62 protein-coding genes, 11 tRNA genes and 1 other annotated feature (1 of these 74 running past the window's edge) are annotated in these 57671 nt (G+C 29.1%); of the genes, 17 read left to right on the top strand and 56 right to left on the bottom strand.

The window, feature by feature from the left end:
• Positions 1 to 426, top strand: the 3' portion of a protein-coding gene (locus I2E98_RS11660; RefSeq protein WP_195469074.1) for a YjjG family noncanonical pyrimidine nucleotidase. It extends 267 nt beyond the left edge of the window; only the last 426 of its 693 coding nucleotides appear in the window; its start codon lies beyond the left edge, outside the window; it ends in the stop codon at positions 424 to 426.
• A gap of 270 nt (positions 427 to 696) precedes the next feature.
• Here I2E98_RS11660 and I2E98_RS11655 read toward each other — a convergent pair whose 3' ends face one another.
• The 13 genes from I2E98_RS11655 to I2E98_RS11595 all read right to left on the bottom strand — a co-directional run bounded on the left by I2E98_RS11655 (position 697) and on the right by I2E98_RS11595 (position 9605).
• Positions 697 to 957: a hypothetical protein gene (locus I2E98_RS11655; protein ID WP_195469073.1), complete on the bottom strand. Its 261-nt coding sequence runs from the start codon at positions 955 to 957 to the stop codon at positions 697 to 699.
• 118 nt (positions 958 to 1075) lie between these two features.
• Positions 1076 to 1498, bottom strand: coding sequence for a hypothetical protein (locus I2E98_RS11650; RefSeq protein ID WP_195469072.1), 423 nt, complete (start codon positions 1496 to 1498; stop codon positions 1076 to 1078).
• A gap of 698 nt (positions 1499 to 2196) precedes the next feature.
• Positions 2197 to 2385 carry a hypothetical protein gene (locus tag I2E98_RS16060; protein WP_243251101.1) on the bottom strand — a complete coding sequence of 63 codons (189 nt, stop codon included), beginning with the start codon at positions 2383 to 2385 and terminating at the stop codon, positions 2197 to 2199.
• A 19-nt stretch (positions 2386 to 2404) separates the two neighbouring features.
• Positions 2405 to 2710 carry a DUF960 family protein gene (locus I2E98_RS11640; RefSeq protein WP_195469071.1) on the bottom strand — a complete coding sequence of 102 codons (306 nt, stop codon included), beginning with the start codon at positions 2708 to 2710 and terminating at the stop codon, positions 2405 to 2407.
• Between the two features lie 62 nt (positions 2711 to 2772).
• Positions 2773 to 3081, bottom strand: coding sequence for a hypothetical protein (locus I2E98_RS11635; RefSeq protein ID WP_195469070.1), 309 nt, complete (start codon positions 3079 to 3081; stop codon positions 2773 to 2775).
• A gap of 17 nt (positions 3082 to 3098) precedes the next feature.
• Positions 3099 to 3428 (bottom strand): hypothetical protein, encoded by a 330-nt coding sequence (locus tag I2E98_RS11630; protein WP_004455704.1) that lies wholly within the window; start codon positions 3426 to 3428, stop codon positions 3099 to 3101.
• Between the two features lie 229 nt (positions 3429 to 3657).
• Complete coding sequence (gene tetA(P), locus I2E98_RS11625) at positions 3658 to 4884, bottom strand: tetracycline efflux MFS transporter TetA(P) (RefSeq protein WP_004455690.1); 1227 nt, start codon at positions 4882 to 4884, stop codon at positions 3658 to 3660.
• A gap of 735 nt (positions 4885 to 5619) precedes the next feature.
• Positions 5620 to 6099 (bottom strand): 23S rRNA (pseudouridine(1915)-N(3))-methyltransferase RlmH, encoded by a 480-nt coding sequence (gene rlmH, locus I2E98_RS11620; RefSeq protein ID WP_195469069.1) that lies wholly within the window; start codon positions 6097 to 6099, stop codon positions 5620 to 5622.
• 65 nt (positions 6100 to 6164) lie between these two features.
• Positions 6165 to 6638: an Hsp20 family protein gene (locus I2E98_RS11615; protein WP_195469068.1), complete on the bottom strand. Its 474-nt coding sequence runs from the start codon at positions 6636 to 6638 to the stop codon at positions 6165 to 6167.
• Positions 6639 to 6772: 134 nt separating this feature from the next.
• The gene (locus I2E98_RS11610) at positions 6773 to 7270 is read right to left on the bottom strand and encodes an SEC-C metal-binding domain-containing protein (RefSeq protein WP_195469067.1); all 498 of its coding nucleotides are present in this window, start codon (positions 7268 to 7270) and stop codon (positions 6773 to 6775) included.
• Between the two features lie 78 nt (positions 7271 to 7348).
• On the bottom strand, positions 7349 to 7501 hold the full coding sequence (locus tag I2E98_RS11605; RefSeq protein WP_195469066.1) for a CxxH/CxxC protein: 153 nt from the start codon (positions 7499 to 7501) through the stop codon (positions 7349 to 7351).
• 35 nt (positions 7502 to 7536) lie between these two features.
• Entirely contained in the window at positions 7537 to 8328 is a 792-nt protein-coding gene (locus I2E98_RS11600; RefSeq protein WP_195469065.1) for an MBL fold metallo-hydrolase, read from the bottom strand.
• A gap of 17 nt (positions 8329 to 8345) precedes the next feature.
• A complete protein-coding gene (locus I2E98_RS11595; protein ID WP_195469064.1) occupies positions 8346 to 9605 on the bottom strand; it encodes a UDP-N-acetylglucosamine 1-carboxyvinyltransferase in 1260 nt (419 codons plus the stop codon).
• A gap of 296 nt (positions 9606 to 9901) precedes the next feature.
• On the opposite strand from I2E98_RS11595, the gene I2E98_RS11590 reads away from it, so the two are divergent.
• From I2E98_RS11590 to I2E98_RS11580, 3 genes are all read left to right on the top strand, one after another.
• Positions 9902 to 10429 (top strand): hypothetical protein, encoded by a 528-nt coding sequence (locus tag I2E98_RS11590; RefSeq protein ID WP_195469063.1) that lies wholly within the window; start codon positions 9902 to 9904, stop codon positions 10427 to 10429.
• Positions 10430 to 10603: 174 nt separating this feature from the next.
• Positions 10604 to 11056: a dUTP diphosphatase gene (locus I2E98_RS11585; RefSeq protein ID WP_195469062.1), complete on the top strand. Its 453-nt coding sequence runs from the start codon at positions 10604 to 10606 to the stop codon at positions 11054 to 11056.
• Between the two features lie 132 nt (positions 11057 to 11188).
• On the top strand, positions 11189 to 12388 hold the full coding sequence (locus I2E98_RS11580) for a S8 family serine peptidase (protein WP_195469061.1): 1200 nt from the start codon (positions 11189 to 11191) through the stop codon (positions 12386 to 12388).
• A 26-nt stretch (positions 12389 to 12414) separates the two neighbouring features.
• On the opposite strand, the gene I2E98_RS11575 is transcribed toward I2E98_RS11580, so the two are convergent.
• Positions 12415 to 13569 carry a peptidoglycan DD-metalloendopeptidase family protein gene (locus I2E98_RS11575; RefSeq protein WP_195469060.1) on the bottom strand — a complete coding sequence of 385 codons (1155 nt, stop codon included), beginning with the start codon at positions 13567 to 13569 and terminating at the stop codon, positions 12415 to 12417.
• Positions 13570 to 13809: 240 nt separating this feature from the next.
• Between I2E98_RS11575 and I2E98_RS11570 the strand changes: the two genes are divergently transcribed.
• Both I2E98_RS11570 and I2E98_RS11565 read left to right on the top strand, forming a co-directional pair.
• Entirely contained in the window at positions 13810 to 14805 is a 996-nt protein-coding gene (locus I2E98_RS11570) for a DnaD domain protein (protein ID WP_195469059.1), read from the top strand.
• Complete coding sequence (locus I2E98_RS11565) at positions 14798 to 15778, top strand: ATP-binding protein (RefSeq protein WP_195469058.1); 981 nt, start codon at positions 14798 to 14800, stop codon at positions 15776 to 15778. The genes I2E98_RS11570 and I2E98_RS11565 overlap by 8 nt, the downstream gene beginning before the upstream one ends.
• 111 nt (positions 15779 to 15889) lie before the next feature.
• Here I2E98_RS11565 and I2E98_RS11560 read toward each other — a convergent pair.
• The 12 genes from I2E98_RS11560 to I2E98_RS11505 form a co-directional block, all read right to left on the bottom strand.
• Positions 15890 to 15965, bottom strand: a tRNA-Thr gene (locus I2E98_RS11560).
• 9 nt (positions 15966 to 15974) lie between these two features.
• Positions 15975 to 16051 (bottom strand) — tRNA-Asp (locus tag I2E98_RS11555).
• 6 nt (positions 16052 to 16057) lie between these two features.
• Positions 16058 to 16133: transfer RNA gene (locus tag I2E98_RS11550), tRNA-Val, on the bottom strand.
• Between the two features lie 8 nt (positions 16134 to 16141).
• Positions 16142 to 16216 (bottom strand) — tRNA-Glu (locus I2E98_RS11545).
• 59 nt (positions 16217 to 16275) lie between these two features.
• Positions 16276 to 16352, bottom strand: a tRNA-Asp gene (locus I2E98_RS11540).
• Between the two features lie 7 nt (positions 16353 to 16359).
• Positions 16360 to 16435: transfer RNA gene (locus I2E98_RS11535), tRNA-Val, on the bottom strand.
• Between the two features lie 8 nt (positions 16436 to 16443).
• Positions 16444 to 16518, bottom strand: a tRNA-Glu gene (locus I2E98_RS11530).
• Between the two features lie 5 nt (positions 16519 to 16523).
• Positions 16524 to 16599: transfer RNA gene (locus I2E98_RS11525), tRNA-Thr, on the bottom strand.
• A gap of 33 nt (positions 16600 to 16632) precedes the next feature.
• Positions 16633 to 16709 (bottom strand) — tRNA-Asp (locus tag I2E98_RS11520).
• A gap of 5 nt (positions 16710 to 16714) precedes the next feature.
• Positions 16715 to 16790, bottom strand: a tRNA-Val gene (locus I2E98_RS11515).
• 9 nt (positions 16791 to 16799) lie between these two features.
• A tRNA-Glu gene (locus I2E98_RS11510) sits at positions 16800 to 16874 on the bottom strand.
• 125 nt (positions 16875 to 16999) lie between these two features.
• Positions 17000 to 17581, bottom strand: coding sequence for a hypothetical protein (locus tag I2E98_RS11505; protein WP_195469057.1), 582 nt, complete (start codon positions 17579 to 17581; stop codon positions 17000 to 17002).
• Between the two features lie 613 nt (positions 17582 to 18194).
• Between I2E98_RS11505 and I2E98_RS11500 the strand changes: the two genes are divergently transcribed.
• The gene (locus I2E98_RS11500; protein ID WP_195469056.1) at positions 18195 to 19457 is read left to right on the top strand and encodes an NAD(P)/FAD-dependent oxidoreductase; all 1263 of its coding nucleotides are present in this window, start codon (positions 18195 to 18197) and stop codon (positions 19455 to 19457) included.
• Positions 19458 to 19531: 74 nt separating this feature from the next.
• Here the strand turns inward: I2E98_RS11500 and I2E98_RS11495 are convergent, their stop codons facing one another.
• From I2E98_RS11495 to I2E98_RS11480, 4 genes are all read right to left on the bottom strand, one after another.
• Positions 19532 to 20287: an acyl-ACP thioesterase domain-containing protein gene (locus I2E98_RS11495; RefSeq protein WP_195469055.1), complete on the bottom strand. Its 756-nt coding sequence runs from the start codon at positions 20285 to 20287 to the stop codon at positions 19532 to 19534.
• 62 nt (positions 20288 to 20349) lie between these two features.
• The gene (locus I2E98_RS11490) at positions 20350 to 20532 is read right to left on the bottom strand and encodes a DUF1858 domain-containing protein (RefSeq protein WP_195469054.1); all 183 of its coding nucleotides are present in this window, start codon (positions 20530 to 20532) and stop codon (positions 20350 to 20352) included.
• Positions 20533 to 20612: 80 nt separating this feature from the next.
• On the bottom strand, positions 20613 to 20813 hold the full coding sequence (locus tag I2E98_RS11485) for a hypothetical protein (protein ID WP_195469053.1): 201 nt from the start codon (positions 20811 to 20813) through the stop codon (positions 20613 to 20615).
• Positions 20814 to 20925: 112 nt separating this feature from the next.
• Entirely contained in the window at positions 20926 to 22212 is a 1287-nt protein-coding gene (locus tag I2E98_RS11480) for an adenylosuccinate synthase (protein WP_195469052.1), read from the bottom strand.
• Positions 22213 to 22385: 173 nt separating this feature from the next.
• On the opposite strand from I2E98_RS11480, the gene I2E98_RS11475 reads away from it, so the two are divergent.
• Complete coding sequence (locus I2E98_RS11475; protein WP_195469051.1) at positions 22386 to 23558, top strand: malic enzyme-like NAD(P)-binding protein; 1173 nt, start codon at positions 22386 to 22388, stop codon at positions 23556 to 23558.
• 45 nt (positions 23559 to 23603) lie between these two features.
• On the opposite strand, the gene I2E98_RS11470 is transcribed toward I2E98_RS11475, so the two are convergent.
• From I2E98_RS11470 to I2E98_RS11405, 14 genes are all read right to left on the bottom strand, one after another.
• Positions 23604 to 23831: a hypothetical protein gene (locus I2E98_RS11470; RefSeq protein ID WP_195469050.1), complete on the bottom strand. Its 228-nt coding sequence runs from the start codon at positions 23829 to 23831 to the stop codon at positions 23604 to 23606.
• Between the two features lie 228 nt (positions 23832 to 24059).
• A complete protein-coding gene (argS, locus tag I2E98_RS11465; RefSeq protein WP_195469049.1) occupies positions 24060 to 25817 on the bottom strand; it encodes an arginine--tRNA ligase in 1758 nt (585 codons plus the stop codon).
• A gap of 55 nt (positions 25818 to 25872) precedes the next feature.
• Positions 25873 to 26094, bottom strand: a binding site (T-box leader).
• 102 nt (positions 26095 to 26196) lie between these two features.
• Positions 26197 to 26997 carry a pyrroline-5-carboxylate reductase gene (proC, locus tag I2E98_RS11460; RefSeq protein WP_195469048.1) on the bottom strand — a complete coding sequence of 267 codons (801 nt, stop codon included), beginning with the start codon at positions 26995 to 26997 and terminating at the stop codon, positions 26197 to 26199.
• A gap of 31 nt (positions 26998 to 27028) precedes the next feature.
• Positions 27029 to 28366, bottom strand: a complete 1338-nt coding sequence (locus I2E98_RS11455) for a replicative DNA helicase (RefSeq protein ID WP_195469047.1) — start codon at positions 28364 to 28366, stop codon at positions 27029 to 27031.
• A gap of 160 nt (positions 28367 to 28526) precedes the next feature.
• Positions 28527 to 30425, bottom strand: coding sequence for a Lon family ATP-dependent protease (gene lonC, locus I2E98_RS11450; protein WP_195469046.1), 1899 nt, complete (start codon positions 30423 to 30425; stop codon positions 28527 to 28529).
• A 12-nt stretch (positions 30426 to 30437) separates the two neighbouring features.
• The gene (rplI, locus tag I2E98_RS11445; protein ID WP_195469045.1) at positions 30438 to 30884 is read right to left on the bottom strand and encodes a 50S ribosomal protein L9; all 447 of its coding nucleotides are present in this window, start codon (positions 30882 to 30884) and stop codon (positions 30438 to 30440) included.
• A 24-nt stretch (positions 30885 to 30908) separates the two neighbouring features.
• Entirely contained in the window at positions 30909 to 32861 is a 1953-nt protein-coding gene (locus I2E98_RS11440; protein WP_195469044.1) for a DHH family phosphoesterase, read from the bottom strand.
• Positions 32862 to 32882: 21 nt separating this feature from the next.
• On the bottom strand, positions 32883 to 33176 hold the full coding sequence (locus tag I2E98_RS11435) for a MazG-like family protein (RefSeq protein WP_195469076.1): 294 nt from the start codon (positions 33174 to 33176) through the stop codon (positions 32883 to 32885).
• 180 nt (positions 33177 to 33356) lie between these two features.
• The gene (gene rpsR, locus I2E98_RS11430; protein WP_005209834.1) at positions 33357 to 33599 is read right to left on the bottom strand and encodes a 30S ribosomal protein S18; all 243 of its coding nucleotides are present in this window, start codon (positions 33597 to 33599) and stop codon (positions 33357 to 33359) included.
• A gap of 34 nt (positions 33600 to 33633) precedes the next feature.
• On the bottom strand, positions 33634 to 34065 hold the full coding sequence (ssb, locus tag I2E98_RS11425) for a single-stranded DNA-binding protein (protein ID WP_195469043.1): 432 nt from the start codon (positions 34063 to 34065) through the stop codon (positions 33634 to 33636).
• A gap of 13 nt (positions 34066 to 34078) precedes the next feature.
• Positions 34079 to 34366 carry a 30S ribosomal protein S6 gene (rpsF, locus tag I2E98_RS11420; protein ID WP_133015217.1) on the bottom strand — a complete coding sequence of 96 codons (288 nt, stop codon included), beginning with the start codon at positions 34364 to 34366 and terminating at the stop codon, positions 34079 to 34081.
• Positions 34367 to 34466: 100 nt separating this feature from the next.
• Positions 34467 to 34658 carry a DUF951 domain-containing protein gene (locus tag I2E98_RS11415; protein ID WP_133015145.1) on the bottom strand — a complete coding sequence of 64 codons (192 nt, stop codon included), beginning with the start codon at positions 34656 to 34658 and terminating at the stop codon, positions 34467 to 34469.
• A gap of 18 nt (positions 34659 to 34676) precedes the next feature.
• Positions 34677 to 35546 carry a mechanosensitive ion channel family protein gene (locus tag I2E98_RS11410; protein WP_195469042.1) on the bottom strand — a complete coding sequence of 290 codons (870 nt, stop codon included), beginning with the start codon at positions 35544 to 35546 and terminating at the stop codon, positions 34677 to 34679.
• Between the two features lie 20 nt (positions 35547 to 35566).
• The gene (locus I2E98_RS11405; protein WP_195469041.1) at positions 35567 to 35806 is read right to left on the bottom strand and encodes a DUF3343 domain-containing protein; all 240 of its coding nucleotides are present in this window, start codon (positions 35804 to 35806) and stop codon (positions 35567 to 35569) included.
• Positions 35807 to 35989: 183 nt separating this feature from the next.
• On the opposite strand from I2E98_RS11405, the gene I2E98_RS11400 reads away from it, so the two are divergent.
• Positions 35990 to 37147, top strand: a complete 1158-nt coding sequence (locus tag I2E98_RS11400) for an aminotransferase class V-fold PLP-dependent enzyme (protein ID WP_195469040.1) — start codon at positions 35990 to 35992, stop codon at positions 37145 to 37147.
• Between the two features lie 62 nt (positions 37148 to 37209).
• On the top strand, positions 37210 to 37782 hold the full coding sequence (gene yyaC / locus I2E98_RS11395; protein ID WP_195469039.1) for a spore protease YyaC: 573 nt from the start codon (positions 37210 to 37212) through the stop codon (positions 37780 to 37782).
• A gap of 77 nt (positions 37783 to 37859) precedes the next feature.
• On the opposite strand, the gene I2E98_RS11390 is transcribed toward yyaC, so the two are convergent.
• From I2E98_RS11390 to rpmH, 12 genes are all read right to left on the bottom strand, one after another.
• On the bottom strand, positions 37860 to 38363 hold the full coding sequence (locus tag I2E98_RS11390; RefSeq protein WP_195469038.1) for a DUF4446 family protein: 504 nt from the start codon (positions 38361 to 38363) through the stop codon (positions 37860 to 37862).
• A 38-nt stretch (positions 38364 to 38401) separates the two neighbouring features.
• Positions 38402 to 39292 carry a ParB/RepB/Spo0J family partition protein gene (locus I2E98_RS11385; RefSeq protein WP_195469037.1) on the bottom strand — a complete coding sequence of 297 codons (891 nt, stop codon included), beginning with the start codon at positions 39290 to 39292 and terminating at the stop codon, positions 38402 to 38404.
• Between the two features lie 13 nt (positions 39293 to 39305).
• Positions 39306 to 40067, bottom strand: a complete 762-nt coding sequence (locus I2E98_RS11380) for an AAA family ATPase (RefSeq protein ID WP_195469036.1) — start codon at positions 40065 to 40067, stop codon at positions 39306 to 39308.
• Positions 40068 to 40226: 159 nt separating this feature from the next.
• Positions 40227 to 40994, bottom strand: a complete 768-nt coding sequence (noc, locus tag I2E98_RS11375; protein ID WP_195469035.1) for a nucleoid occlusion protein — start codon at positions 40992 to 40994, stop codon at positions 40227 to 40229.
• Between the two features lie 194 nt (positions 40995 to 41188).
• Positions 41189 to 41908 carry a 16S rRNA (guanine(527)-N(7))-methyltransferase RsmG gene (gene rsmG / locus I2E98_RS11370; protein ID WP_195469034.1) on the bottom strand — a complete coding sequence of 240 codons (720 nt, stop codon included), beginning with the start codon at positions 41906 to 41908 and terminating at the stop codon, positions 41189 to 41191.
• Positions 41909 to 41910: 2 nt separating this feature from the next.
• The gene (mnmG, locus tag I2E98_RS11365) at positions 41911 to 43800 is read right to left on the bottom strand and encodes a tRNA uridine-5-carboxymethylaminomethyl(34) synthesis enzyme MnmG (protein WP_195469033.1); all 1890 of its coding nucleotides are present in this window, start codon (positions 43798 to 43800) and stop codon (positions 41911 to 41913) included.
• Between the two features lie 9 nt (positions 43801 to 43809).
• A complete protein-coding gene (gene mnmE / locus I2E98_RS11360) occupies positions 43810 to 45189 on the bottom strand; it encodes a tRNA uridine-5-carboxymethylaminomethyl(34) synthesis GTPase MnmE (protein ID WP_195469032.1) in 1380 nt (459 codons plus the stop codon).
• A 219-nt stretch (positions 45190 to 45408) separates the two neighbouring features.
• Positions 45409 to 46032 carry an RNA-binding cell elongation regulator Jag/EloR gene (jag, locus tag I2E98_RS11355; protein ID WP_195469031.1) on the bottom strand — a complete coding sequence of 208 codons (624 nt, stop codon included), beginning with the start codon at positions 46030 to 46032 and terminating at the stop codon, positions 45409 to 45411.
• 30 nt (positions 46033 to 46062) lie between these two features.
• A complete protein-coding gene (gene yidC, locus I2E98_RS11350) occupies positions 46063 to 46830 on the bottom strand; it encodes a membrane protein insertase YidC (RefSeq protein ID WP_195469030.1) in 768 nt (255 codons plus the stop codon).
• Positions 46831 to 46843: 13 nt separating this feature from the next.
• Positions 46844 to 47056, bottom strand: a complete 213-nt coding sequence (yidD, locus tag I2E98_RS11345; RefSeq protein ID WP_195469029.1) for a membrane protein insertion efficiency factor YidD — start codon at positions 47054 to 47056, stop codon at positions 46844 to 46846.
• Entirely contained in the window at positions 47053 to 47406 is a 354-nt protein-coding gene (gene rnpA / locus I2E98_RS11340; RefSeq protein WP_195469028.1) for a ribonuclease P protein component, read from the bottom strand. Before rnpA ends, yidD begins: the two co-directional genes overlap by 4 nt.
• Positions 47407 to 47470: 64 nt before the next feature.
• Complete coding sequence (rpmH, locus tag I2E98_RS11335; RefSeq protein WP_032116814.1) at positions 47471 to 47605, bottom strand: 50S ribosomal protein L34; 135 nt, start codon at positions 47603 to 47605, stop codon at positions 47471 to 47473.
• A gap of 522 nt (positions 47606 to 48127) precedes the next feature.
• Between rpmH and dnaA the strand changes: the two genes are divergently transcribed.
• The 7 genes from dnaA (at position 48128) to gyrA (ending at position 57080) form a co-directional block, all read left to right on the top strand.
• Entirely contained in the window at positions 48128 to 49480 is a 1353-nt protein-coding gene (gene dnaA / locus I2E98_RS11330; RefSeq protein WP_195469027.1) for a chromosomal replication initiator protein DnaA, read from the top strand.
• A gap of 271 nt (positions 49481 to 49751) precedes the next feature.
• A complete protein-coding gene (gene dnaN / locus I2E98_RS11325; protein WP_195469026.1) occupies positions 49752 to 50852 on the top strand; it encodes a DNA polymerase III subunit beta in 1101 nt (366 codons plus the stop codon).
• Positions 50853 to 50897: 45 nt separating this feature from the next.
• Positions 50898 to 51104 (top strand): RNA-binding S4 domain-containing protein, encoded by a 207-nt coding sequence (locus tag I2E98_RS11320; RefSeq protein WP_195469025.1) that lies wholly within the window; start codon positions 50898 to 50900, stop codon positions 51102 to 51104.
• A 66-nt stretch (positions 51105 to 51170) separates the two neighbouring features.
• Positions 51171 to 52256: a DNA replication/repair protein RecF gene (gene recF / locus I2E98_RS11315; RefSeq protein WP_195469024.1), complete on the top strand. Its 1086-nt coding sequence runs from the start codon at positions 51171 to 51173 to the stop codon at positions 52254 to 52256.
• A gap of 13 nt (positions 52257 to 52269) precedes the next feature.
• Positions 52270 to 52530: an extracellular matrix/biofilm biosynthesis regulator RemA family protein gene (locus I2E98_RS11310; protein ID WP_195469023.1), complete on the top strand. Its 261-nt coding sequence runs from the start codon at positions 52270 to 52272 to the stop codon at positions 52528 to 52530.
• Between the two features lie 52 nt (positions 52531 to 52582).
• Positions 52583 to 54499, top strand: a complete 1917-nt coding sequence (gyrB, locus tag I2E98_RS11305) for a DNA topoisomerase (ATP-hydrolyzing) subunit B (RefSeq protein WP_195469022.1) — start codon at positions 52583 to 52585, stop codon at positions 54497 to 54499.
• A gap of 34 nt (positions 54500 to 54533) precedes the next feature.
• Positions 54534 to 57080, top strand: a complete 2547-nt coding sequence (gyrA, locus tag I2E98_RS11300; RefSeq protein WP_195469021.1) for a DNA gyrase subunit A — start codon at positions 54534 to 54536, stop codon at positions 57078 to 57080.
• Positions 57081 to 57671 lie beyond the last annotated feature (591 nt).

The following is a 57671-nucleotide window of genomic DNA, read 5'->3' as shown; positions in this document are numbered from 1 at the left end:
TCATATATAGAAAATTTAGCTTCGGCATCCTTTTTATATGATAATAGTATAGAACTTATAGAAACTCTACATAAATCTTATAGACTTGCTATAGTAACTAACGGCCTTACATCAGTTCAAGACAAAAGAATTAGAAAATCTAGTATAGCAAAATTCTTTGAAACTATAGTAATTTCTGAAGAAGTATCAACGGCAAAGCCAAATCCTAAAATTTTTGAACATACTTTAAAATCTATGAATTTTTTTGATAAAAGCAAAGTTTTAATGATAGGAGATAGTTTAAGTTCTGATATACAAGGTGGAATAAACTTTGGTATAGATACCTGTTGGTACAACCCTAACAAAGTTATAAATGAAACTTCAATAAAACCTACCTATGAGATTTCTAATTTTGATGAACTTAAGCTTTTATTGCTTAATTCATAAAAACATTTATAAATAATAAAAAGATATAGAATTAAATCTAATTCTATATCTTTTTAAGTTTTTTATTATATCTTCTTAACTATAGGAAAGGCTATTTTTGCCTCCATTTTCTTCGAATCACCATAATTAAACCTTTTGGGTAATTCTAATATAGTTTCATATCCATATCTTTCATAATAATACTTTTCACTTGCTTTAAAAACACTTTTTATGTTTATTCTATACCAAATTTATTTTCTGGATTAAAATCATAATGAAACTATAAATACTTTATTTACTCTGCTCAAATAACCAATCTCTAACTGATTCTAACTTATATGCATAGTCAAATGAATACATATGCTCATTACCAACTGTCATACCTTCTGGTACAACACTACCTTTTTCAAACATAATAAAGTTGATTGCATTATTATTTGAAAGTAATTCATTCACTTTTGCATTTTGAACATCATATGAATCTTTTGCATTCAACATAATATAACCGTATTCTACACCATTTTGATCATATGCTTCTTTTAACAAGTTCATACCTTCAGATGCCTTTACATCGCCTTCAGCTACAATATAGAAAAATTTATCATCTTTTAATTTTAAGAGTACATCTGTATCCCATTGTCCTCCTACAAAAATAGATGCAGCAAATAAGTCAGTCTAAGTCAGTTGCCCAAATCACTCCACCCCATCCTTGTGTCAGGGATGCCTCTAACCCTTTATCTACAAGACTTGAATCTGGTATAAACATTACTAAAGGATATGTCTTTGTTTCATCATATGATTCTGGAATATATAAATTATATTCAATCACTACATCTGATTCCGCATCATTAAAAACAAATGTCTGGAACTTGCTTACCTCACTTTTAATCATTTCTTGCAATTCCACATCAGATGATTTATCAACGTTTATTCCATCTGTCTGCGGCTTATTACTTCCTTCTTCCTCACTCTGATTTTGTACGCTACTATCTTGTTTAGAAGTTACCTCTTCCTTATTCTGTATATCTGTATTAGACTTTGTATTACATCCCACAAGCATTGTAGACATTAAGATAGCAGATACAGAAACCATTGCAATTTTTTGATTAAATTTTCTACTAGGTTGTAATGTTATGATTCTATTATTTACTTATTTTTCTTTATTACCTACCAGCTTATTTAGAAAACATTCAATTTATCCCCTTTTCGTAGTTTTTCATTTATATGGCTACATTTCTTCACCTTTTCTAAAATCTCTGTTTTCTGATGTGTTAACGTTGCTTTTTAGATGTATTTTGACTGATTACCTACTCAATTTTTCTACTTCATTTTTTATTTAGGTTACATCTTATCTCTTTTTGATTTCAATCTTATTCTTACTGAAAATATCGTCACTATCGTTATATCAATACTACTATTACAACGATATTTTCCATAAGGTTATTATTGTTATAAAAAAAATTAGCTTATTGTTATAATATCATCACAATTAATTTATTATTCTTATTAATTGTGATGATACCTTACTTCTTACTACTTCTTAGTTGTTGCTTCTATTGAAGTTGCCACAACTGTTAGTATTGTTCCAACTACTTTTATTACTGTTACTATATCCATGACTTTCTCCTCCTATCTCTTATACGTGTATATGTATGAGTAACTATCTTTTACAGGTATTAACTTTATTACATACTTACCTTCTTCAAGCTCTATGTATACTAGAGTTTCTTTATCATATCCTGTACCATTACATAGCTCTACAACTTTATTGAATTCTTCTATTAATGTGAATTAAATATAATTAAGTTCTTGTTGTAACTTCTTTAGGTCTATTAACTTCCTATTATTCAATTCAACTATTAACTCTCTATGATTCCATTGGTTAGATAGTCTTCCATCATAGAAATCGAACCTCATTACTCCAAGAAGTTCTTTACTATCATAATTAAAATACTTTTCTTTACTTAGCTTATTTATCATTTACTTGAATCTCCTTCAATTAGTATTCTGATGGAAAAAGCATTGTAGAATATTCTCCACTATCTATTACATATACTTTAATCTCATCATCTAGTTGAATATCTTCTAGCTCTATTTCATATGTGCTTGAGTATTTAGGAACTTCTTGACTTTGGTTTATTATAATCTTATTTCCTTCTTTTCTTAGCTTGAACACTTGTAAGTAATCTAGTTCAACACTTTCTTCATCCTTTAACTTATCAATCATGCTCCACATTATAAGTTGCAACCTTATATCTACTTTCTCATTTACACTTATAGTTACATATCTATTATTCTTGAACATATTTCTTTATCTCCCTATAACAGAAAAAGTCTTAATCACTATACTTATAGCAATTAAGACTTTTAGATTTTATTTATTTCTTGTTTTAACATTTCAATGAATCCTTCTGAAAATACTTTCTCTCTTATTGATTCTTTTATTAGCTCTATTAGTTCTAACTCTGTTACATCAAGACTTCTTGGAATGTATGTTTCATCACCTCTTCTAGTTGCCTTGTAGACACAGAACCTTACTTCATCTCTCTTTAGCTCCTTGATGTAGATTTTCTCTATTGAGTATGTGTATTCTCCTTCTCCAACTTTTCCTTGGTTTATTATCTTGCAATATTTAGTTTCCTTGATTATCTTATCCTCTTTTATATTCTTACTCACATTAAATTAACCTCCATTTATTCTAATAGGAACTTAGAAAGTTCTTCTGTTGTTACTACTACAATTGCATAATCACTTGAAAGCAAAAATAAGGAAGAAGTCCAATTAACTCCTTCCTTACATTCAATAATATCAGTATATTCTGGTATTAAACCTTGTAACTTATCTTTCTTTAACATTTCGATAACAACGATATTTTCTGCTATAACTATATATCCTCCTAAATCTTTCTCTATATCTCTATTAGCTCCATAATTTTCACCTAATACATTAATGACGTCTAAAACATTACTGATTACTTCTATAGGATATCCTTTTAATTGATTTTTTAAATAAACCTTTTTCATTATAAATTTCTCCCTTCTAAGAAAGTAAAAAACTTTTACTTGTATACATAAATACAAGTAAAAGTTTGTTTTTCTAAGTTAATAATATATATTTAATTTATCTTTTAATACAGTAATTAACCTAATTCTAATATTGTAATTTAAAAGTGTTTTTGAAGATTTCTACAAAAAATTTACGAACCTTCTTGTATTGTTCAATCAAATTATCTTCATTTTTAATCCCTTATATTCATGATATTTTTTTATCCATTATCATAGAAATAATATATAACACTAATACTGGTGCTACTAATAATGAAGTACATACTATACCAATACTTACTGAAATATTTGTAGCTATGATTCCTATAATCGGTCCACCTAAAATTTGACCTAAGGAATTCATTTGTCCATTTATAGAAAGCACAGTAGCTCTAGAATTATCATCTATATGCCCATTTAACCACGCACTGAATATAGGTTCATTTATAATTCTAAAGGTATTTGTTGCCAAATAAGCTATTAACATTAAACTAAAGTTTCTTGTAAGAGCAAATATCAACATAGACGATATATAAAGTATATTTATGCATAATAATAGTTTTCCATTTTTCCTATTATCCTCATTCTTAAGATTCTTTGCCATAAAATGCATTACTATGAAGCTCAATATCATTCCTAAAATTCCAAAAATTCCAAACCAAGTCACTGAACTAAGGTTTCCAAGTTTAGGAAGTGTAGTATCTTGTAAAAAATGCGCATTAGAAAGTCTATCATAACCTTCACTTGATAATCCATAAAATAAAGTTACTGCAAGTAAAATCATAATTATAGATTTACTTTTTACAAATTTAAGACCAGATTTAAATGTATATACCATCTTTTTGAATGTATTTAAATCCCCAGGAGCAGATGGTTTAAAATTATTTTCTGGCATATATAACCATAAAAATAATGCAAGAATTATAAATAAAACTCCACTAACTATAATAGGAAGCCTTACAGAGAAATTAGCTATTACAGTGCTTAGTACTATTCCAATAAATGCTCCTATCTGCCCTGCTTGTGCTCCCTTTATATAAATTTCATCTAAATCTTTATTCTTCTCTTCTTCCGCAATCCAAGCTTCAAGCGAGCCACTGATAAAAGTAGACCCTAATCCCCATACAATCTGTGCTACAAGTACGAAAACAAAACTAGAAATAGAACCTTCTAAAATAAATCCCACTCCTGTTAAAACTCCCCCAATAACAATAGATAGTTTACGACTATACACATCTGCAACTATACCTGTAGGAATTTCAAATATAAAGCATGCTAATTCCAAAGTAGTTCCAACAAGTATAAGCTGAAGTGGATTTAAATGAACTATTTCAATGTGATACACTATCATAACTGTAGCTACTAACGAAAAACACATTGCTGTAATAGCTGAAAATAATAAATAAGTTTTATATGCTGAAAGTTTATTAACCATTAATCATCACCATCCTAGTATTTCTTAAAAAATTTGTTTGTTTTTCATAATCTTCATATTTAAATATATAAATCATCAAAATAATCTCCTTAAACAAAAAAAGCTGTAAATGAACATAATTCACTTACAGCCTCATAATCATATAACCTAAATATAAACATAAAATATAGAACTTTAATTATATAACTTATGATTAAGCTATTCAAATTAAAATCTTATACCATATCTATATATAGCAAAAATAGACATAAAAATACCGTGTTTAGAACACGGTTTTCCTATCCTGCAAATAAAGATGTAACATGCTCATTATAATACTAATTATTTTTAGAGTACACAAATAAACATGGTAATATCAATATTATCAATAATTGATTCTACCACAAATAAACCTTGAGTTATTCAAGATTTTTCATATACTTTTAAAAATAATCCTTATTCAGTTAATTTAATTAAAAATTACCTCTTTGCGCATATTTACAACACCTTTACATTTATATTTTTTATGCTTATATTTTAGTATAATTATAGTATATATAATTTTAAAAATTTTTTCAATGCTACAGATTCTGAAAAACAAATTCTAATTTTCTCAAGTAGTGAAAAATGAAGAATCTATAAATAAAATTAAAATACCCAACAAAAATTCAAACTTTAGATTTTTGTAAGTTTCATTGCAAAAATTAAAGCACACCTATCGTCCATTTATATATCCAATTCTATCCAAAACCTCATTTATTTATGGTACGGTTCGTTTTTCATTATTCTAAAAGCTCTATAAACTTGTTCAAGTAACATTACTCTAAACAATTGATGTGGAAACGTCATCTTAGAGAAGCATACCTTATAATTTGCCCTTCTAATTACATCTTGAGATAATCCTAAACTACCACCTATAACAAAAGTTATGTTAGAGTTACCCATAACCCCTTGAGTCTCAATAAATTTTGAGAACTCCTCTGAGGTCATTTGTTTAGCATTTAAATCCATTGCTACAACAAACATATTATCCTTTATCTTAGATAAAATAAGCTGTCCTTCTTTATCTTTAATCTGTAATTCTTCCTTCTCTGATGCATTATCAGGTGTCTTTTCATCAGGTAATTCTATAATATCAATTTTACAATATCTTGTTAATCTTTTAGAATACTCCTCAATTGCTTGTTTTAAATACTTTTCTTTTAATTTCCCTACAGATATAACTGTTATGTTCATTACTTTTCCTCCTAAGTTATCAATACTTTTTTATAAACTTAACTTTTAATATTAATTCTTATATTTCAAATTTTATAACTATCAACGTCAATTATAGTAGTATCTTCTCCTATATAAGTATTTTTAGGAATCAATACTCTTAAAATATCATTTTTAAAAACAGCTTTTATATTTTGTGCATCTGCATTTTCTACATAATAATCCTCTTCTATGTCACCACCAGATTGTATTACTGCCATAGCTATATTTTGATTATTAGTATAAAACATATTTCTCTTTACTTTAAGGGTTATATAATTATTTTCATACTCTAAATCAATATTCTCCTTTTTAACTCCAGGAAGATAGCACTCTAATGTATATGCTCTTTTATGCTCTTTAAAATTAATATTAATCGAAGACATATTATCTATTTCACTGATTAAATTATTCATAAAATCACTATTTACAAAATTATCAACTATCTCATCTATAACTCCAATACTATTAGATACAGCATTTAACGTAGTCGAAAATATATATGGAAATATATTAAACATATAGTCCTCCACTCTAACACTTATAACTACTTATAATTTATTTATAAACTTTGCTATTTGACACTCTATTAAATATATTTTTAACTTAATCAGCAAAAAAAGAGCCTTGAAATCAAAGCTCTTTTAATTTAAAATTATTTTCCACAACACTTCTTGTACTTTTTACCGCTTCCACAAGGACAAGCATCATTTCTACCAACCTTGTTTTCATTTCTTACGCTACAAGATTCTCTATATGCTTTTTGAATTTCTTTTCTCTTTTCTGGTGAGAATATTGCATCCCATTGTGGTAACATATATAAGTATTCAGCCTTAGCTTCTAACATATTGAAATATAATTTTTCTAAATTTATATCTAATACTATTTCATCAGTAGCTGTTAAAGCTTCTAAATCATAAGAATTATTTAAGCTATCGTTGATTCCATCAACAAATCCCATTATAAATTCTTCAGAAGTTTCATATTTCTTTGCGAAATCAGCAATAGTAATTTTTATAGATTCCTTACTATTAGCTAATAAATCTCTATATATAGCAGTTTCTATTTTAGTATATTCGTTCCAGAATGCTGCTTCTCCCTTTGTCTTAACGTATTCTACGACCATATCTGTCCATTGTTTATATAAACTCATATCCATTTCTCCTCTTTCTTCTCTTACGGTTATATAAAAATTATACTAAATATTATGTACACTTTTCAATATATATTATTACATCATTTTTACTTCATATTTAGCTTGATTATTACAATAACTACATTTCTTTTCTGTAACTTCATTTATTACAGGAAAAGTTTCTTTTTCATTTATAACTTCATCCATTGCTTCGTCTATATGTTCTTCACATGCATATATCAATTCCATATCAATCACCTTCTGATTCTTTAAAATTAAATTATCTATAGAATTATAATCTTACTAGGATTATGTCTATTAGCCATACTTAAAAATACATCTAATCCTACCTCAATATTATTAGCAGTTAATATATCTTTTACTGTTAACTCTGCAAGATCTGGAGTATTATTAGTATTACTTAAATGTCCTAATATAATATTTTTTCCTAAACCATTTTTTAATATCTTAACAATAGCCTCTCCACAATCTTCATTAGATAAATGTCCGTAACTTTCCTTAATTCTTTGCTTCAAGCTATATGGATAAGGACCCATATCTAACATTTGTGGATTATAGTTACTCTCTATTAAAATAACTTCAGAATCTTTTATACTATCTTCAATTTCTCTAGTAAATGTACCAAAATCAGTTGCAACACTTGCCATTTTCCCATCTAAATTAATAGTATATCCAACCGGAGCTGCAGCATCATGAGGAATGATAAAAGACTTTATATCCATATCTTTTATAGATACAACAGATCTTCTATCCATTACCTTTATGTTATGCTCCTTTATCTTTCCAATAGTGCTTTCCATTGCAACCCATGTATCATGAGGAGCATATATAGGAATATCATATTTTCTTGATAAAACTCCCACACCCTTAATGTGATCTATATGTTCATGTGTTATAAAAATTCCATCTATATCACTTGGATTTTGCCCAATGTATTTTAATGCTTCATCTATTTTCTTTCCAGGTAATCCAGCATCTATTAATATTTTAGCCTTTTCAGATCCTACAAAAATACTATTTCCACTACTTCCACTATATAATGAGCAAAATTTCATTTAATATTCCCCCAAGTTTATTTTACTACTCTTCTTATATCTGCTCCTAATGCTCTAAACTTATCTTCAATATGAGGGTATCCTCTATCAATATGCTCAATTTCAGATATTTCAGTTTCTCCATTAGCAACTAATCCAGCTATAACCATTGCTGCTCCAGCTCTTAAGTCTGTAGCTACTACTTTTGCACCATTTAATACTCTAACACCATCTATTATAGCTGTTCTACCTTCAACTTTAATATCAGCACCCATCTTCTTTAATTCATCTGTGTGCTTATGTCTATTTTCCCATATACTTTCAGCTATTAAGCTTCTTCCTTCTGTGATACTTAATAAAGTTGACATAGGTTGTTGTACATCTGTTGGGAATCCTGGATACGGTGCTGTTTTTACGCTTACACCTTTTAATGGCTTATCAACAGTTACTCTTACGCTATCGTCACCTTCTTCAACTATTGCACCCATTTCAATAAGCTTTGCTGAAATTGATTCTAAATGCTTTGGAATTACATTTTTTACAGTTATATCTCCTTTTGTAGCCGCAGCAGCTATCATAAATGTTCCTGCTTCTATTTGATCAGGTATAACACTGTAATTGCATCCAACTAGCTTTTTAACACCTCTAACTCTTATAACATCTGTACCAGCACCCTTTACGTCTGCTCCCATAGTATTTAAGAAGTTAGCAACGTCAACTACATGAGGTTCCTTTGCGACATTTTCTAATATAGTTGTTCCTTCAGCCATAGTTGCTGCAATCATAACATTTATTGTTGCTCCTACAGAAACTACATCAAAGAATATATTAGCTGCATGTAATTCTTCTGCTTCAACGCTTACAGCTCCATGTTCTATTGTTACTTTAGCTCCTAAAGCTTCGAATCCCTTTATATGTTGATCTATAGGTCTTACCCCTATAGGACATCCGCCTGGTAATTCAACTCTAGCTTTTTTAAATCTAGTTAATAACGCACCAATGAAATAATATGATGCTCTCATTCTTCTTACATCTTCAGTACAAGCATTTACAGTTGTTATGTCCGAAGCGTCTATTTCTAAAGTATTACTATTTATTTTACTTACTCTACATCCTAAACTAGTTAATATTCTTTCTAGGCAATGTACATCTTCTATATCTGGTATATTATCAATAATACATTTACCTTCAGCAGCTAAAATAGCTGCTGGCAAAATAGCAACAGCTGCATTTTTTGCTCCGTTAATTTCTACAGAACCTTGCAATACTTTGCCTCCATTAATAATTAATGTTTCCATCCTATTCACCCTTATCCAAATTTATATATATATTAATCTATCCTATAATATAAAAATTATCCAATTTTTGTTTCATAAGGCAAATTTTCTTTGTTTGTCTTACAAATTTTTAGTCAACACTATTGATTATATCATAAAGTATGTATGAGTTAATAGCGTTTTTTTCTTCCAAAGCTCCTTATTTTTTAACTTTACCATAAGATATTGCTTAAATATACAAATTGTCAATTCAAGCTTATGTGTGATATAATTTAATATAAACGTATTATACAAAATTTAACTTGTGAGGTTATAACATGAAATATTATTTGGTAGCATTATTTGATGATGTATCTTATAAAAATTTAAGTCCAATTCAAAGAAGTTTATCTAAAAAGTATAGAGCAAATAGAAATTCCCCAATTCCTTATATTCCTTTAGAGGTAATAGAGAATCCTAATATAGATAAACTTAATACTGTTATTGATAAGATTTTAAAACCATATAAAAACTTTAAGGTAGAGCTGTCATCAACTGTAACTCTTTGCGACTCAAATAAAACTCTCAACTTAAAAATCGAAAAAATTGGATATATTAAGAAATTAGATAGACTAATTGGTGATAATCTTAAAATGTATGGTTTTAATGTGAAAAATGATAATAGCGATCTTCATCTTTCTCTAGCTAATATTAACTATATTAATAGAGATAATAAAAAATTTGATACAGAGATCGAATATAAACCTAGCATTTTAACATTAAAAGTTAATAGATTAGAACTTTGGAAAATATCCAATAATCGAAGAGAAACATTAATTCAAACATACCCTTTAAAAACAATTTAATAATTTTTTATATTAAAAAGAGCGCTATATTTTTTAGTTGCTCTTTTTTATATTGAGATTTGTAACAATAGAATTTTAAACTTTATTTTTTTGTATTCGTTTACTCCACTTTTCAAGCTTTAATTATTTCTGTAAAATATATTATATTAATCCTAGTAGACGGGGAGGACACTTATGAACATTTTACCAATTGTGGAATTACAAAAAGAAAAAAGGCATGAAATCTTAATTAATCAGAATCTCTCACAATATAAACTTTGGGCGAGAAAGCATCTTGAACTGCAGGTTAAATTAAGTTCATTAGCAGAAGAAACTAAGTGTTATAAATACTGGATAGACGACGGCTTAAATTTAAGCAAAGAAACTGTGTTTATTAAGTATGCAGATTTTCTTGCACATGTAATTAATCTAGGTATTGATAAGCATTATATTGATAGTTACGAAGTAGTGCTTAGACCTAACGATTACTGCTTAAGCGATCAATTTTTAAACCTATATATCGATATAAACGACTTAATAATATCACCTTCTAATGATCACTTTTTCACTCTCCTTGAAGATGTATTAAGTTTAGGTATTACTTTAGGTTATTCAGAAGAAGAAATTTTTAATTCATTTATATATTAATTATTTAAAGCATTCAGATGATCCATAATAACATCTAATGCTTTTTTTATTCATATATTTAATTTATATTATATTAACAAAAAGCTCCTAATTCATATATTATAGTAATGTGAATAATTTTAGGAGTTTTTTATGTTTTCTTCAACTAAAAAACTAGATCCTAATCTTAAAAGTCTTTTAGCATCTAGTAGTATTAATGAATATAGAATTTTAATAAAATATAGAAACTTCCCAGATTCAATTTCTAAAAAAATAAACTCCTATCGGGGTACAGTTATAAGAAAAATTGAATCATGTAATATAATATGTGCTCAAGTAAAAGCTAAATCAATAGAGCTATTATTAGAATATCCAGAAATCCACTATATTTGTTTAGATCAATACCTTTCATTGTGTGGTATGAGTATCCCTACAGCTAACAAGGTTAGACTTTCAAATAAACTTTCTATATACGGCCGTGGTATTGGTGTTGGTATTATTGATTCTGGCGTATATCCCCATGGAGATTTAACTTATCCCATTAATAGAATAAGTACATTTGTTGATTTAGTTAACGAACTCCCTTATCCTTATGATGATAATGGACATGGAACATGTACATGTGGAATAATTGCTGGTAATGGACTAGCTTCAAATAAAATATATACTGGAGTTGCCCCAGAAGCTAATATTCATTGCTTCAAGGCATTTGATAAATTAGGAAAAGGCTATGTTTCTGATGTTTTATTTTCATTAGAAGATTTAATTAATAGTAGTGAAAAGTATAACATTAAAGTTATCTGTTTACCCTTTGAAACTCTTTATTATAATAAGTTTATTTTTACACAATTTGATGCTCTATTTAAAAAAGCACGACTTCACTCCATAGTTTGTGTGCTACCTAGTGGTAGCAATAAAAATATAGATGGATCTATTACAGGAATTGCCTTAAGTACTAATTGTATTACTGTTTCAGGTATAGACACAACTTCATCTGAAACAAAATCTTACTCATATTCATCTTGTGGTGCAATAAAAAAGGATAAAAAGCCTGATTTCTGTGCTGCATGTGTTGATATAATGTCTTTAAATTCTAATACATCTTATATATCATATAAAAACAATACTAAAATGCATGCACCAAAATTAGATACTTCATATAAAAGTTTTACCGGCACATCTATATCTGCCGCATATGTATCTGGTCTATGTGCTCTTTTATTTGAACAACATCCTGAATTTACATTCGATGATATTTTATCTTTATTAAAGGTAGCTTCAACTCCATTAGATATTCCTAAAAATCAACAAGGTGAAGGTAAAATAGATATAAATAAAGTTTTACAACAATAAAAGAAACACCATTAATGGTGTTTCTTTTATTGTTGTATATATTTAACCGGATCTACTGGCTGATTATCGACTCTAAGTTCAAAATGTAAATGTGGTCCTGTACTATTTCCTGTGCTTCCAACAGTACCTATAATCTCATCTTTCTTTACAATATCACCAACATTAACATATATCTCATTTAAATGTGCATAATATGTTTTCATATTATTTCCGTGTTGTATTACTATTAGGTTACCATATCCACCATTATTATATCCAGCCTTAATCACCTTTCCATCTAAAGATGCATTTACACTGGCTCCTAAATTTTTAGCTATATCTATCCCCTTATGAACCGATTTTGCTCTAACCTCTCCGAAATAAGAGCTTAAATATCCACCTTTACTTGGATTAGATAAAAATGCTATTCCATCATAATATGGATTCTTAGTACCTATTTTTACTATAGTATTAACAGCTGGTTGAATAGTTTGTTTACTTACTACTTTCTCTTTACTTTTATTTAATCCATCATAAATTATCTCTTTATGAACTAAGTTCATTCCCCTTACCCCTTGAACAGTCTCGGTTTCTCCTATATATAAATCACTACATTCCTCTGTTACTGTTTCTGGTTCAATAACTTCAGATTCTGTTAAATCTATTTTAAAATCTAACCCTGATAAACTTTCATTTATTACAGACGCATCATATACCTCTTTTGCCACTTCACCACTTAAGTTTAAACTTGATAGTCTATTTTTTTCTATATCTGAATTAATTGTTCCCATAATCTGTATTGCTGTAATATTATTAACATTAATCCCCAATTCATTTATATAAGAATTGCATATATATTCTAAGATTGAGTGCTTATATTCAATTAAAGATGTAAGTCCAACAGTATTATCTGCTAACCTTATTGAATGGCCTTTTAAATTAATAGTAAAAACATTACTCATATTAGAATTAAATACATTAACTGTACTTAAGTTAAAATCTGAAGTTAAACTTCCTAAATCTTTTTCACTAGCTACTTTATCCTTTATGATTAACTCATTTTCTTCTAATCTAATTGTATTTAAATTTGCATAAACATTGTTATATGGTACTATAAAAATCAAATTTATAAACATAACCACTGAAACTATTTTTAATATTTTCCACCATATACTTATGTTATTCTGCCCATTCACGTCCATTCTTTTATATTCCTCCTACTCCTATTTTTTAAGCACATCAATTAATTTGCCCTAATTTAGCTATATTATACATATTTATTATTTAATTGTTATGTTGAGGGTTGAGAAAGCCTTTGCTATAATTAATTTAAATGTATAGTATTAAAAAATTTTTCTAATACTTAAAGTTGTTTACGTTAGTTAGCTTCGATTTGCTAAATAAAAATTTAGAATCTAACTTAAGAAAGGTCGAAAAATAATATGAGCACTTTTATGCTAAAAAATAATTCATTAAACTTTACTCCAGTAAGCAATGTATTTATTGAAAAATATATGCCAAAAGCTCGTGGAGAATTCATCAAGGTTTATTTATTGATGCTTAAATATAGCAATTCTGGAGAGATGGGAGTAAGTTCTTCAATTTTAGCATCATCTCTAAACTTATTGGAATCAGATATATTAAATGCCTTAAATTATTGGAATGATGAAGGTGTATTAAGGTTTATTCCAATAGATAAAATGGGAAACTATAATATAGAGTTTATAAACTTAGTAGAAGATTCAAATATAAAAAATAAAGAAGTAAATTTATTAGAAGCATTAAATAAAACATCTACTAAGGATATGCTTAATGATATTGAAAGATTATTAGGTAGACCTCTATCCCCTAAAGAAATGACAACTTATCTAGGTTGGCAAGAAGAATTTAATTTTTCTTCAGAACTAATACTAATTTTACTTGAATATTGTGTTTCAAAAGGTAAAAGCGATTATAGATATATTGAAAAAGTTGCTATTGCTTGGCACAATATGAATATTACAACTATTGATGATGCACAAAATTATATAAAGAAAACTGAAGATAAATGGGTTAAAATTCGTCATATATTAAACTATCTAGGAATTAAAAATCCTGATTTAATGAAACCCCAAGAAGAAATGTTAGAAAAGTGGATTGTCGATTATGCCTTTCCTCTAGAAGTAATAGAAAAAGCTTGTAATATTTGTTTTCAACGTTTAAACAGATCTGACTTTAAATATATAGATGGTATTTTATCTAGTTGGAACAAAAGCAAGTTAAAAACACTAGATGATATAGAGAAAAAAGAAGCTAATTATAAAAATAATCAATCAAATCGAAACTTTGCTTCTAAACAATCAGAAGTTAATCCACTTAAATTTAATAACTTTGAAGCTCGTGAATACGATTATGACTCATTAGAAAAGAAATTGTTAGGATGGGATAAAGATGATTAAAGGCTATCAAGCAGAGCTTATGGATATGTATGAAAAAACTCGTACAGAAGAAAACCGTAAACTAAATCAAAGGCGCGAAGAAATAAAAAATAAATACCCAGAAATATTAGAAATAGATACTACAATACAAAAACTATGTTTAAACTTATCTATGGCTGCTTTAAAGGGAATTACTGACCCTAAAGAATTAGATAATATCAAAGATGAAATTACTGATTTAAGAGCAAAGAAATATGAAATGTTAGTATCTCATGGATATAGCCCTGAATACTTAAATTTGCATTATAATTGTCCTAAATGTAAAGATACAGGTTTTATAGGAATTGAAAAATGTTCTTGTTTTAAATCAAAATTAGTTAAACTTTATTATAAAGATTCAGAATTAGAGGAAGCTGTTAAAAATAATAATTTTAAAAACTTTAATATAAACTTATATCCGAATCATAAATTAAATGATGAAAGATATACTCCAAGAAAAAATATTGAAGACATTCTAGAATATATAACTGGAGAGTATCTGCCTACATTTAAGAACAGTAATACTAATCTTTTATTTTATGGTAATTCAGGAACTGGTAAAACATTTTTATCTTGGTGTATTGCAAAAGAATTATTAGATAGAGGTTTTTTAGTTGTTTATAAAACTGCAGACGATCTTTTAAGAGCACTAAGAGATATAAAATTTAATAATGATACTGATTTAGAAAACCTACTTATTAATTGTGATTTATTAATAATAGATGATTTAGGCTCAGAACAAATAACAGACTTTTCATCTTCTGAACTATTTACATTAATAAATAAAAAAATATTAAAGAATAAAAAAATGCTTATTTCTACTAATCTTACATTACCACTAATCTCAAAAAGATACAGTGAAAGAATTTCCTCAAGAATAATTGGAGATTTTAAATTATTTAAATTCTTTGCAGAAGATATTAGAATACAACTTAATTTAAAAAGACAAAGATAGAATAGATAAGTTCACTAAGACTGTCGGCGTAAGCCGACTTTTTTATTTATGTTTTATTAATATGATTTTATATTTTTACATAACAAAAAAACTCCACTTTTGTGGAGTTTTTGGAGCTTTCTGTGGGACTCGAACCCACAACCTGCTGATTACAAGTCAGCTGCTCTGCCAATTGAGCCAAGAAAGCAAATTAAAGTGGCGACTCAGAAGGGGCTCGAACCCTCGACCTCCGGCGTGACAGGCCGGCACTCTAACCAACTGAGCTACTGAGCCGTATGATGGTGGAAACAACAGGGATCGAACCTGTGACCCTCTGCTTGTAAGGCAGATGCTCTCCCAGCTGAGCTATGCTTCCAAATATAATGGTGACCCCTAGGGGAATCGAACCCCTGTTACCACCGTGAAAGGGTGGTGTCTTGACCGCTTGACCAAGGGGCCTAGGCTTTTGTTCATCATACTGTATTATTCTTTTGTTTATACATCGCACTTTAAAAAATTGGCGACTCAGAAGGGGCTCGAACCCTCGACCTCCGGCGTGACAGGCCGGCACTCTAACCAACTGAGCTACTGAGCCGTATATATGGTGGAAACAACAGGGATCGAACCTGTGACCCTCTGCTTGTAAGGCAGATGCTCTCCCAGCTGAGCTATGCTTCCGAAATAAATGGTGACCCCTAGGGGAATCGAACCCCTGTTACCACCGTGAAAGGGTGGTGTCTTGACCGCTTGACCAAGGGGCCATAATTGGAGCTTTCTGTGGGACTCGAACCCACAACCTGCTGATTACAAGTCAGCTGCTCTGCCAATTGAGCCAAGAAAGCGTATTTATTATGACTTAAATATTAAGTTTAAATTGGCGACTCAGAAGGGGCTCGAACCCTCGACCTCCGGCGTGACAGGCCGGCACTCTAACCAACTGAGCTACTGAGCCGCGTTTGGTGGAAACAACAGGGATCGAACCTGTGACCCTCTGCTTGTAAGGCAGATGCTCTCCCAGCTGAGCTATGCTTCCAAATATTAATGGTGACCCCTAGGGGAATCGAACCCCTGTTACCACCGTGAAAGGGTGGTGTCTTGACCGCTTGACCAAGGGGCCTAGGTTTTTTCTTTTCTGCTGCGCTCTCCCGAGCACATTACCTATAATACCTAAAAAAATATATAGTGTCAACACTTTTTTTAAAATTTTTTTATATTTTTTTTATTATGTTTTATCATATCTCTCTAAAGTAGCATTTTTACTGGGTTTTCAGGCTTTTTAATTTTTTCTATTACTTCTCCATATCTCGCTAATAAATCTTCTTTTTCTTTAACTTCTTTATTTATTTTTTTAATTTCGAATGCACAAATTTCTAAAAATTCTTCTTTGGGTATCTCATCAATATCTATATTAAATCCACTTTTTTTAAAATTTTGTCCATTAGCAGTTATTTTTATAGGCATAATATCATTAATTACACATAAAATTTCTTTTTCCCATATGCCTCTTTTATTTACTACGTATTTATCTTTTAATAAATTTAAGCTTTTAAAATCAATTTTTAATTCATTTTCTATTGTATCTAAAATTCCCTTATACAATGCAACTGATATTCCTCTATTTAATTTAATCTTTAAAAAGTCACTATACTTAATTAAGAATTCATCAACTTCACTTTCTGTTATAAACTCTACTTCCACTTTATCAAAAACCTTTATCCCCTTTTCACCCGGATAATTAACTACTACTTGATCATAATTCATTCTTCTTAATTTTAATTCTTTTTGATAATCTTCAGAATTAGAATTAATTATCTTAACTTTCATTATCCTCACCTCTTTAATAGTATTCCTTAATTTCATTACTTATATTACTAATCTAAAATTATATAATTTTTATTGCAGAACATAATGCTAAATATTAAGATATACTTAATCGAATAATATTACGCATCACATGGGTCAAAAAAATGAAATATTTATTTTTTCTTTCTCCATGTATATGCTTATACCGCACACTTTGTAGTTAATGTTTTGTGCTACAAATTTTTCTGATATGATAGTTAATTTGTATATTAATATTCTTAGTTTATTTAAAAATATATATTTAGAAGTTAACAATTTATTATATAAAATATAGCAGAAGTCGTTAACTCTTAAGGTGGTTACATAGAAAATTGGATCTTTTGGCTTAAAACCAGTGATAAAGAAAAATTAACGATATTACCGGAAAGAATATTGTAATTAAGTTTTAGAATTTAATTATTTTTAGAAGAAAAAGTCCATTAAGAAGCTGAGGGAACAAAGTGACTTTCGAAGCTTTAGGACTTTTTCTGGAGAAAATAATATAAATTCTTAACGCAAATTACACCATTCCTGTAGGTAATATCATTAATTTTCGGCATCACGGTGCTTAAGCTCTAACGAACAATTTAGATATATGAAAGGAGTGTTTAATTTGCATCATGATTTAATAATTGTTGGCGGTGGGGCTTCTGGTTTAATTGCAGCTATTACTGCTAAAGATTTCGGAATAGACGTTGCCATTGTTGAAGGTACTGATAGAATTGGTAAAAAGATTTTGACTACAGGTAATGGTAGATGTAATATATCAAATAATTGCATAAAACCACCCTTTATTAATTACCACAGTTCAAATTCTAATTTCCCATTTACAGCTTTAAATAAACTTTCACTTGAAGATACAAAAAATTTCTTTCTATCTTTAGGACTTCCAATTGTCGCTTTACCTACAGGTAAGCTTTATCCACAATCACTTCAAGCCTCTTCTGTTGTAGATATTTTAAAAATGGCTATTGAAGATAGAAATATACCTTTATACACAAACTGCAAAATAAAAGATATCCACAGTGGGAAAAAATTTAAGTTATCCACAACTAACGAAGAATATAAATTATTCACAGCTAATAAAGTTGTTTTAGCCTGTGGAGGAAAAACGGCTCCTAAAACTGGTTCTGATGGTAGTGGATATAACCTTGCCAAAAGTTTTGGGCATTCAATAACACCATTAGTTCCTGGCATAGTTCAATTAAAATTAGACTACCCATCTCTAAAAGCTTTATCTGGAGTTAAATTTGATGGTTATGCAACTCTTTTAGTTGATAATGAAATCGTAAAAAAGGATTTTGGAGAAATTTTATTTACCGACTATGGAATATCAGGACCTCCTATTCTTCAAATATCAGCATTAGCTTCTCAAAATACATTTAACAAAAAGAAAACTGAAGTTGTAGTTGATTTATTACCTAGCTATTCAAAAGAAGATTTAGAGGATTTCTTAGAATGTCATTTTGCACTTCTTAGCCATAGACCTATAATTAATGCTCTTGTTGGTGTTATACATAAAAAAATAATTCCTGTTTTATTAAAAGAATGTGGAATAACTAACCTTCAGATGCCATGTTATGAGCTTTCATGGAAAGAAAAAATGAAACTAGTAAGTACTCTAAAGGCTTGGAAGTTTACTTGTACTGGTACTAATGATTTTAACCAAGCACAAGTTACTGTTGGTGGAGTTAATACCAAGGATGTTAACTATGATACATTAGAATCAAAGTTAGTTCCTAATCTTTATTTCTGTGGTGAAATATTAGATGTTCATGGGGATTGTGGTGGATTTAATCTTCAATGGGCTTGGAGCTCAGGATATACTGTAGCAACATCAATCGCTCAAAATAGATAAAATAATTATTTATTCCTAGAAAAAAGGTAGCAAGATTTAAAAATTTATTTTTAAATCTTGCTACCTTTTCTATTTTAATTTTCTATTAACTTTTTCCACTTACTAATTAGTACAGTTAATTCCTTATCTTCATTATCAACAATCTTATGAAGTATTACCAGTCCACTCTCATTTTCTTTTATTTCATATGAAGCAATTATTTCAGCCCCATATCTACATTCTTTTTCAAATATTACACTTAACTCTTCAAGTTGATAATTTAGAATAACCTCTAATGGAAGGGATTCCACTGCCCACTCAACATATTTAACATTATTTACGTGCATATTAGAATCTATATCTCCGTACCTAACTTTAAAATGATTCTTATTCATTTCCTTAGTTAACTTTTCTAACTTAGTTAGCTTAATATCTGGACAATTCTCAATATCTATTCCATATACTATATATTGCTCTTCTGGAATTCTTATAGCTCTTCTCTTATCTATATCTATTAATAAGAAAATACCTTCCCCCTCTACTATTTTCTCATTATTTTTATCGTATATTTCATAACCTCTTGAAGCATAAAACTTTTTAAAGCTTTTAGGCATTGTCACTACTTTTATTTTTTCTCCATATTTAGGATATCTTTTTACCTTTATATCATATTTATAAAAAACCCAAGCTAATCTTCGTTCTGTTAAATAATCAATTCCAACACCTAATTCCTCTGACTGCTTAGTTCCTATATCACAAAAATAATTAATTATAGATGATATCTTACACTCTAATCTATAATTTGATTCATAATAATGTACTTCATATTCTCTTTCTGTAACTATTCCCAATATCGGCACCCCTCTTTTTCAATTTATCAAAAAGAACCCATAAAAATGGGTTCTAATATTTTTTACTTATTTAAAGCCTCTAGTAATTCTTCTAAATTTATTCCATGAACATATGCTGCTTCTTCAACTGTTTCTGCTTGTGCAGATGGGCATCCAACACATCCCATTCCAAAACTCATTAATATATCTGCTTTACTAGCATTTAATTTTATTATTTCTCCAATTGTCATATCTTTAGTAATCATGTTTAATCACCCCATCTTTAATAAAACTATTTAATAAAATTATTTTATATGAAATATATGTAAAATTCAATTAAATAATATTAATATAAGCTTGCCAATCCGCTATTAATTTGATTTACAATAGAATTAATATCAATTCCATATTTTGTTGCTATCTCATCTAAAGATGAAAATTGATTTTCTGTAATATCGTATGTTGGTATCCCATAACTCATTAATATATTTGCTGCCACTGGATTTTCTGCCATTGCATCACATAAACTTGTATATTTATCAATCATAATATGCACCTCTTATAATTTTACTTACTAATATTTTGCACACTATAAATTAATATTATACAAATAACAAAAAGCCATATAAAAATATTTTATATGGCTTAATAAACCTATACTATAGAGGTTTAACTCTCATAGTTTGATCTCTTCTTGGACCTACTGATACTATCGAAATTCTAGTTTCAGTTAACTCTTCAATTCTTTCTAAGTACTTTCTTGCATTTGGATGTAATTCTTCATAGCTTCTTGCTTCCGCTACACTTTCATCCCATCCATCAAATTCTTCATATATAGGTTCACATTTAGCTAAATCTTCTAAACTAGCTGGGAAGTAATCTATAACTTCATCGTTGAATTTGTATCCAACACACATCATAACTTTTTCTAACCCTGCTAATGTATCTATCTTAGTTACAGCTAATGAAGTTAACCCACTAACTCTAACTGAAGTCTTTAATATAACTATATCAAGCCAACCACATCTTCTTGATCTACCTGTAGTTACACCATATTCGTGACCTTTTTCTCTTATCCATTCTCCAGTTTCATCTTCTAATTCTGTCGGGAAAGGTCCTTTACCTACTCTTGTAGTATAAGCTTTAGCTATACCTACCGCATTAGTAATCATGTTTGGTCCTATACCAACACCATTAGCAACTCCCCCTGCAGTAGTATTTGATGATGTTACATATGGATATGTTCCATAATCTATGTCTAATAACATTCCTTGTGCACCTTCAAATAAAACTGTTTTATCTTCTTTAATTTCATTATAAACTCTTACTGATGTATCTTTTACGAATGGTTTTAATTTTTCACCATACTTAGAATATTCTTCATATATTTCATCAAAACTTAATGCCTCTCCACCAAGAACATTAACAATATACTTGTTCTTCATTTCAATATTAGCCATAAGTTTTTCTTTAAATACTTCTTTATCTATAAGATCACAAACTCTTATACCACATCTTTCAAACTTATCAGTATAACAAGGACCAATTCCTTTTCCTGTAGTTCCTATATCATTTTTTCCTCTAGCTTTTTCTTTTAATTTATCTAGAACCTTATGATAAGGCATAATAACATGTGCTCTATCACTAACTATTAATTTTTCTGGAGTTACTTTTACTCCCTCTTCTTGTAAGTAATCAATTTCTGAAAAGAAAGCCATAGGATCTACAACTACACCATTTCCTATTACGTTAAGCTTTTCATCATGTAATATACCTGATGGTATTAAGTGAAGTTTATATTGCTTATCTCCTACCTCTACGGTATGACCTGCATTATTACCACCTTGATATCTAACAACTACATTTGCCTCTTCAGCTAAGTAGTCTGTCATTTTTCCTTTACCTTCATCTCCCCATTGAGCTCCTAAAACAATAAATGCTGACATTTAAATTGCCTCCTTTTAAGACATAGTAATAGATTATATTGCATTATAATCCCATATAACATGGTATCAAAGTAATTATAAAATTTCAATATTCCTACGAATATTTTTTTGCTTTATTAATCCATAATTCGTATAATATTATCATAAATATAATTTTGGGAAGGAGTCCTATTATGAATATATATGAAGAGTCACTAAAATTTCACAAAGAATTAAAAGGTAAGTTAGAAGTATCTTCAAGAGTTAAAATAACTAACGAAAAGGATTTATCACTTGCTTATACTCCTGGTGTTGCTGAGCCATGTAGAGAAATACATAAAGATCCATCTACAGCTTATTTATATACTAGGAAATGGAACACTGTAGCTGTTATATCTGACGGTACTGCTGTTTTAGGTCTTGGAGATATTGGACCTTTAGCTTCTTTACCTGTTATGGAAGGTAAATCTATATTATTTAAAGAATTTGCTGATGTAGATGCTTTTCCTATAGTTCTTGATACTAAAGAAGTTGATGAAATAGTTGAAACTGTAGTTAGAATTGCCCCTACTTTAGGTGGAATAAACTTAGAAGATATATCTGCTCCTAGATGTTTTGAAATAGAAAAAAAATTAAAAGAAAAATTAAATATACCCGTTTTCCATGATGATCAACACGGAACTGCTATTATAGTTTTATCAGGATTAATAAATGCATTAAAAATAGTTAATAAAAATATTGAAGATTTAAAAATCGTTGTTAATGGTGCTGGATCAGCTGGAACTGCGATAACTAAACTTCTATTATCTTATGGTGCTAAAAATATAGTTATTTGTGATAGAGACGGTGCTCTAAATAGAGATACTACTTATTCAAATAAGTATTTTGAAGAATTATCTCAAATTACTAATCCTAATAATGAATCTGGAATATTAAAAGATGTTATTAAAAATGCTGATGTGTTTATAGGAGTTTCAGCCCCTAACATAGTATCAAAAGAAATGGTATCATCTATGAATTCAGATGCTATATTATTTGCCATGGCTAATCCGACCCCTGAAATATTCCCTGATGATGCAAAAGAAGCTGGAGCTAAAGTAATTGGTACTGGACGTTCTGATTTTCCTAATCAAATAAATAATGTTTTAGCTTTCCCTGGAATATTTAGAGGAGCTTTAGATGTTAGAGCAACTGAAATAAATGAAGAAATGAAAATAGCCGCTGCTTATGCAATTGCTAACTCAGTTTCAGATGAAGAACTTAATCCTAATTATATAATTCCAAAAGCATTTAACTTAGATGTTCAAAAAAGAGTTGCTGAAGCTGTTAAAGAAGCTGCAATTGAAAGCGGAGTTGCAACTATATAATAATAAAAAAGTATTAGGTCAAAAAATCTAATACTTTTTTGCTTCTTATTCTTCTATATAAGTTATTAATATTTGTCCAATAGGTTTATCATGTGAATATATATTTCCCCACTCCTTACCATCCGTACAGTCATTAGGAATGGAAAAAGATAGATGTTCTTCTTTTACGTAAGGCTTAACTAAATTATACAACTCTTTATAATTTATATGTTTCATTATTTTTGAAACGCTTGCGCTATTTTCGCCTAATTCTTTAACTTCAATCCTATACATTCTTATCCTCCTGAATATATTGATTAATATATTATATTTTTATATCCACTAAATATTGATAAAAATATTACTTATATAATTAGTGAACTATGATAATAAACTAGGTAAATTTAATATTTCAGTTTATTAAATATTTAAAAATTGAAGTAAAAAACAATCTATTACATTTTAATAAATCCAATAAAAATAGCTGTATCAAAATTATAATTTTGATACAGCCTATTTAAATTACATTCTTTCTACGCTTTCCATACCTAATAAATCTAAGCCTTGTTCTAAAACATTTTTAACAAGATTTATTAAACTTAACCAAGATGCTTTCTTAGCTTCATCTTCTTCAGATAATATTCTTGTGTCATTGTAGAATTTATTAAAGTTATTAGATAATTCATATATAAATTCACAAATTTTATGAGGTGCTCTATCTCTGAAGCTTAACTCTATAACTTCATTGAATTTAGATAATTGAAGCATTAATCCTCTTTCTGATTCACTTTGAGGTTCTAAAATACTATTTTCTGCATTAAATCCTTCTGATTTATTTAATATAGATTTAATTCTTACTATTGTATATAAAATATATGGTCCTGTATTCCCTTCGAAAGAAGCAAATCTATCTATATCAAATACATAATCTTTAGATGCTTGGTTTGATAAATCACCGTATTTTAATGCAGCTAAACCAACCTTTGAAGAAATTTCTTCAACATCTTCTTCTGCGATATTTTTGTTATCCTTAAGTTTCTCTTTACCTGCCTCTTTAATCATATTTATTAAATCTGCAAGTCTCATTACTCCACCTTCACGAGTCTTAAACGGCTTTCCATCTTTTCCATTCATTGTACCAAATCCAATGAAATCTAATACAGTATCTTCATGTGCTATTCCTGATTTTTTAGCGGCTCTAAAGAATTGTTCATAGTGAAGTCCTTGTCTCTTATCTGCTAGATAGATTATTTCATCTGCTTTCATATCTCTAACTCTTTCTACAACTGTAGCTAAGTCAGTAGTTCCATATAAAGATGCTCCATCAGACTTTAATAATAGTAGTGGTGGAACTGGACTCTTATCAGTTTCTTCACTTACATCAAATACTAAAGCCCCTTCACTTTCTTGTGCAAATCCTTTTTCTTTTAATTCTTCTATCATTGCTGGAATGAATTTTTGTGCATCACTTTCACCATTCCATAATTCAAAATCAACATCTAATGCTCCATAGTTTTTCTTTAAGTCAGTAACTGAAACATTTAATATATGCTTCCATAAAGCAACATATCCTCTTCTACCTTGTTGAAGTTCAACAGTAGCTTGCTTAGCAGCCTCCATTACTTTCTCATCGCTCTTAGCTAGCTTACTTGCATATGGATATATATCCTCAAGTTCATCTATTGTAAATGGTGCTTCTGTTGGATATTCTCCAGTAAAGCTTTCGTCAAAGTATGGTAAAGATGGATTTCTTCTTTCAACTTCAGATATTACCATCCCCATTTGAAGACCCCAGTCACCTAAATGAACATCACCAATAACATTGTGCCCTAAGAACTTTGCAATTCTTTTTATACTTTCACCAATTATTGCTGATCTTAAATGTCCAATGTGCAGTGGTTTAGCAACATTTGCTCCACCATAATCAACAACTATCTTTTTAATTTCTGTAGCTTTTGAAACCCCAAAATTCTCATCTTTATTCATATCGTTAATGTATCCTATTAAGAATTCATCATTAATATTCATATTTATAAATCCAGGTGCAACAGCTTCTAATTTAGAAAATATTTTGTTGTCATTTAATTTTTCAACAACCTCTTGAGCTATTATCATTGGAGCCTTCTTGTGCTTCTTTGCATTTGCTAAAGCTCCATTACATTGATATTGGCATAAATCAGGTCTATTTGATACATTAACCCTTCCTGTTTCTCTTTCGTATCCTAGCTCTTCAAAAGCATTTTTAACTACTTCATTTATTTCATCAATAAATAATTTCATAACTTTACCTCCTCATTTTTTGTATCAAAATATAAAAAATCCGTCTCCTTCTATACAAAGAGACGGAATATTTCCGCGGTACCACTCAATTTAACTAAAAACTTAGTTCACTCAAAACTTTAACGCAGTTAACGGCATACCCTTATATAAATCTCTTTATACTTAAATAGCTTCTCCAAGTCCCTCTTCCTTACTCAGCATTTTATAAGGCTTACACTCTACCCCTACTCGCTGCAAAATACTATTGAATAAGTACTCTTCTTTTCATAGAATTTTTATATTTTTAATTATTTCATTTTTTAAATAATATATTCATTATCTTATATTATATATTTTAAAATCATATATTACCACAATTAATTTTTAATTACTTAATATATTACATATTCTTTGACTTCTCTGCGCATTTTTCAACTGCACTTATAACTGTATTTCTAAATCCATTCTTTTCAAGATCTATTACAGCGTCAATTGTTGTTCCACCTGGAGAACAAACTTCATCCTTTAATACCCCTGGATGCTTTCCTGTTTCTAATGCTAATTTTGCTGAACCTAATATACTTTGCTCTGCTAACTTATAAGCTTTAGCTCTAGGAATCCCTAATTTAACACCTGCATCAGCCATTGCTTCTATAAACATAAATACATATGCAGGAGATGAACCACATAAAGCTATAAATGCATGAAAATCCTTTTCTTCAAGAATTTCATACTTTCCAAATGAATTATATAATTTTCCTACATATTCTAGCTCATCTGAAGTTATATTTTGGTTTGGGCAAACTGCTGACATTCCTTCTCCAACTAGTGCTGGTGTATTAGGCATTGTTCTAACAACCTTAACCTTTTTTCCAAACAACTCTTCTATTTGTGCTATTGTAATTCCAGCAGCTATAGAAATAATAATAGTATCATCACTAACTATATCTTTTATTTCTTCTATAACTTCCTTAAAGAAATATGGCTTAACAGCTAAAAATAAAACATTGGATTTTTTAGCTACTTCAGTATTAACTACTGTTGTTTGTACTCCAAACTCTTTATTTATTCTTTTAGCTGAGTTCTCACTCTTTGTAGAAACTATGATATTATCATTATTTATATCATTAGATTTAACTAATGCACCAAGCATAGCCTTTCCCATATTTCCACAACCTATAAAACCAATTTTTCTACTCATATAACACCCCTACAATACTTTAAATTTATGTTTACTCTTTATGTACTAAGTCTAAATCAGCAAATTTAGAGTGTGCCCCAATCCAAGCCATTTTAACTGTTCCAACTGGGCCATTTCTTTGTTTAGCTATAATACATTCTCCGATACCTTTTTCTTCAGTTTCTTTATTATAGTATTCATCTCTATATAAGAACATAACAACATCGGCATCCTGCTCAATTGAACCTGATTCTCTTAAGTCTGATAGCATAGGTCTATGGTCAGCTCTTTGTTCTGGCGCACGAGATAACTGTGATAATGCAATTACTGGACATTCCATTTCTTTTGCTAAAGCCTTAATAGATCTTGATATTTCAGATACCTCTTGTTGTCTGTTATCACTACCAGCACTACCAGACATAAGCTGTAAGTAGTCAATAAGTATCATATCAATACCATGCTCCATTTTTATTTTTCTGCACTTAGATCTCATATCCATTACACTAATACCGGCAGTATCATCAATATAAATTTTAGCCTTTGCCAAAGGTCCTGTAGCCCTTGCAATTCTTTCCCAGTCATCATCTTCTAAGTTACCTGTTCTAAGCTTTAACATATCTACGTTAGCCTGTGAACATAAAAGCTTATATGCTAATTGCTCCTTAGACATTTCCAGTGAAAATATAACTACACTTTTTCCTTCTTTTAAAGCTGCATTTTCTGCAATATTTAATGAAAATGTAGTTTTTCCCATAGATGGTCTAGCAGCAATAAGTACCATATCACCCTTTTGGAATCCAGATGTTTTAGCATCTAAATCCTTAATACCTGATCCAACCCCTGTTATAGCCCCTCTATTATTGAATAATCTTTCGATTTCTAAAAAACCTCTTTCAAGTACGTTAGAAAGTGGTTCATATTCCTTAGAATCTTTCTTTTCAGCTATATCAAAAACTTTTTTTTGAGCTAAATCTATTACCTTTTCAACATCTCCACCACTATTATAACTTTCTTCAATAATAGCCGTAGATGCTTTTATAAGCCTTCTTAAAGTAGACTTTTCTTCTACTATTTTTATATAAGAACTTAAATTAGCAGTTGTAGGAACAGATGCACTTAACTCTGATATATAGGTAACTCCTCCAGCCTTATCTAACATATCTGTAGTCTTTAAATACTCTAATATAGTTACTAAGTCTACCGCCATATCCTTGGCATACATTTCCTTTATAGCTTTATATATAGCTTTATGTCCATCTCTATAAAAATCATCTTCGTTAAGCTTTTCTAAAACTTGAGCAATGGCACTTTTATCTATTATCATTGCCCCTATAACGGATTGCTCTGCTTCTATACTTTGTGGTAAACTTCTCATCATAGGTGCTTCCATAAATAATCCACCTCCCAATTTTCTATTATAATTTCTACTTCTTTTTTCTATATATAACTTATTATATCAAAATGAATTCAATTTACTATGTCATTTGTATAATAAATTTATTTCTTCACATAATAAAATTAAGCTTCCTATAAAGGAAGCTTAATCTACATTACTTCTCAAATACTATCTCCATTAGTTCCTCTATATGACTTATAGATTTAACTTCAATATCTTCAAGTCCTAGAGGAACTTCTTTTTCATTATCTTTAGGGACAGCAACAAGTTTAATTCCTTTTCTTCTAGCCCCGTATATCTTTTCAAATATACCTCCAACAGGCTTAACTTTTCCTCTTAAAGAAATTTCTCCTGTGATAGCAACGTCTTGACGAATTGGTCTTTCTGTAAGAGCACTTATTATACAAACTGTAATAGCTGCTCCTGCTGATGGCCCATCAATTTGGCCCCCACCAATTACATTAACATGGACATCATAGTCCTTTATATCTTTATCTGTAATTTTTCTAATTACAGATGCTGCGTTAAATACAGAATCTTTTGCCATAGAACCTGCAGTATCATTAAACTTAATAGTTCCATGACCCTTTTTCTTAGCTGGGAATACTGTTGATTCTATTTCTATTGTAGAACCTAAGAATCCACTTACTCCTAGTCCATATACATGACCAACTTCATATCTATCTAAATTATCTAATCTTTCAAATGGAGAATATCTTCCTATTGAAATAACTTCTTCAACATCTTTTAAAGTTATTCTATTACTTGCTTCCTCACCACTTGTATTAAATAACGAATATCCATATGCATCAGATAGTATATTTACAGCTTTTCTACCTTCAATAGTATATTGGCTTATTAATTCTCCAACTCCATCCTCTAGTTCTACATTTAACTTTTCAGATGCATTATTAACTATGCCTTCTATATCTTTTGAAGATAATGGTTCAAAATACACCTCTGTACATCTAGATCTTAATGCTGGATTTATCTGACTTGGATCTTTTGTAGTTGCGCCTATTAAAACAAAATCAGCTGGTGCTCCCTTTTCAAATAAATATCTTATATATTCAGGAATATTTTCATCATCTGGATCATAATAAGAAGATGAGAATTCTACTCTCTTATCTTCTAATACCTTTAATAATTTATTTTGAAGTATATCATCTAATTCACCAATTTCATCGATAAATAATACTCCTCCATGAGCCTCAGTAACTAATCCTGTCTTTGGCTCTGGTACACCTACTTCAGCTAAATCTCTTTTACTTCCTTGATATATAGGATCATGTACTGATCCTAATAAAGGATTTGTTATTTCTCTTGGATCCCATCTTAATGTAGTTCCATCAACTTCAACAAACTTTGAATCATCATCAAAAGGTGTAAATCTTAGTTTTTTAGCAGCTTCTAATGCAAGTCTTGCTGCTGAAGTCTTTCCTACTCCTGGTGGCCCATAAAGAATTATATGTTGAGGATACGGTGAAGACATTTTTGATATTAATGATCTTACTGCTCTCTCTTGACCAACTATTTCATCAAAGTTTTCAGGTCTTAAAAGTGACATAACATTTTTATTAATATGCTTTGCATCTAACTTTTCTAACCTTTCTAACTTTGCTGTAGTCTTTGTATTTTCTTTTCCCTTTTGCTTTTTAATTATAGACAATTTAAGCTCATCCATAAACTTATCTTGTCTTTCAACCAAAGCCTTTTCTACTTCTGATTCTATTTTATTTTGAACATATTTTTTAGCTATATTTTCTGATATCCAATAGATGACATCCTCTAATACTTCTTGAGCTGTCTCATCTGTTGGAACAACTTTTGCTCCATTCCCATCAGATGCTATAACATTTAATGCATATATTCTTTCATTTATATCTGTTGAATTAACATACTTTTGTAGCTTAAATCTTACTGTTCTAGCTCTAATTGCACCTTCATCTAAAACATTCTTAAGAACATCAAATAATACATTAACCTTTGCTTCTATTGGTAAGTCACTTGTTAGAATTCCTTCTAAATTAACCCCTTCGTTATATAAATTCAATGTCAATCCTCCTTATTGCTTAGGAACAATAATAACTTTCATCTTTGTAGATACTTCTGGATATAATTTTACTTCTACTTCATATTCTCCAGCAACCTTTATAGTATTTACAACAATTTTCTTTTTATCTATTGATAAGTTAAATTTATTGTTAATTACTTCAGCTATATCTTTATTAGTTATTGCTCCAAATAATCTTCCGTTATCTCCAGCCTTAGCATCTATAGTAACTTCCTTACCTTTTAATTCAGCAGCTAACTTTTGTGCCGCTTCTAATTCAGCAAGCTTCTTTTTTCTTTCATTTTCTTTTTTTGCATTAACAACATGTAATGCATTAGCTGTTGCTTCTTCTGCTAATTTCCTAGGAAATAAATAGTTTCTCGCATATCCATCTGATGCTTCTATAACATCACCTTTTTTACCCATTTTTTTAACGTCTTGTAATAAAATTACCTTCATATTATACACCTATCCTTTAACCTTTTATTCTTTAAGTTCTAAATGTTTCTTTATTGCTTCTTTTAGCATATATACCGCTTCATCCGTTGTTCCATTTACTTTTGCCCCAGCCATATTCATATGACCACCACCACCAAGTTCTTCTAATATAACTTGAACATTAACTTCACCTGTGGATCTACCACTTATAGTAATGGCATTATTTATTTCACATAAAACAAAGCATACATCAATTCCTGATATGCCAAGCAGCTCATCAGCGGCTCGTGCAACAATTACAGTATTATTCACTTTGCTAGGACAAACAGCTATAGCTAAATTATCATAAACTTCAGCACTTTTAATAGTCTCTGAAATTAATAAATAATCTTCTAAACTATCAGTAAACATCTTTTTAACTTCTATAGTATCTGCACCTAAAGATCTTAAAAAAGCTGCAGCATCAAAGGTTCTTACTCCAGATTTAAATTGAAATCCTTTAGTATCCATAAAAATTCCACCTAAAAGTCCTTCTGCTTCAACCTTTGATATTCTTGGTTTTTGTAACATATATTGTATTAATTCAGTTACCATTTCTGACGTAGAAGACGCATAAACCTCTATATAATTTAATAATGCTCCTTCTATTATATCAGGACTTCTTCTATGATGATCTATGATTATCTTTCTATTAATTTTTTCAACTATACTTAAATTATTCACATATCCTTTATTATGAACATCAACTATTATCAATAGCGTTTTATCATTGATTGCTTTTTCAGCTTCAACACTAGAAATTAATAAATTATCATATTTACTATCACTCTTGAGCTTATTCATATAATAATCAATGGCATTAATATCATTATCAATTACAACATTACAAGTCTTCCCTAATTGTCTTATGGCTGACCATAATCCAACTGCTGATCCAAAAGAATCCATATCAGGATTTTTATGACCCATTATAAGTATATTACTACTTTCAAAAATCAATTCTCTTAAAGCTTGTGCTATTACCCTAGCTCTAACTCTAGTTCTTTTTTCAAGCTCACGGGTATTTCCACCAAAGAAACTTATCTTTTCATTATTTTTAATAACTACCTGATCCCCGCCTCTACCTAATGCTAATTCTTTGGCAGTCATTGCATTGTTATAATTTTCTTGTGAATTATCTCCACCTCTACCTACTCCAATACTTAAAGTAACTTCTAACTTATTACCCCTATCAATATTTGATATTTCATCTAATATGCTAAACTTACAATTAATTTCATCATTAATATATTTATCTTTTACTGATAAACAATATTTATTATATTCATATTTAATAATCATAGCCTTTAATTTTTTACTATAGGAATTTATAGTCTTTTCTACCTCTGCGGCTAACATCGGCCTATTTGCTTCATCAGTTACTTCTAATGCCTCTGATAAATTGTCTACTTCTATTAACATTATACTTTCTCTAGTTGAATGTAAATCTCTTAAGTTGCTTACTTCATTAAAATATACCATATACTTTTGCTTAACATATATCTCATTTTCATTACTTATGTTAGTAGCATATATGCTATAAAAAGAATCTTTTATCTTTACTCTTTGTTTTAAATCTTTATCACACTTTAACAACTTTTGCAAATCAAGATTTCTACCTATACTAAGTATATTTTGTTCTTGCAGATCTAATAAATTTAATTCTTCTTTTAATCTCTTATTAGCCCAAAGTATATTACCTTCATTATCAATTAAAGCTAATGGATATGACATATTAGAAATATTATCATTTATATTTGCTTTAATTTTTGTAGTTAAAGTATTAACCTTTTCATCATATAGTTCTCTATTAATATCTAAATATGCATTACATGCTACATATATTATTAAAATTATACTTGCTAAATAAAATTCTTTAATATAATAAAGTATTATTACTAAAATAGTAATTGCAATTGACATTAATAGTTTACTATACCTTTTGAGCTTTTTTTTCATAAAAGCCTCCTAAATTTTATATTAATAACGTCCCTTGATATGATTTTGAAGTTTCGTTAAGCTCTTACCTTCCTTTTCATATTCATGTTCTTCAGCTATTCCTAATTTTAACTTTTTTCTCATCTCATCATCGACTTCGTTACAGCTATATCCTAACTTTTGTGCCAATACATATAAAATTAAAATTGCTCCGGCTATACAGTTTAATATAGAATCTTTAGCTACATTAGTACCTCTTGTTAAAAGCGAAAAAAACTCACCTATAATACATAATAAACTAGCTTTGAGCTCTTCTATAATTTTAATATTAGCCATAATATTTAGCTCTTCTTTTTTCTTCACTAAATTCTCACCTCTATTCAATACCTTGTATCTTTATTTTAATTATTTTTCTTTATTAATGCAACTAAATAGGGGCTCGAATTACAAATTATGTAATTATTTTAGAATATAAAAATAAAAGCCCCTGAAAATCAGGGGCTAATAAACTTATTACTATTCAGTTGTGAATGGTAATAAAGCTATGTTTCTTGATCTCTTGATAGCATCTGTTAATTGTCTTTGATGCTTAGCGCAAGTACCAGAGATTCTTCTTGGAAGAATCTTACCTCTTTCTGTAACAAACTTTCTTAGCTTGTTGATATCTTTGTAATCTATTGATTCAGCTTTATCTACACAGAAAGCACATACTTTTCTCTTAGATCTTCTCATTTTTCCAGATCTTTTCATTTCTCTCATGATGTTCCCTCCTTATAAAATAATTAGACTTTTTTTAAAATGGCATATCACCATCATCTACTGGAGTCATATCTCCAAATCCCATATCAGGACTTTCTGTTGGAGCACCCCATGCGTTATCAGAATTTCTTGAGTATGAATTATTATTACCTTCACCAGCACCAGAACCTATGAACTCGAAACTTTCTACAGCTACATCAGTAGTGTATCTTTTAGTTCCATCTTGAGCATCATAACTACCTGTTCTTATACTTCCAGTAACAGCAATTTGTCTACCCTTTGTAAGATATTGTGTAATTGTTTCTCCAGTTTTTCCAAATGCTACACAATTTATAAAGTCTGTTTCGTCTTTTTTAAATTGTCTATTTATAGCAACAGTAAATCTACAAACTGCAGTACCGCTACCTGCCGCATATCTTAATTCTGGATCTTTAGTAAGTCTACCAATAAGTATAACTTTATTCATTTCAATACACCTCTTACGCTTCGTTTTTAACGATTATGTGTCTTATAACACCATCAGTAATTCTGAAAACTCTGTCTAACTCTTTTGGTAATTCAGGATTAGCTTCGAAGTTAATTAAAGTATAGTAACCTTCGTTAACTTTGTTTATTTCGTAAGCAAGCTTTCTCTTACCCCAGAAATCAACATTTTCAACTTTTCCTCCACCGTTTTCTATAACACCTTGGAATTTTTCGATTCCAGCCTTAACAGCCTCTTCATCTAATGATGGGTGTAATATAAATATAGTTTCGTACTTTCTCATCATTTTCACCTCCTTTGGACTAACGGCTACATTTTACTGTAGCAGGGATTACAATTTTAGATTTTATCACTTTATTCTACTCTTTTCAAGTATTTTTATTTCAATTATTAGATTTAACAACCTTTTTTGCATCTTTTTGGAATTTAAGACGTGGTATCATAACAATTCTGCCACATCCAACACACTTTATTTTAATATCAGCTCCTAATCTTATTACCTCAAACTCTTTGCTACCACAAGGATGTTGCTTTTTCATTTCAACAATATCACCTAAATCAAATGTTTCAATCATATTTATACCCCCTAAATATTATTCTTTATTTATAATAGCTGTTTTGGGATACGGAATTTCTATTCCTGCTTCATCTAAAGCTATTTTTATATCTTTTCTTAGTTCTCTTTCCATTTCCCATTGACTTAATGGCTCTGCTCTACCAACAACTCTAATGGTTACCCCTGAAGCATTTAAGGAAAGTACTCCTAATACTTCAATTTCACCTCTTAATTTATCTTGATGTTTTTCCTTAAATGAAGTACTAATCCTCTTAATAACTTCTATAGCTTCATCTATATTTTCTTCATAAGCTATTTCAACATCAACTATAAATCTTATATCTCCTCTTGAATGATTTGTTACCTCTAACACAGAACCATTTGGTACTAAATGTAAATCACCTGTAAAATCCCTTAGAATAGTAGTTCTTATACCAATACTCTCTACTATTCCTGAAAATTGTCCAATAGTTACATGATCCCCAACTCCATATTGATCTTCAAATAGCACAAAAAATCCATTAATAAGGTCCTTTACTAAACTTTGTGCTCCAAGACCTATTGCAAATCCTCCAGCACTTGCTAAAGCTACAGGTATTTTAGCTAAGATATCATATAACATACATCCTATACCTATTATATATACTGTATACTTTAGAACACTCTTTAACACCTCTCCTATAGTTAATGCTTTTTGAGGCTCTAAAGAAAAACTAGCCTTGCTAGCAACCTGTCTATCAACAAACTTCTTTATAAGTTTATTTCCTACTCTTATTGAAAAATACATTATAATAGATATGAATATAATAGATATAATTTTTTCAAATATAGCATCTATATTTATTCTCTTACTAAAAAAATCAAATATACTTTTACTTATACTAACTAAATCCGTAAATCCATACATATAATGATTCACCTCTTTATTTATTTAATTAGTATATAATTAGCTTCTTCTTTTTTATATATATTCTTAAACTCAATTGTATTGTTATTAATTATTTCATTTAATTTTTCTTCTTCTTCTATCCTAATACAAATACCACAACTTTGGGTAATTAAAGTTGGTGTAGGCATTATTCTAAATTTGTAGTTTAATCCATTTAACTTTTGTTCTGCAGACATTGCATCATGAGTATTTTTAAATACTATAATATAATAATTCATGTTTTCTATTTCCTCCCTCAAATTATATATAATAATTATATTATATATATTTTTATTTTTTAATAAATATATTAAATATTACTATTTTAAAATTACATATTTTTCTAATAGTTTATTGCAATTTTATTTATTTTATTATAATATAAGAAGCAATATTTTACGTGTATATAAAAGGAGAAAATAATGAAGGTATATTTAGATAACGGAAGTACATCATTTCCAAAGCCAAAAATTGTAGCCGATTCAATATATAACTACCTAACAAATGTGGGAGGTAACCCAGGAAGATCAAATCATTCTAATGCATTAGAAGCAAATAGATCATTATATATGGCTAGGGAAGAAATCTGTAATTTTTTTAATTATGATAAACCTGAAAACGTAATATTTACAAACAATATCACATCATCATTAAACATTTTATTAAATGGTGTAATAAAATCAGGTGATCATATAATTACTTCCTCTATGGAACATAATTCAGTTATTAGACCTCTATATAACTTGAAAAATACATTAAATATAGATTTAGATATAGTTGAAGCAAATAAAATTGGAATAGTAGATGTAAATGATATAAAAAATTTGATTAAATCAAATACCAAATTAATAGTTATGACTCACGCCTCAAATGTTGTAGGCTCTATTCAACCAATTAAGCAAATAGGTGACTTATGTAAACAACTTGGTATATTCTTCATATTAGATAGCGCTCAAAGTGCTGGTGTACTGGATATTAACTTTAAAGATTTATCCTTAAGCGCTTTAGCATTTACTGGACATAAGAGTCTACTAGGACCTCAAGGAATAGGTGGTTTTATTATTGATGATAAATTGAACGAAATCTGCGATCCATTAATTCTTGGTGGTACCGGTAGTTTATCTCATTCTTTAACTCAACCTAATTTCTTGCCAGATAAATTTGAATCTGGAACATTAAATATTCCAGGAATAATAGGATTATATGAAGCAATAAAATTTATTAAATCTGAAGGTTTAAATACAATTTATGAACATAATAGCTATTTAAGATCTTATTTAATAGCTGAAATTCTTAATATGCCTAACTATACAATAAGCGGTGCTTTAGACAGAAAAGCTGCAACATCTTGCGTATCAATAACTCATTCTAAATTAGATATTAGCGAGTTATCTTATATTTTAGAATCTGATTTCAATATTAGCAATAGAAGTGGATTACATTGTGCTCCATTAGCTCATAAAACTATAGGTACTTATCCTAATGGAACTGTTAGACTTAGTTTAGGTTACTTTAATACATTAGAAGAAATTAAATACACTATAGATTCTTTAAATAAAATAAATTCAATTTATAAGTAAATTTTCTACTGGTGAATAAGTTATTTTATTCTTGTCGATACTTTCAATAAGGAGGTTATGACATGGATAATTGTTTTTTTGTAGATTCATTATCCCCTAATTCTTCTCATGAATTAGGGGAATATTTATATATAAAACTTAAAGATATTTTTATAGAAAATAGACCGATAGTATTCTTATGTATCGGAACTGATAGGGCCACTGGTGATTCATTAGGTCCCCTAATTGGATATAAACTTAAAAATATTGAAAGGAAAAATATTTATATCTATGGCTCTTTAGAATATCCTGTTCATTCTATTAATTTATCTAAAGTTTTAAATAAAATTGAATCTAATTTTATACATCCCTTTATTATTGGAATAGATGCGTCTCTTGGAAATGTCCAAAATATAGGAAAAGTTTTTGTTGAAGATTCTCCTCTTCATCCTGGATTAGCCTTAGATAAGGATTTACCAGAAGTAGGTGAAATGAATATAAAAGGTGTAGTTAACATATCTGGTAACTTAGACTTCATGATGTTACAAAATACTAGATTATTTGTTGTCATGTCTCTAGCTGATTGTATTTCAAATGCTATAACTTATTTTATAAGTAAAGCTTTATCAAACAACACCTTAATATCTTCTGATTAAAAGTTTACTGTACTTAATTTTTTAAGCATTATTAACAAAAAAATGCGGTTATTTAAAATAACCGCACTTTTTATTATCTAGTTTTTACTATTAATAGCCTCATTTAAAACATGTAACTCTTCCTCAGATAAATCATATCTTGATATTCCTTTATCTATTGGTTTAGCATATGTAGTGCTATCATGTCTAGAATATATTCCAGTTATAATAACACCATCGTTATATGAATCTAATATTGCAATTGAAAAGCTTAAGTCACTACCTACATCTTCAAAAGCCTTATATCTCATTATAGCAACTTTGTTAACACAACCTTTTAATTCTTGTGAAATATTTTTACATTCATCAACTGCTTCTTGTGATTTATTTAATGCTTTTTCAATATTATCTAGATTATCACTAAGCATTTGCTCTAAATTCTTATTGTTAACGCCTCGCATCATCTTTCTATATTTCTTTTCTAATTTTTTTACAGATGCTAATAATACTATTGTAATTATAAAAAGTAATAACGTTATTATTGCTAATCCTATTATTATGAAGATTGAATATTCATTAATCATATTTATTATGCTGTCCATTTATGCTACTTCCCTTCAAATGTTTCACGTGAAACATTTTATAAATTAATTATTTCTAATATTCTTTGTAAATCCTCTTCAGAGTAGTATTCAATCTCTATCTTACCCTTATTATTTTTATTTGTTATATTTACCTTAGTTCCAAAATAATTTTCTAACTTATAAGTTATATCCTTGTAATATGGGTTACTCTCATTTGCTGCTGGCTTTGATTTAGTTCTTGTATTACTAGTCTTTAACTTTCTTATTAAAAGCTCTAATTCCCTTACTGATAATTTATCATCAATAACATTTTGTGCTAATTCACATTGAACCTTACTATCAGTTATTCCCAATAAAGCTCTACCATGACCTTCTGATATTACGCCCTCAATAATATATTGTTGAACGTCTTCGCTAAGATTTAATAATCTTAAAGTATTAGTTATTGTAACACGTGACTTTCCTATTCTTTTGCTTAGTTCCTCTTGTGTTAAATTAAAATCATTTATTAATTTTTTATATGCCAATGCTTCTTCAATAGAATTCAAATCTTCCCTTTGAATATTTTCAATTAATGATATTTCTAAAATTTGCTTTTCAGTTAAATTCATTATTATTGCAGGTACCTCTTTAAGTCCAATTGACTTAGCAGCTCTCCATCTTCTTTCTCCTGCTACAATAATATATTCATTATCAACTTTCTTTAATACTAATGGTTGTATTATTCCATTACTTCTAATTGATTCTGCTAACTCTAATATTTTTTCATCATCAAAAGATTTTCTTGGTTGCTCTTCATTACTCTTAATTAAATTGATATCTATTGATATAGAACCTTTTGCTCTATCATCATCTGTCTTTTCTAACTTAGTATCTAATGTACTTAAAATAGTATCTTCTGGTATAAGAGCATTTAGACCTTTACCTAATCCAAATTTTTTACTCATATCTTTATCTCTCCTACTGCTTACTTAAAAATTCTTTTGCAAAACGCTTATAAGCATCTGCACCCTTACACTTTTCATCATAAAGCATAATTGGTAAACCAAAGCTTGGCGCTTCTGCCAATCTTATATTTCTAGCAATAGTTGTTTTATATACTTTATCATTAAAGAATTTTTTTGCTTCTTCATATACTTCATTACTTAAATTAGTTCTATAATCATACATAGTCATAACTACGCCCTCTATATCCAATGCCTTATTTAATGATTTTTTAACTAATTGTACCGTATTAATTAATTGTCCTACACCTTCTAATGCATAAAACTCACACTGTATAGGTATTAATACAGAATCTACTGCTGTCAAAGCATTAATTGTCAAAACCCCTAATGAAGGTGGACAATCTATAAATATAAAATCATATTGATCTTGTATAGATGTAATTTCTCTTAAAAGTATAGTCTCCCTATCTTTTACACCAATTATCTCAACTTCTGCACCTGCTAATTCCATAGTCGATGGTGCTATGTATAAATTAGTAATTAATTCACTTTTTATAATAACATCTTTCAACGGTACATTGGCTGTAAGTACATCATACATAGAATAGTCTAAATTTCTTTTATCTATTCCAAATCCACTTGTTGTATTTCCCTGTGGATCAATATCGATTGTCAATACTTTATAGCCTTCCATTGCTAAATAAGCACATAAGTTAATATTAGTAGTAGTTTTTCCTACTCCACCCTTTTGATTAAAAATACATATCTTTTTCATATAAAGCCCTATTTTAGGACTCCACCCCCTTCCCATATTTATATTATATATATTTTTCTATAATAATTAAAGGTAGGCACACTAAATTTAAAGTAAATTTTGTATAAATGTTTCACGTGAAACATAAAAAAAAGCACTCTTTTGAGTGCTTTTTTTTATTTATTTTTTAGGGATAGAAACTGTTATCTCAATACATTCTTCTTTATCTTGAAGTTTGTATTCTGCTGGAATATTAAATTTACTTAATACTTGCTTTATAGTATTAACATACAACTTTCCAGGTAAAACACCTTTTCCTTTTCTCTTTTTCATTTGTTCGCCAGCCAACTTTAATAATTCTGTATTAATTAACTCTTCTGTCTTTTTTACATTTAAAGAATTTGCTATTACCTTTTTTACAACTTTTAATTGTAACTGTTCTTCTGGTAAACTCAATAATGCTCTTGCATGTCTTTCTGTTAGGTTGTTTTCAAGACATAATATTCTTACCTTTTCACTTAGCTTAAGTAATCTTAATTTATTAGCTATAGTAGATTGTTTTTTACCCATTCTTTTAGCTAATTCCTCTTGAGTAAACTTATGATCATTAATTAAGTTATAATATGCCTCAGCTTCTTCCATAAAGTTTAAATCTTCTCGTTGTAAATTTTCTAATAATGCAATTTCTGCTGATTGAGTGTCCGTAATTTCAATTATATTGCACGGTACAACTTCAAGCTCTGCCATCCTAGCAGCTCTCCATCTTCTTTCTCCAGCAACTAACTCAAATTTTTCTCCCATTTTTCTTACAGTAATAGGTTGAATTATACCATGTTCTTTTATTGACTGGCTTAATTCATCTAGTGCTTCTTCATTAAAAAACTTTCTTGGTTGATATGTATTAGGAAAAATACTATCAATCCTTACGTTCATTATTTCTTTATTCATACTGTACGACCATCCCTCATAATTTGTTGACCAACAACTAATTCCACATTTTAACAACAATATTTGTACTATTTATTTCTATATATCTTATTTTAAAGTAATTTTATATTTAGTGTTACATTCTTAATCTATTTATTATATTTATAATAAATTCATATTATTTCCATTAAAATAATTTTATCCTTTTTCCACTACTATTGTAAAGGCTTTTTATTAACTGTTCCTGCTTTTCTAGGGTAAGTTTTCGGACAATTCTTTACCTTCTTTACCTCTACTATATTGTGTTTTAAATCAGTTTCTTCAATAGATATCTCTATTATTCCTTGTAATTCTCCACCTAATATTTTTATGGCATTACTTCCATTTTCAAGTTCTTCATCAATAGCAGGTCCCTTTAATGCTACAAAATAACCGCCTTTTTTTACATATGGCATACAAAATTCTGATAAAACTGCCATATTCGCTACAGCTCTTGATGTTGCAACATCAAATTTTTCCCTTAACTCTGGTTTTCTAGCTCCGTCTTCTGCTCTAGAATGAATTGTTTTTACATTCTTTAAACCAAGCTCTCTAACTACAAGATTTAAAAAGTTAATTCTTTTATTTAAAGAATCTAAAAGAGTTACTTCCACATTTGGATTCATAATTGCAATTGGAAGTCCTGGAAAACCAGCTCCTGTTCCAACATCTATTATAGTTTTAGCACTTTTTATTTGCTCTGACTTAAATGCCTTAATACAATCTATAAAATGCTTTTTAACAACTTCTTCATCTTCTGTTATAGCAGTTAAGTTTATTTTTTCATTCCATTCTTGAAGAAGTCTCATATATTTAATAAATTGCTCGTATTGTAGCTCTGTAAATTCTAGTCCAACATCATTTGAAGCTATTTTCATTAATTCAAAAAATTCCATCTTTAATCCTCCTGCTTATTTTTCTTATATTGATGTTCTAAATATATTAATAAAACTGATATATCAGCTGGAGATACTCCAGATATTCTTGATGCCTGACCTATACTTACTGGTCTTATTGCACTTAATTTCTGAATAGCCTCAACTCTTAATCCTTTTACATCGCTATAATCTATATTTTCCGGTAATAACTTTTTCTCAAATTTTTTAAACTGCTTAACTTGATCTAATTGGCTAGCTATATATCCTTCATATTTAGCTATAATGTTAACTTGTTCACCAATATCATCTGTATACTCTGGTCTTTCTAAATCTAATGGTGCTAACATGAAATAATCTAACTCTGGTCTTTTAATTAATTCATACATACTTATTGGTTTCTTAAGCTCTGTAGAATTAAGTGATACTAAAAATTCATTGTTTTCTCTCTTATTAGTTATCTGTAAATTCTTTAGTCTTTCAACTTCATTTTCTATATTAGACTTTCTATTTAAGAATCTATTATATCTCTCATCACTTACTAGACCAACTTTTCTTCCTATTTCAGTTAATCTAAAATCGGCATTATCTTGTCTTAATAATAGTCTGTATTCCGCTCTAGATGTCATCATTCTATAAGGTTCATTAGTGCCCTTAGTTACTAAATCATCAATTAAAACACCAACATATGCATCAGAACGTGTTAATATCATTGGCTCTTCACCTTTAATCTTTAATGCAGCATTTATACCTGCAACAATTCCTTGTGCAGCAGCTTCTTCATATCCAGAGCTACCATTTAACTGACCTGCCCCGTATAAACCTTCTATTGTTTTAAACTCTAACGTTGGTTTCAATTGCATTGGATCTATTGAATCATATTCTATAGCATAGGCAGTTCTTAATAATTCTACATTCTCTAATCCCTCTAATGTTCTATACATCTTTACTTGAACATCTTCTGGTAATGATGATGACATTCCTCCAACATACATTTCTAATGTATCTTCGCCTTCTGGCTCTACAAATATTTGATGTCTATTTTTATCTGGGAATTTCATTACTTTATCTTCTATAGATGGACAGTATCTTGGTCCAACCCCTTCAATACTACCATTATACATAGGCGATCTATCTATATTTGCCTTTATAATATTATGTGTCTCTTCATTAGTATAAGTTAACCAACAAGAAACTTGTTCTCTATCTATATTGTCATGCATAAATGAAAATGGAACTATTTTTTTATCTCCAGGTTGTTCAATCATTTTTGAAAAATCTACAGATCTTCTGTTAATTCTTGCTGGAGTTCCAGTCTTAAATCTTCTCATTTCTATTCCAAGATCCATTAAGTGTTGTGTTAACTCATTAGCTGCTGCTAATCCATTTGGACCACTATTATAAGTTACATCTCCAATTATTATTCTTGCTCTTAAATATGTACCTGTTGTTAACACTACAGCTTTACATTTAAAGAAAGCACCGTTCTTAGTTAAAACTCCAACAACCTTTCCCTCTTCAACTTCAACATCAACAACTTCTAATTGTCTAACTTCTAAATTTTCTTGATTTTCTAGAACACTCTTCATTCTATTTTGATATTTTTTTCTATCAGCTTGTGCTCTTAAAGAATGTACTGCTGGTCCTTTAGATGTATTTAACATTCTTGATTGAATAAATGTATGGTCAATATTTACCCCCATTTCTCCACCTAATGCGTCAACTTCTCTTACTAAGTGACCTTTTGCTGTACCTCCTATATTAGGATTACAAGGCATTAAACCAATTGCATCAAGATTTAATGTACATACTAATGTCTTTAATCCCATTCTAGCTGAAGCAAGCCCTGCTTCACATCCAGCATGCCCTGCACCAACTACAATTACGTCGTATTCTCCTGCATTATATCTCATTTTCTACTCCTACTTTCCTACACAGAAATCTCCAAATATTTTATTTACTAAATCTTCTTCTAATTCATCTCCTGTAATTTCATTTAGAGCTCTTAAAGATGATGTTACAAAAATAGATATTAAATCTAAATATTCATTCATTCTTACTCTATTTAATGCATTTTCTGCATTTTCTAATGCTCTAAATAACGCTTGCTTATGTCTTGAATTAGATATTATTAAACTTTCTGTATCAATTTTTCCACTAAAGAATAACTCTTTTATTGTTTCTTTTAAATCACCTAATCCAAGTTCTTCTTTAGCTGATACTTTAATTATATTTTCAAAACTATTTATCATCTTTTCATCAATTTTAGATTCTAAATCTATTTTGTTTAATATAACAATACATTTTTTATCACCAACTGACTCTATAATCTCTCTATCTTCATCATCTAACTCCCTTGATGAATCAAGAACTAATAAAACTAAATCAGCTTCTTGAATTTTTTCTCTAGATCTTTCTACTCCAATCTTTTCAACAACATCTTCTGTTTCTCTAATACCTGCTGTATCAATTATTTTAACTGGAATACCATCTAAATTTATGTACTCTTCAATTATATCTCTTGTAGTCCCTGCAATATCAGTTACTATTGCCCTCTTTTCTCTTAATAAAGCATTTAATAAAGATGATTTTCCTACGTTTGGCTTTCCAACTATAGCAAGGCTTAACCCTTCTCTAATAAGTTTTCCTTCATCTGCCCCTTTTAAAAGAATTTTCATTTCACTTATAGCTTTTTCTAAGCTTTCTCCAACTTTTAAAGGAATACTTGGATCTACTTCCTCATCATCTTCTGTAAAATCTACTGCAAATTCAACTAATGCTAATACATTTAACATATATTCTCTTAATCTATTAATTTCTCTAGATAAATATCCTGTACTTTGCATTAAAGCAGACTTCATTGCTAAGTCTGTCTTAGCTGTTATTATATCCATAACTGCCTCAGCTTGTGATAAGTCTATTCTACCATTTAAAAATGCTCTTTTAGTGAACTCTCCTGGCTCTGCTAGTCTAGCACCAGCTTTAATTACAGCCTCTAGCACCTTATTTGTAGATACTACACCACCATGACAGTTTATTTCTATTGTATCTTCTGCTGTAAAACTTCTTGGCCCTTTCATAAAACTAATTATTACTTCATCAATTAAATCATTAGTTTCTATATCATATATATGACCATACTTCATTGTATAAGGTTTCATATTTTTTATATTATCATTATTCTTGGCTTTAAATATTTTTGATGCTATATCTAATGCTTTATCTCCAGATATTCTTATAATTGCGATACCACCTTCGCCTAAAGCCGTAGCTATCGCACATATTGTATCAAATTCTTTCATTTTATCCTCCGAGTTTTAGTGACAAGTGGATAAATTTCTACATTAAAAATTGTCACTATTATTAATACTTTTATTAATAAGTATATTTAAATTCTATCCTTATTTACTTCTTTTAATTCTTATGCCCTATTTTCGCTATTATTCATTTTACAAAACAATTTTATATAAGTCAAAATTCTAAAAAATAATAAGAGAAAGCCTAATTTAGGCTTTCTCTTATTATTTTTTTAAGCTTATAACAATTCTTCTGAAAGGTTCTTCACCTTCACTATATGTGTTAATATCAGTATATTCTTGTAGTGCTGAATGAATAACTCTTCTTTCATAAGGATTCATAGGTTCTAATTTATATGGCCTTCCAGACTTTTTAACTTTATAAGCAGTTTTTTGAGCTACTTTTATTAAAGTTTCTTCTCTTTTATGTCTGTAATTTTCTGCATCTAAAACAACTCTTTTATATGGATTATCATGATTCTTATTAACTACTAATGAAACTAAATATTGAAGTGAATCTAATGTCTCACCCCTATAACCTATTACTAGACCCATTTTAGCTCCACTTAAATTAATCTTAATAAGATCATTTTCTTCTTTAATATCGATATCCGCCTCTATGTTCATAGAGTTTAAAACATTAACTAAAAATGTTTTCGCATCATCTAAAGAGTCTGGTTTTGTAGTAACCTTAATTTTAGCAGGTTTTGTACCAATTAAATTAAACAATCCCTTACTACCTTCATCAATTATTTCAACATCGACTTTATCTTTTGTTAACTTTAACTCATTTAACGCATGATTTAAAGCTTCCTCAACTGTTTTACCAGTCATTTCAATTACTTTCATACCCTATTCACCACCTAGAAAATATGATAATTATCTCTTTTTAGTTTTTGGTGTAGATTTTTTAGCTTTTTGAATTTTAGCTTGTGCAGCCTTTTCTTCCTCAATCTTTTTCTTCTTCATTGCTGGTAAATAATTTAAGAAATATGTTTGTATTAATTGAATTACTCCACCAGTTATCCAATAAATTATTAATATTGGTTGGAATTGAAGTGCCATGAATCCCATCATACCTGACATAACTATGTTCATAGTACTCATATTCATTCCGCCTTCTTGCTGAGGCATTGATTTGCTTAATAATAATGATGGTATATAAGTGCTTAATGCAGCTAGTATTGCCAATATAATTGAAACAAATCCAATTCCACTTGGAAGAGCAAAAATATCTGGAATAAATAAGAATGATGTATCTGCCCCTGGTGTAGCTGTTATATTTCTAAATACTCCATATAAAGCAAATAATATTGGTAAAGGTAATAATGCTGGTAAACATCCACCAAACATACTAACATTATTTTCTTTCATTAATTTAGAAGTTTCTAATTGTAATTTTTGCGGGTCATTTGCATACTTTGCTTGAAGTTTTTTCATTTCTGGTTGAATTTCTTGCATTTTTGCATTTGATTTTGTTGATTTAATATTAAGAGGTAAGATTAATAATCTAATTATTGCAGTAAATAATATGATTGCTAATACATATGAAACCCCTTCTGCATGTTCTGGTACCCCTAATGCTATAATTAAATTATGTAAAGCGTCGAACATCTTCGTCATTACATTTACTATCGCATTCCACATTTTAATAGCCTCCTTATTTCACCGGATCATATCCCCCGTTTTTGTTAAAAGGATTACATCTTAAAATCCTTTTTATAGATAAAAATCCTCCTTTTAAAGCCCCATACTTAGTAATAGCTTCAACTGCATACTGAGAACATGTAGGTACAAATATACATCTTCTTGGTCGCATAGGAGAATAATATTTTTGATATAATTTTATAATTGATAAAAGCAATTTTTTCATTGCAAATATATTCCTGCCTTTTTAAATAAGTTTATCATAGCAGCCTCTACATCGCTATATTTTTTTTCATTTATAGCACTTCTAGCTACAAAAACAAAATCATATCCAGTTTTAATATCTTTTATATTTAATCTATAGCTTTCATATATAAGTCTTTTGCTTCTACTTCTAACTACGCTATTTCCAACTTTCTTACTTACTGAAATTCCTACCTTATTATAGTGTAAATTTTCTTCATTTATATTCTTCTTATTATTAAAAACATATAAAACTAATAGCTTATTAGCATAAGACTTTCCTCTTCTGTAGACAAGTCTAAATTCTGTATTTTTTCTTAATTTATATATCATAAGTTCTAATAAACTCTCCTTAAAATTCCTGCATTTGCAGAAAAAAGGCCACAAAGTGCGGCCCTTATGCTGTTAATTTTTTTCTACCTTTTTGTCTTCTTCTCTTAAGAACAGTTCTTCCTGAAGCAGTGCTCATTCTCTTTCTGAAACCATGTTCTTTTTTTCTTTGTCTCTTTTTTGGTTGGTATGTCATGAACATTCGAAATACACCCCCTTTGAGTGATTTATTTTATAGTAAAAACTATATATCTCAAATTAAAGTTACTTTATTATTATATATTTTTACTTTTTTACTGTCAATATGAATTAAATATCGAAAAACTGTTGATAAAGTTATCAACAGTTTAAAATTTGTGGATAACTTATTGATAACTTATATTGATTTATGATATTATTAAGTATAAGTGTGAATAAATATGTGAATAACTTAACTTATCCACAATTGTGGATTAATCTGTGTATAACTTGTTCAATTTTCTTAATATCTATTTAGTTTTTTACATATTATTGTCATAAATAGGGCGTTTATTAGCTGTTAATAATATCTATGTTTATAATATTTAAAACTGTGGATAACTATATTAAGATTATATTATCTACATAAAATGTTAATATGTTATTAATTTTTTCAACTTTGTCAACATAATCATTTTTCTGTTAATAATTCTGTTGATATCTTGTTTATAATTTTTTAAAATTTCTTTTTTTGGAGGATACTTAAATGGAGACTGAGCTTAAAGAATTATGGGAAAAAACCCTGAATATAATAAAAGGCGAGTTAACTGAGGTTAGTTTTAATACTTGGATTAAAAGTTGCGAGCCACTATGCATATCAGCCAACACAATAAAAATCAGTGTCCCTAATTCCTTCACTCAAGATATATTAGAAAAAAGATATAAGGATTTAGTTATAAATTCAATAGAAGCTGCCTGCTCTAAAACTTATAATTTAGAGTTTTTAATTGCTTCTGAAATACAGGAAGCTGAAGAAAAAAAAGAAAAAGAAAATACTAAGGATAGTATATCTGTTACGGTTAACGATGAAATGTCTAGTACATTAAATCCTAAGTATACTTTTGATTCTTTTGTAATAGGTAATAGTAATAGATTTGCACATGCTGCCTCTCTTGCTGTTGCTGAATCTCCAGCTAAAGCTTATAATCCTCTTTTTATCTATGGAGGCGTAGGATTGGGTAAAACACACTTAATGCATGCAATTGGACATTATATACTTCAAAATAATCCAAATGCAAAAGTTGTGTATGTTTCGTCAGAAAAATTTACAAACGAATTAATAAATGCTATTAAAGATGATAAGAATGAAGAGTTTAGAACTAAATATAGAAGTGTTGATGTTCTGTTAATAGATGATATTCAATTCATTGCAGGAAAAGAAAGAACTCAAGAAGAATTTTTCCATACTTTTAATACTCTACATGAAGCCAATAAACAAATAATTTTATCATCAGATAGACCACCTAAAGAAATTCCAACTTTAGAGGATAGATTGCGTTCAAGATTTGAATGGGGTCTTATTGCTGATATTCAAGCCCCTGATTTTGAAACAAGAATGGCTATTTTAAAAAAGAAGGCAGATGTAGAAAATCTAAATGTACCTAACGAAGTAATGGTATATATAGCAACAAAAATTAAATCTAATATTAGAGAGCTTGAAGGAGCATTAATTAGAATCGTTGCTTATTCATCATTAACAAATAGAGAAATAACTGTAGATTTAGCTACAGAAGCTTTAAAAGACATAATTTCAAATAAACAAAATAAAAGCATCACTATTGATCTAATTCAAGATGTAGTAGCTGCTTATTTTAATTTAAGAGTTGAAGATCTAAAATCACAGAGAAGAACTAGAAATGTAGCATATCCAAGACAAATAGCTATGTATTTAAGCAGAAAGCTTACAGACATGTCACTACCTAAAATTGGTGAGGAATTTGGCGGCCGTGATCATACAACTGTTATACATGCTTATGAAAAAATATCAGAAACTCTAAATAATGACGAAAGCTTAGAACACACAATAAACGATATAACAAAAAAGCTAACACAAAAATAATCAACAATTGTACATAATAACCAGTGAATACTTTGTGGATAAGTCATTTTTTAGTCTTTCATTGTGGATACTGTGGATAAGAGCATCAATTTGTTACCGACTTATCCACAGTATTTTTTACACAAAATTTGTTGAAATATAAGGGTTGAGGGCACTTATCCACAAATCCACAGCCCTTACTACTACTATTATTATATTTATTTATTATATTTATCTTATTATATTGCACAATTCAATGTTAATAACTGTGTATAACTTAGGAGGTAAAATTATGAACATAATATGCTCAAAACAAAAATTACAAGAGGGCATTTCTATAGTAACTAAAGCAATTACAGGAAAAACAACAATGCCTGTATTAGAAGGTATATATATCGAAGCTAATAAAGAAGGATTAACTCTTATTGGTTCAGATATGGATGTAAGTATAGAAACAAAAGTTGAAGCTGATGTTATCAAGGAAGGTAGTATTGTTATTGATTCAAAGATTTTTTCTGAGATTATTAGAAAGCTACCAAACTCAGATGTGAAAATAGAAATATCAGAAAATGATTTAATACAAATTACATGTGAAAAATCAGTATTTAACTTAGTCTTTATGAATCCTAGTGATTATCCTGCATTACCAAGTATAAATGAGGATCTTAGTGTTGAAGTTCCTCAAAATTTATTAAAAAATATGATAAAAGGTACATCTTTTGCTATAGCTCAAGATGAGGCTAGACCAATATTACAAGGTATACTTTTTGAAGTAAAAAATAAAGAACTAAATTTAGTTGCATTAGATGGGTATAGATTAGCAGTTAGAAGTGAATTATTAGATGTAGATGATAACATTGAAGTTGTTATCCCAGGAAAAACTTTAAATGAAGTTTCAAAAATATTAGAAGATAATACTGATATTGTAAAGATTACATTCACAAATAATCATATTTTATTTAATATTAATAATACAAAAATTATCTCAAGATTATTAGACGGTAAATTTGTTAATTATGTTTCTCTTTTACCACAAGAATATAAGTTATTAGTTAATGTAAAAAAACAAGAGCTTCAACAAGGAATTGAAAGAGCATCATTAATGGCTAAAGATGGAAATAGCAATTTAATAAGATTAGATGTTCAAGAAGATACTTTAATTATAACTTCTAATTCTCAATTGGGAAAAGTTAGGGAAGAAGTTAACATAAATCTGCAAGGTGATGGAGTTCAAATTGCATTTAATTCAAGGTATTTATTAGATGTTCTTAAAAATATGGAAGAAGAAGATGTAGTTGTAGAGATGACATCAAGTGTTAGCCCATGTGTAATAAAAGGAAAAAATAGCAATAATGCTAAATATCTAGTTTTACCTGTTAGACTAGTTAGATAGGAGGAAACTTGTATAAAGCTTGAATAAATATACAAGGAATGTGATATGAATCAAATAGAAATAAGTACAGAATTTATAAAATTAGATTCGTTTTTAAAATTTTCTGGAGCTGCTTCACTAGGATCAGAAGCTAAAATGTATATTTTAGATGAACTTGTAAAAGTTAATGGTGAAATTTGCGTGCAAAGAGGGAAAAAATTATATAAAGGTGACATAGTTGAATTTAATGGGGAAAGTTATAAAGTAGTTTAAGAACTATTTTTTTCCAAAGTGCTTATCCTTATTAAATTTAATATGTTATAATTAAAGGTGTTTAAGATGTTTATTAAAAGATTGCAAATGCTGAATTATAGAAATTATAATGTATTGGATATAAGTTTAGGTCCACATGTTAATGTTTTTATGGGTGACAATGCCCAAGGAAAAACTAATATATTAGAGGGCATATACTATTGTGCTTTTGCAAGATCTCATAGAACGTCAAAGGATAGAGAACTTATTAATTGGAACTCTGACAATGCACTATTAAGTGTTACAGTTGGCAGAGAGAGATTAGACAAGAGAATAGATATAAGCATTCTTAAGGACGGAAAAAAAGCAATACAAATAAATAAGATTAAAATAAAAAAGATAGGGGAACTATTTGGAAATTTTAATGTTGTAATGTTTTCTCCGGAAGATTTAAAAATAATTAAAGATTCTCCCGGTGTAAGAAGAAAATTTATTGATATGGAGTTATGCCAATTAAATCCTAAATACTATTATAATCTTGTTCAGTATAATAAAGTTTTGAATGAAAGAAATAGTATATTAAGAAATCGAAATATAAATAAAGATATTTTAGATGTTTATGATATGCAATTGGTTGAATTTGGATACAATATAATAATGGATAGATTAGAATATATTGAAAAATTAAATAAATATTCTACTAAAATTCATTCAGATATAACTTCGGGAAAAGAAAGAATTGAATTTAAGTATATTAGTACTATTAAAGATTTAGAAAACATAAGAGAAAATTTCTATTCACTTCTAGAAAAAAATAGAGTGAGAGATTGTGAGCGAGGAATTACTTCGGTAGGGCCACATAGAGATGATTTTACTGTTTTAATAAATGATATTGATACTAAGAGTTATGGCTCTCAAGGACAACAAAGAACAGCAGTCTTAACTATTAAATTTTCATCATTGAAAATAATAAAAGAACTAACAGGAGAGCATCCAGTATTACTTTTAGATGATGTATTATCAGAATTAGATTTTAGTAGAAAAAGATATATTTTAAGCACAATCGGAGATATACAAACTATTATTACATGTACTGGAATAGAAGATTTGTATGAATATTTAGATGACAAATCTAAAGTTTTTAAAGTTAAGGATGGAGAAATCCTAAACTAAGGGAGGAGAGCTTATGTTTTTACATTTAGGAGAAAACGTAGTAGTACCAATAAAGGATATAATTGGTATTTTTGATTTACAGACATCAATGTATAGTTCAGATACAATATCATTTTTAAGAATGGCTGAAGAAGACGGATTTGTTGAAAAGATTTCGAAGGAAAGTCCTAAATCATTTGTTATAGCAGAAGTTAATAAAATGAGTAAGGTGTATTTATCACCTATTTCATCATCTACTTTAACTAAGAGAACAAATATTGATTATAATCCTTAAGTCCAATATTTAGCCTTCATAGTTAAGATAATAAAAATATAAGGAGGAGTTTATGTTGGAAGAGAATAAGCAAAGTTATGATGAAAGTCAGATTCAGGTTTTAGAAGGTTTAGAAGCTGTTAGAAAAAGACCTGGAATGTACATAGGGAGCACGAGTTCTAGAGGACTTCATCATTTAGTATATGAAATAGTAGATAATAGTATTGATGAAGCTTTAGCTGGATTTTGTAAAAACATAGAAGTTACAATAAATGAGGATAATTCAATTACTGTAGTTGACGATGGTAGAGGTATGCCTGTTGGTATACATCCTAAAATGGGAAAAGCAACAGTAGAAGTAATAATGACTGTTTTACATGCTGGTGGTAAATTTGGAGGCGGAGGATACAAAGTATCTGGTGGTCTTCATGGTGTTGGTGCATCAGTTGTTAATGCATTATCTGAGTATTGTGAGGTTACAGTAAAAAGAGAAGGCTTCATATGGCAACAAAAATATTCAAGAGGAAATGTTCTTTGTGATTTAACTAAGATTGGTGAATCTGATGAGCATGGAACTAAAGTATTATTTAAGCCTGATCATGAAATATTTGAAGATACTGTATATGATTTTGAAGTATTATCAAGTAGATTAAGAGAATTAGCATTCCTTAATAAGGGAATAGCTATAACTTTAACAGATAATAGAGAAGAGGAACCAAGAGTTGAGAAATATCACTATGAAGGTGGTATAAAAGAGTTCGTTACTTACTTAAATAGAAATAAAGAAGTATTACATGAATATCCTATTTATATTGAGGGAGAAAAAGATGGAATAATTGCAGAAATTGCACTTCAGTATAATGATGGATATAATGAGAATTTATATTCATTTGCAAATAATATAGATACTATTGAAGGAGGAACGCACTTAGCTGGATTCAAAAGTGCTTTAACTAGAGCAATAAATGATTATGCTAAGAGATTTGGCCATATAAAAGATAATGATAAGAATCTTTCAGGTGATGATGCTAGAGAAGGGCTTACAGCTGTTGTGTCAGTTAAGATTTCAGAGCCACAGTTCGAAGGACAAACAAAAACTAAGCTTGGAAATTCAGAAGTAAGAGGTGTTGTAGATTCAATAGTTGCTGAAGGCGTAAGTATTTTCTTAGAAGAAAATCCTGCAGTTGGTAAGATTATAATAGATAAAGCATTGATGGCTGCTAGAGCTAGAGATGCTGCTAGAAAAGCAAGAGAACTTACTAGAAAATCAGTTCTTGAGAGATCTACTCTTCCAGGAAAACTTGCAGATTGTTCATCTAAAGACCCTATGGAATGTGAAATCTATATTGTCGAAGGGGATTCAGCGGGTGGATCAGCAAAGCAAGGAAGAAATAGAAAATTCCAAGCTATATTACCTTTAAGAGGTAAGATTCTTAACGTTGAAAAACAAAGACTAGATAGAATACTTAATTCAGATACAATAAGAGCAATGATTACTGCATTTGGTGCAGGAATTGGAAAAGATTTTGATGAAGAAAAGTTAAGATATAATAGAATAATAATTATGACCGATGCCGATGTTGATGGAGCGCATATAAGAACATTATTATTAACATTCTTCTATAGATATATGAGACCATTAATAGATGGAGGACACGTATATATAGCTCAACCACCATTATATAAAGTTAGTAAGGGAAAAAGGGAAGAGTATGCATATTCCGATGAAGAGCTAGATAAAATTTTAGAAGAATTTGGCGGAAAGGATAATTCTATAAATATCCAAAGATATAAGGGTCTTGGAGAAATGAATGCAAATCAATTATGGGATACAACGATGGACCCAGAACACAGAATTCTTTTAAAGGCAACAGTAGAAGATGCTATTGCAGCAGATGAAATATTCACTATATTAATGGGTGATAAGGTTGAACCAAGAAGAGAATTTATTCAAAAGAATGCTAAAAAAGTAAGCAATTTAGATATATAGTACTAAAGTATTTAGTATTAGTTGAGGTGAGTACATGAACTTAAATGAAGGAAAATTTATACATGTAGATATAAATAAAGAAATGAAAAAGTGCTACATCGATTACGCTATGAGCGTAATCGTTGGGCGTGCTCTTCCTGATGTAAGAGATGGTCTTAAACCAGTTCATAGAAGAATTCTTTATGCAATGCAAGAATTAGGTCTAGAACCAAACAAGGGATATAGAAAATGTGCAAGAATAGTTGGAGAAGTTTTAGGTAAGTATCATCCACATGGAGATTCATCAGTATATGATGCATTAGTAAGAATGGCACAAGATTTTTCTATGAGATATATGCTTGTAGATGGGCATGGTAACTTTGGTTCTGTAGATGGTGATAGTGCAGCGGCAATGAGATATACAGAAGCAAAGATGAATAAAATTGCGGTAGAAATGCTTAGAGATATAAATAAAAATACTGTAGATTTTATGCCAAACTTTGATGGTGAAGAACAAGAACCGGTTGTATTACCTTCAAGATATCCGAATCTTTTAGTTAATGGATCATCAGGTATAGCAGTTGGAATGGCTACGAATATACCTCCTCATAATTTAGGTGAAGTTATAGATGGAACTATAATGTTAATAGATAATCCAGAAGCTACTGGGTTAGAGCTTATGACATGTATTAAGGGACCGGATTTCCCTACTGGTGGAATTATAATGGGTAAATCAGGAATAAGAGCTGCTTATGAAACAGGAAAAGGTAAAGTTGTAGTAAGATCTAAAACTGAAATAGAAGAGGAAAATGGAAGACACAAAATAGTAGTTACAGAGATTCCATACCAAGTAAATAAAGCTAAGCTTATTGAAAGTATTGCAGACTTAGTTAAAGATAAGAAAATTGTTGGAATATCAGATTTAAGAGATGAATCAGATAGAGAAGGTATGAGAATAGTAATAGAATTAAAGAAGGATGCAAATCCTAATGTTGTATTAAATCTATTATTTAAACATACAAAGATGCAAGATACTTTTGGTATTATAATGTTAGCTTTAGTTGATAATCAGCCTGAAGTCTTAAGTTTAAAACAAATTTTAAGTAACTATATTAATTTCCAAAAAGAAGTTGTTACTAGAAGAACAATATTTGAACTTGAAAAAGCACAAGCTAGAGCTCATATTCTTGAGGGATTAAGAATAGCCTTAGATAATATCGATGAAGTAATTAGTATCATTAGAGGATCAAAAACTAGTGAAATAGCTAAAAATACTTTAAGCGAAAGATTTGGATTATCAGAAAAGCAAGCAGTTGCTATTTTAGAAATGAGATTAAGAAGATTAACTGGCTTAGAGAGAGATAAAATTGAAGAAGAGTATGCAGAGTTAATGAAACTTATTGATTACTTAAATTCAATTCTTGCAAGTGAGGAATTGCTACTAAGTGTAATTAAAGATGAGTTACTTGAAATAAAATCTAGATATAACGATGAAAGAAGAACTCAAATAGAAAAAGTTGTAAATGATATTGATATTGAAGATTTAATTCAAGAAGAAGAAACAGTTATAACTTTAACTCATACAGGATATATAAAGAGGATATCAGCTGATACATATTCTGCTCAAAGAAGAGGGGGAAGAGGAATACAAGCAATGTCTACAAAGGAAGATGATTTTGTAGAACATGTATTAGTAACTTCAACTCATTCTGATGTATTATTCTTTACTAATAGAGGTAGAGTATATAAGAAGAGAGCATATGAAATACCTGATGCGGGAAGAACAGCTAAGGGTACTAATATAATAAATCTTATTCAAATAGAACAAGATGAAAGAATAGAAACTGTATTAACTGTTAGAGATAATATTGTAGATGGATACTTATTCATGGCAACTAAACAAGGTTTAGTTAAGAAAACTCCATTATCAGAATTCAAGAACTTAAGAAAGAGTGGACTTATTGCTATTAACTTAAGAGAAGGTGATGAGCTTATTAAAGTTAAGGTAACAAGAGGAGATGCTGATATAATAATAGTTTCTCAAGATGGTAATGCAATTAAGTTTAATGAACAAGATGTAAGACCTATGGGAAGAACTGCATCTGGAGTTAAGTCTATGAACTTAAGAGATGAAGATGTGGCTGTTTGTATGGATATAGCATCAGATAATGAGGATTTATTAGTTATAAGTGAAAATGGATTTGGTAAGAGAACACCATTGACTGAATATAAGAGACAAAATAGAGGTGGAGTAGGTCTTATTACTTATAAGATAAGTGAAAAGACTGGTAAAGTTGTAGGAGCTACTGTTTGTAGTCCAGAAAATGAGTTAATGCTTATAAATAGTAGTGGTATAGCTATAAGAATAAATGTTTCCGATATTTCAGTAACTAGTAGGTCTGCAATGGGAGTTAGATTAATGAGAACTTCAGAAGAGGAAAAGGTAGTAGCTATTGCTAAGATAACTGGTAATAGCGATGATGAAAATGAAGAGCAATTGACATTAGAAGCTTGTGCAGATAATGAAATTGATTCAGAAGATAAAGATACTAGCTTAGAGAGATTAGTTGAAGAGGCTCAAAAGGAAGATACAGAAGAATAGAATAAGTACTGTTATTTAAAATAGTGATATTATGTGGCAAATTATAAATACTATGAATAGTATTTAATGATTTGCCACTTTTTATATAAAATTTGACTTAAAAATATGATTTAATATTTAAAACAGCAATACTCTTATCCTAGTGTATCAATATTAGAAAATAGGAGAAAATAAGAGAATAAATGTGAATAATAAGAATAAATTAGTATAAAAGATAAATAAGTAGAAAATAAATAGTATCTTCATGATAAGATAAAACACGTCGCTGATGACTAACAGAAAAACAAAACAAAAAAATGTTGACTTGTTAGAGATTAAGTGATAAGATAAATTTCGTTGCTTGAGCAAAACGTCAAAAAAACTTTTAAAAAGTTGTTGACAGTAGCGAAGAGTGATGATAAGATAAAGAAGTCGCTTCGGTGCGACAGAGTAAATGGTCTTTGAAAATTGAACAGAATATAGTTAAAGTAAACCAGCAATTCTTTTGAGAGTCTTAAAAACAAAGACTCAAAGTAATTTGAGCAAATGATTAAACTTTTTAGTGAGAGTTTGATCCTGGCTCAGGACGAACGCTGGCGGCGTGCCTAACAC

The organism is Clostridium sp. D43t1_170807_H7 (assembly GCF_015555905.1).
Classification (GTDB): domain Bacteria; phylum Bacillota; class Clostridia; order Clostridiales; family Clostridiaceae; genus Clostridium.
Note: the sequence above shows the minus strand (reverse complement) of the source record. Positions and strands in the feature narration are given on the sequence as shown.

Coding starts and splice junctions, on each gene's coding strand:
- I2E98_RS11655 (WP_195469073.1), bottom strand. CDS start 957: ATGAACTTGTTAAAAGAAGCATATGATCAAAATGGTGTAGAATACGGT.
- I2E98_RS11650 (WP_195469072.1), bottom strand. CDS start 1,498: ATGGTTTCTGTATCTGCTATCTTAATGTCTACAATGCTTGTGGGATGT.
- I2E98_RS16060 (WP_243251101.1), bottom strand. CDS start 2,385: ATGATAAATAAGCTAAGTAAAGAAAAGTATTTTAATTATGATAGTAAA.
- I2E98_RS11640 (WP_195469071.1), bottom strand. CDS start 2,710: ATGTTCAAGAATAATAGATATGTAACTATAAGTGTAAATGAGAAAGTA.
- I2E98_RS11630 (WP_004455704.1), bottom strand. CDS start 3,428: ATGAAAAAGGTTTATTTAAAAAATCAATTAAAAGGATATCCTATAGAA.
- rlmH (WP_195469069.1), bottom strand. CDS start 6,099: ATGAACATAACAGTTATATCTGTAGGGAAATTAAAAGAAAAGTATTTA.
- I2E98_RS11615 (WP_195469068.1), bottom strand. CDS start 6,638: ATGTTTAATATATTTCCATATATATTTTCGACTACGTTAAATGCTGTA.
- I2E98_RS11610 (WP_195469067.1), bottom strand. CDS start 7,270: ATGAGTTTATATAAACAATGGACAGATATGGTCGTAGAATACGTTAAG.
- I2E98_RS11605 (WP_195469066.1), bottom strand. CDS start 7,501: ATGGAATTGATATATGCATGTGAAGAACATATAGACGAAGCAATGGAT.
- I2E98_RS11600 (WP_195469065.1), bottom strand. CDS start 8,328: ATGAAATTTTGCTCATTATATAGTGGAAGTAGTGGAAATAGTATTTTT.
- I2E98_RS11595 (WP_195469064.1), bottom strand. CDS start 9,605: ATGGAAACATTAATTATTAATGGAGGCAAAGTATTGCAAGGTTCTGTA.
- I2E98_RS11590 (WP_195469063.1), top strand. CDS start 9,902: ATGAAATATTATTTGGTAGCATTATTTGATGATGTATCTTATAAAAAT.
- I2E98_RS11585 (WP_195469062.1), top strand. CDS start 10,604: ATGAACATTTTACCAATTGTGGAATTACAAAAAGAAAAAAGGCATGAA.
- I2E98_RS11580 (WP_195469061.1), top strand. CDS start 11,189: ATGTTTTCTTCAACTAAAAAACTAGATCCTAATCTTAAAAGTCTTTTA.
- I2E98_RS11575 (WP_195469060.1), bottom strand. CDS start 13,569: ATGGACGTGAATGGGCAGAATAACATAAGTATATGGTGGAAAATATTA.
- I2E98_RS11570 (WP_195469059.1), top strand. CDS start 13,810: ATGAGCACTTTTATGCTAAAAAATAATTCATTAAACTTTACTCCAGTA.
- I2E98_RS11565 (WP_195469058.1), top strand. CDS start 14,798: ATGATTAAAGGCTATCAAGCAGAGCTTATGGATATGTATGAAAAAACT.
- I2E98_RS11505 (WP_195469057.1), bottom strand. CDS start 17,581: ATGAAAGTTAAGATAATTAATTCTAATTCTGAAGATTATCAAAAAGAA.
- I2E98_RS11500 (WP_195469056.1), top strand. CDS start 18,195: ATGAAAGGAGTGTTTAATTTGCATCATGATTTAATAATTGTTGGCGGT.
- I2E98_RS11490 (WP_195469054.1), bottom strand. CDS start 20,532: ATGATTACTAAAGATATGACAATTGGAGAAATAATAAAATTAAATGCT.
- I2E98_RS11485 (WP_195469053.1), bottom strand. CDS start 20,813: ATGATTGATAAATATACAAGTTTATGTGATGCAATGGCAGAAAATCCA.
- I2E98_RS11480 (WP_195469052.1), bottom strand. CDS start 22,212: ATGTCAGCATTTATTGTTTTAGGAGCTCAATGGGGAGATGAAGGTAAA.
- I2E98_RS11475 (WP_195469051.1), top strand. CDS start 22,386: ATGAATATATATGAAGAGTCACTAAAATTTCACAAAGAATTAAAAGGT.
- I2E98_RS11470 (WP_195469050.1), bottom strand. CDS start 23,831: ATGTATAGGATTGAAGTTAAAGAATTAGGCGAAAATAGCGCAAGCGTT.
- argS (WP_195469049.1), bottom strand. CDS start 25,817: ATGAAATTATTTATTGATGAAATAAATGAAGTAGTTAAAAATGCTTTT.
- proC (WP_195469048.1), bottom strand. CDS start 26,997: ATGAGTAGAAAAATTGGTTTTATAGGTTGTGGAAATATGGGAAAGGCT.
- I2E98_RS11455 (WP_195469047.1), bottom strand. CDS start 28,366: ATGGAAGCACCTATGATGAGAAGTTTACCACAAAGTATAGAAGCAGAG.
- rplI (WP_195469045.1), bottom strand. CDS start 30,884: ATGAAGGTAATTTTATTACAAGACGTTAAAAAAATGGGTAAAAAAGGT.
- I2E98_RS11440 (WP_195469044.1), bottom strand. CDS start 32,861: ATGAAAAAAAAGCTCAAAAGGTATAGTAAACTATTAATGTCAATTGCA.
- I2E98_RS11435 (WP_195469076.1), bottom strand. CDS start 33,176: ATGGCTAATATTAAAATTATAGAAGAGCTCAAAGCTAGTTTATTATGT.
- rpsR (WP_005209834.1), bottom strand. CDS start 33,599: ATGAGAGAAATGAAAAGATCTGGAAAAATGAGAAGATCTAAGAGAAAA.
- ssb (WP_195469043.1), bottom strand. CDS start 34,065: ATGAATAAAGTTATACTTATTGGTAGACTTACTAAAGATCCAGAATTA.
- rpsF (WP_133015217.1), bottom strand. CDS start 34,366: ATGAGAAAGTACGAAACTATATTTATATTACACCCATCATTAGATGAA.
- I2E98_RS11415 (WP_133015145.1), bottom strand. CDS start 34,658: ATGATTGAAACATTTGATTTAGGTGATATTGTTGAAATGAAAAAGCAA.
- I2E98_RS11410 (WP_195469042.1), bottom strand. CDS start 35,546: ATGTATGGATTTACGGATTTAGTTAGTATAAGTAAAAGTATATTTGAT.
- I2E98_RS11405 (WP_195469041.1), bottom strand. CDS start 35,806: ATGAATTATTATATTATAGTATTTAAAAATACTCATGATGCAATGTCT.
- I2E98_RS11400 (WP_195469040.1), top strand. CDS start 35,990: ATGAAGGTATATTTAGATAACGGAAGTACATCATTTCCAAAGCCAAAA.
- yyaC (WP_195469039.1), top strand. CDS start 37,210: ATGGATAATTGTTTTTTTGTAGATTCATTATCCCCTAATTCTTCTCAT.
- I2E98_RS11390 (WP_195469038.1), bottom strand. CDS start 38,363: ATGGACAGCATAATAAATATGATTAATGAATATTCAATCTTCATAATA.
- I2E98_RS11385 (WP_195469037.1), bottom strand. CDS start 39,292: ATGAGTAAAAAATTTGGATTAGGTAAAGGTCTAAATGCTCTTATACCA.
- I2E98_RS11380 (WP_195469036.1), bottom strand. CDS start 40,067: ATGAAAAAGATATGTATTTTTAATCAAAAGGGTGGAGTAGGAAAAACT.
- noc (WP_195469035.1), bottom strand. CDS start 40,994: ATGAATAAAGAAATAATGAACGTAAGGATTGATAGTATTTTTCCTAAT.
- rsmG (WP_195469034.1), bottom strand. CDS start 41,908: ATGGAATTTTTTGAATTAATGAAAATAGCTTCAAATGATGTTGGACTA.
- mnmG (WP_195469033.1), bottom strand. CDS start 43,800: ATGAGATATAATGCAGGAGAATACGACGTAATTGTAGTTGGTGCAGGG.
- mnmE (WP_195469032.1), bottom strand. CDS start 45,189: ATGAAAGAATTTGATACAATATGTGCGATAGCTACGGCTTTAGGCGAA.
- jag (WP_195469031.1), bottom strand. CDS start 46,032: ATGAAAGTAATTGAAATGACTGGTAAAACAGTTGAGGAAGCTTTAAAT.
- yidC (WP_195469030.1), bottom strand. CDS start 46,830: ATGTGGAATGCGATAGTAAATGTAATGACGAAGATGTTCGACGCTTTA.
- yidD (WP_195469029.1), bottom strand. CDS start 47,056: ATGAAAAAATTGCTTTTATCAATTATAAAATTATATCAAAAATATTAT.
- rnpA (WP_195469028.1), bottom strand. CDS start 47,406: ATGATATATAAATTAAGAAAAAATACAGAATTTAGACTTGTCTACAGA.
- rpmH (WP_032116814.1), bottom strand. CDS start 47,605: ATGTTCATGACATACCAACCAAAAAAGAGACAAAGAAAAAAAGAACAT.
- dnaA (WP_195469027.1), top strand. CDS start 48,128: ATGGAGACTGAGCTTAAAGAATTATGGGAAAAAACCCTGAATATAATA.
- dnaN (WP_195469026.1), top strand. CDS start 49,752: ATGAACATAATATGCTCAAAACAAAAATTACAAGAGGGCATTTCTATA.
- I2E98_RS11320 (WP_195469025.1), top strand. CDS start 50,898: ATGAATCAAATAGAAATAAGTACAGAATTTATAAAATTAGATTCGTTT.
- recF (WP_195469024.1), top strand. CDS start 51,171: ATGTTTATTAAAAGATTGCAAATGCTGAATTATAGAAATTATAATGTA.
- I2E98_RS11310 (WP_195469023.1), top strand. CDS start 52,270: ATGTTTTTACATTTAGGAGAAAACGTAGTAGTACCAATAAAGGATATA.
- gyrB (WP_195469022.1), top strand. CDS start 52,583: ATGTTGGAAGAGAATAAGCAAAGTTATGATGAAAGTCAGATTCAGGTT.
- gyrA (WP_195469021.1), top strand. CDS start 54,534: ATGAACTTAAATGAAGGAAAATTTATACATGTAGATATAAATAAAGAA.